The organism is Rhodoferax sp., assembly GCF_044236835.1.
Lineage (GTDB): Bacteria > Pseudomonadota > Gammaproteobacteria > Burkholderiales > Burkholderiaceae_C > Allorhodoferax.
Map to the genome: position 1 here is coordinate 1 of NZ_JBIIGC010000016.1, position 54,981 is coordinate 54,981.

Annotated in this window: 57 protein-coding genes and 1 pseudogene; 37 read left to right on the top strand and 21 right to left on the bottom strand. The window is 63.0% G+C overall.

The features are described from left to right. The 9 genes from ACILRC_RS11595 to ACILRC_RS11635 all read left to right on the top strand — a co-directional run. The coding region (locus ACILRC_RS11595) for an alpha-D-ribose 1-methylphosphonate 5-phosphate C-P-lyase PhnJ (protein ID WP_395669533.1) at positions 1-315 on the top strand (315 nt) is incomplete at its 5' end. Further along, positions 312-755, top strand: coding sequence for a GNAT family N-acetyltransferase (locus ACILRC_RS11600; protein ID WP_395669534.1), 444 nt, complete (start codon positions 312-314; stop codon positions 753-755). The genes ACILRC_RS11595 and ACILRC_RS11600, both read left to right, overlap by 4 nt. A gap of 1 nt (position 756) precedes the next feature. Next, positions 757-1,542: a phosphonate C-P lyase system protein PhnK gene (gene phnK / locus ACILRC_RS11605; protein WP_395669535.1), complete on the top strand. Its 786-nt coding sequence runs from the start codon at positions 757-759 to the stop codon at positions 1,540-1,542. Further along, the gene (gene phnL, locus ACILRC_RS11610; protein ID WP_395669536.1) at positions 1,539-2,258 is read left to right on the top strand and encodes a phosphonate C-P lyase system protein PhnL; all 720 of its coding nucleotides are present in this window, start codon (positions 1,539-1,541) and stop codon (positions 2,256-2,258) included. Before phnK ends, phnL begins: the two co-directional genes overlap by 4 nt. Further along, positions 2,255-3,412 (top strand): alpha-D-ribose 1-methylphosphonate 5-triphosphate diphosphatase, encoded by a 1,158-nt coding sequence (locus ACILRC_RS11615; RefSeq protein WP_395669537.1) that lies wholly within the window; start codon positions 2,255-2,257, stop codon positions 3,410-3,412. The genes phnL and ACILRC_RS11615 overlap by 4 nt, the downstream gene beginning before the upstream one ends. Before the next feature lie 110 nt (positions 3,413-3,522). Then, positions 3,523-4,356: a phosphonate ABC transporter ATP-binding protein gene (gene phnC, locus ACILRC_RS11620; protein WP_395669538.1), complete on the top strand. Its 834-nt coding sequence runs from the start codon at positions 3,523-3,525 to the stop codon at positions 4,354-4,356. 33 nt (positions 4,357-4,389) lie between these two features. Continuing rightward, positions 4,390-5,352: a phosphonate ABC transporter substrate-binding protein gene (gene phnD / locus ACILRC_RS11625; RefSeq protein WP_395669539.1), complete on the top strand. Its 963-nt coding sequence runs from the start codon at positions 4,390-4,392 to the stop codon at positions 5,350-5,352. Positions 5,353-5,377: 25 nt separating this feature from the next. Beyond that, positions 5,378-6,184 carry a phosphonate ABC transporter, permease protein PhnE gene (phnE, locus tag ACILRC_RS11630; protein WP_395669540.1) on the top strand — a complete coding sequence of 269 codons (807 nt, stop codon included), beginning with the start codon at positions 5,378-5,380 and terminating at the stop codon, positions 6,182-6,184. Positions 6,185-6,206: 22 nt separating this feature from the next. Next, on the top strand, positions 6,207-6,785 hold the full coding sequence (locus tag ACILRC_RS11635) for a phosphonate degradation HD-domain oxygenase (protein ID WP_395669541.1): 579 nt from the start codon (positions 6,207-6,209) through the stop codon (positions 6,783-6,785). Positions 6,786-6,788: 3 nt separating this feature from the next. Here ACILRC_RS11635 and ACILRC_RS11640 read toward each other — a convergent pair whose 3' ends face one another. Then, positions 6,789-7,136 carry a carboxymuconolactone decarboxylase family protein gene (locus tag ACILRC_RS11640; protein ID WP_395669542.1) on the bottom strand — a complete coding sequence of 116 codons (348 nt, stop codon included), beginning with the start codon at positions 7,134-7,136 and terminating at the stop codon, positions 6,789-6,791. 30 nt (positions 7,137-7,166) lie between these two features. Then, positions 7,167-8,042 carry an MBL fold metallo-hydrolase gene (locus ACILRC_RS11645; protein WP_395669543.1) on the bottom strand — a complete coding sequence of 292 codons (876 nt, stop codon included), beginning with the start codon at positions 8,040-8,042 and terminating at the stop codon, positions 7,167-7,169. 91 nt (positions 8,043-8,133) lie between these two features. Here ACILRC_RS11645 and ACILRC_RS11650 point away from each other — a divergent pair, with 91 nt between their 5' ends. The 5 genes and pseudogenes from ACILRC_RS11650 (at position 8,134) to ACILRC_RS11670 (ending at position 11,495) form a co-directional block, all read left to right on the top strand. Then, a complete protein-coding gene (locus tag ACILRC_RS11650; protein ID WP_395669544.1) occupies positions 8,134-8,460 on the top strand; it encodes an ArsR/SmtB family transcription factor in 327 nt (108 codons plus the stop codon). Continuing rightward, positions 8,457-8,903: a YeeE/YedE family protein gene (locus ACILRC_RS11655; protein WP_395669545.1), complete on the top strand. Its 447-nt coding sequence runs from the start codon at positions 8,457-8,459 to the stop codon at positions 8,901-8,903. The genes ACILRC_RS11650 and ACILRC_RS11655 overlap by 4 nt, the downstream gene beginning before the upstream one ends. A 2-nt stretch (positions 8,904-8,905) precedes the next feature. Beyond that, positions 8,906-9,364: a DUF6691 family protein gene (locus ACILRC_RS11660; protein ID WP_395669546.1), complete on the top strand. Its 459-nt coding sequence runs from the start codon at positions 8,906-8,908 to the stop codon at positions 9,362-9,364. Positions 9,365-9,400: 36 nt separating this feature from the next. Continuing rightward, positions 9,401-9,739, top strand: a pseudogene (locus ACILRC_RS11665) (TIGR01244 family sulfur transferase); the annotation flags it as partial. 25 nt (positions 9,740-9,764) lie between these two features. Then, the gene (locus tag ACILRC_RS11670; RefSeq protein ID WP_395669547.1) at positions 9,765-11,495 is read left to right on the top strand and encodes a SulP family inorganic anion transporter; all 1,731 of its coding nucleotides are present in this window, start codon (positions 9,765-9,767) and stop codon (positions 11,493-11,495) included. Here ACILRC_RS11670 and ACILRC_RS11675 read toward each other — a convergent pair. Next, on the bottom strand, positions 11,479-12,426 hold the full coding sequence (locus ACILRC_RS11675; protein ID WP_395669548.1) for an alpha/beta fold hydrolase: 948 nt from the start codon (positions 12,424-12,426) through the stop codon (positions 11,479-11,481). The genes ACILRC_RS11670 and ACILRC_RS11675 overlap by 17 nt on opposite strands. Positions 12,427-12,493: 67 nt before the next feature. Here ACILRC_RS11675 and ACILRC_RS11680 point away from each other — a divergent pair, with 67 nt between their 5' ends. Then, positions 12,494-13,219 (top strand): phosphatase PAP2 family protein, encoded by a 726-nt coding sequence (locus ACILRC_RS11680; protein WP_395669549.1) that lies wholly within the window; start codon positions 12,494-12,496, stop codon positions 13,217-13,219. Here ACILRC_RS11680 and ACILRC_RS11685 read toward each other — a convergent pair. Continuing rightward, positions 13,189-14,100, bottom strand: a complete 912-nt coding sequence (locus ACILRC_RS11685; RefSeq protein WP_395669550.1) for an SDR family oxidoreductase — start codon at positions 14,098-14,100, stop codon at positions 13,189-13,191. The genes ACILRC_RS11680 and ACILRC_RS11685 overlap by 31 nt on opposite strands. A gap of 43 nt (positions 14,101-14,143) precedes the next feature. Between ACILRC_RS11685 and ACILRC_RS11690 the strand changes: the two genes are divergently transcribed. Further along, entirely contained in the window at positions 14,144-15,196 is a 1,053-nt protein-coding gene (locus tag ACILRC_RS11690) for a CDP-6-deoxy-delta-3,4-glucoseen reductase (RefSeq protein WP_395669551.1), read from the top strand. Between the two features lie 28 nt (positions 15,197-15,224). On the opposite strand, the gene ACILRC_RS11695 is transcribed toward ACILRC_RS11690, so the two are convergent. From ACILRC_RS11695 to ACILRC_RS11715, 5 genes are read right to left on the bottom strand one after another with little or no spacing between them, the layout of a single operon-like run. After that, entirely contained in the window at positions 15,225-16,106 is an 882-nt protein-coding gene (locus ACILRC_RS11695) for a DMT family transporter (RefSeq protein ID WP_395669552.1), read from the bottom strand. Position 16,107: 1 nt separating this feature from the next. After that, positions 16,108-16,827 carry an ABC transporter ATP-binding protein gene (locus ACILRC_RS11700; RefSeq protein WP_395669553.1) on the bottom strand — a complete coding sequence of 240 codons (720 nt, stop codon included), beginning with the start codon at positions 16,825-16,827 and terminating at the stop codon, positions 16,108-16,110. Positions 16,828-16,836: 9 nt separating this feature from the next. Further along, positions 16,837-17,607, bottom strand: a complete 771-nt coding sequence (locus ACILRC_RS11705) for an ABC transporter ATP-binding protein (RefSeq protein ID WP_395669554.1) — start codon at positions 17,605-17,607, stop codon at positions 16,837-16,839. A gap of 26 nt (positions 17,608-17,633) precedes the next feature. Further along, a complete protein-coding gene (locus ACILRC_RS11710) occupies positions 17,634-18,719 on the bottom strand; it encodes an ABC transporter permease subunit (protein WP_395669555.1) in 1,086 nt (361 codons plus the stop codon). Positions 18,720-18,729: 10 nt separating this feature from the next. Then, complete coding sequence (locus ACILRC_RS11715) at positions 18,730-19,659, bottom strand: branched-chain amino acid ABC transporter permease (RefSeq protein WP_395669556.1); 930 nt, start codon at positions 19,657-19,659, stop codon at positions 18,730-18,732. Between the two features lie 322 nt (positions 19,660-19,981). On the opposite strand from ACILRC_RS11715, the gene ACILRC_RS11720 reads away from it, so the two are divergent. Next, positions 19,982-21,277, top strand: a complete 1,296-nt coding sequence (locus ACILRC_RS11720) for a replication-associated recombination protein A (protein WP_395669557.1) — start codon at positions 19,982-19,984, stop codon at positions 21,275-21,277. Positions 21,278-21,315: 38 nt separating this feature from the next. Here the strand turns inward: ACILRC_RS11720 and lolA are convergent, their stop codons facing one another. The 3 genes from lolA to ACILRC_RS11735 all read right to left on the bottom strand — a co-directional run bounded on the left by lolA (position 21,316) and on the right by ACILRC_RS11735 (position 25,086). Next, the gene (lolA, locus tag ACILRC_RS11725; protein ID WP_395669558.1) at positions 21,316-21,954 is read right to left on the bottom strand and encodes an outer membrane lipoprotein chaperone LolA; all 639 of its coding nucleotides are present in this window, start codon (positions 21,952-21,954) and stop codon (positions 21,316-21,318) included. Next, positions 21,954-24,311, bottom strand: coding sequence for a DNA translocase FtsK (locus tag ACILRC_RS11730; protein ID WP_395669559.1), 2,358 nt, complete (start codon positions 24,309-24,311; stop codon positions 21,954-21,956). The genes lolA and ACILRC_RS11730 overlap by 1 nt, the downstream gene beginning before the upstream one ends. 100 nt (positions 24,312-24,411) lie before the next feature. Beyond that, entirely contained in the window at positions 24,412-25,086 is a 675-nt protein-coding gene (locus ACILRC_RS11735; RefSeq protein WP_395669560.1) for a Crp/Fnr family transcriptional regulator, read from the bottom strand. A gap of 113 nt (positions 25,087-25,199) precedes the next feature. Here ACILRC_RS11735 and trxB point away from each other — a divergent pair, with 113 nt between their 5' ends. From trxB to rpmG, 3 genes are all read left to right on the top strand, one after another. Further along, on the top strand, positions 25,200-26,150 hold the full coding sequence (gene trxB / locus ACILRC_RS11740; RefSeq protein ID WP_395669561.1) for a thioredoxin-disulfide reductase: 951 nt from the start codon (positions 25,200-25,202) through the stop codon (positions 26,148-26,150). A 189-nt stretch (positions 26,151-26,339) separates the two neighbouring features. Further along, positions 26,340-26,573 carry a 50S ribosomal protein L28 gene (rpmB, locus tag ACILRC_RS11745; RefSeq protein WP_087496789.1) on the top strand — a complete coding sequence of 78 codons (234 nt, stop codon included), beginning with the start codon at positions 26,340-26,342 and terminating at the stop codon, positions 26,571-26,573. 11 nt (positions 26,574-26,584) lie between these two features. Further along, positions 26,585-26,755: a 50S ribosomal protein L33 gene (rpmG, locus tag ACILRC_RS11750; protein ID WP_011465453.1), complete on the top strand. Its 171-nt coding sequence runs from the start codon at positions 26,585-26,587 to the stop codon at positions 26,753-26,755. A 177-nt stretch (positions 26,756-26,932) separates the two neighbouring features. Here the strand turns inward: rpmG and ACILRC_RS11755 are convergent, their stop codons facing one another. Both ACILRC_RS11755 and ACILRC_RS11760 read right to left on the bottom strand, forming a co-directional pair. Further along, on the bottom strand, positions 26,933-28,147 hold the full coding sequence (locus tag ACILRC_RS11755; RefSeq protein ID WP_395669606.1) for a fatty acid desaturase: 1,215 nt from the start codon (positions 28,145-28,147) through the stop codon (positions 26,933-26,935). 145 nt (positions 28,148-28,292) lie between these two features. After that, on the bottom strand, positions 28,293-29,564 hold the full coding sequence (locus ACILRC_RS11760) for an RsmB/NOP family class I SAM-dependent RNA methyltransferase (protein WP_395669562.1): 1,272 nt from the start codon (positions 29,562-29,564) through the stop codon (positions 28,293-28,295). A 16-nt stretch (positions 29,565-29,580) separates the two neighbouring features. Here ACILRC_RS11760 and ACILRC_RS11765 point away from each other — a divergent pair, with 16 nt between their 5' ends. Beyond that, positions 29,581-29,844 (top strand): DUF1653 domain-containing protein, encoded by a 264-nt coding sequence (locus tag ACILRC_RS11765; protein WP_395669563.1) that lies wholly within the window; start codon positions 29,581-29,583, stop codon positions 29,842-29,844. Here ACILRC_RS11765 and purN read toward each other — a convergent pair. Beyond that, complete coding sequence (gene purN / locus ACILRC_RS11770) at positions 29,841-30,443, bottom strand: phosphoribosylglycinamide formyltransferase (RefSeq protein ID WP_395669564.1); 603 nt, start codon at positions 30,441-30,443, stop codon at positions 29,841-29,843. The two genes, ACILRC_RS11765 and purN, sit on opposite strands and share 4 nt — an antisense overlap. A 356-nt stretch (positions 30,444-30,799) precedes the next feature. Here purN and ACILRC_RS11775 point away from each other — a divergent pair, with 356 nt between their 5' ends. Both ACILRC_RS11775 and ACILRC_RS11780 read left to right on the top strand, forming a co-directional pair. Further along, entirely contained in the window at positions 30,800-31,999 is a 1,200-nt protein-coding gene (locus ACILRC_RS11775) for an acyl-CoA dehydrogenase family protein (protein ID WP_395669565.1), read from the top strand. Between the two features lie 19 nt (positions 32,000-32,018). After that, positions 32,019-33,134 (top strand): acyl-CoA dehydrogenase family protein, encoded by a 1,116-nt coding sequence (locus tag ACILRC_RS11780; RefSeq protein ID WP_395669566.1) that lies wholly within the window; start codon positions 32,019-32,021, stop codon positions 33,132-33,134. Positions 33,135-33,190: 56 nt separating this feature from the next. Here ACILRC_RS11780 and ACILRC_RS11785 read toward each other — a convergent pair whose 3' ends face one another. Continuing rightward, positions 33,191-34,147: a DNA ligase gene (locus ACILRC_RS11785; RefSeq protein WP_395669567.1), complete on the bottom strand. Its 957-nt coding sequence runs from the start codon at positions 34,145-34,147 to the stop codon at positions 33,191-33,193. A 109-nt stretch (positions 34,148-34,256) separates the two neighbouring features. Beyond that, positions 34,257-34,814: an HNH endonuclease gene (locus tag ACILRC_RS11790; RefSeq protein WP_395669568.1), complete on the bottom strand. Its 558-nt coding sequence runs from the start codon at positions 34,812-34,814 to the stop codon at positions 34,257-34,259. A gap of 175 nt (positions 34,815-34,989) precedes the next feature. Between ACILRC_RS11790 and ACILRC_RS11795 the strand changes: the two genes are divergently transcribed. From ACILRC_RS11795 to lspA, 3 genes are read left to right on the top strand one after another with little or no spacing between them, the layout of a single operon-like run. Further along, on the top strand, positions 34,990-36,000 hold the full coding sequence (locus tag ACILRC_RS11795) for a bifunctional riboflavin kinase/FAD synthetase (protein ID WP_395669569.1): 1,011 nt from the start codon (positions 34,990-34,992) through the stop codon (positions 35,998-36,000). Next, positions 35,984-38,860, top strand: coding sequence for an isoleucine--tRNA ligase (gene ileS, locus ACILRC_RS11800; protein ID WP_395669570.1), 2,877 nt, complete (start codon positions 35,984-35,986; stop codon positions 38,858-38,860). The genes ACILRC_RS11795 and ileS overlap by 17 nt, the downstream gene beginning before the upstream one ends. Beyond that, a complete protein-coding gene (gene lspA, locus ACILRC_RS11805; RefSeq protein WP_395669571.1) occupies positions 38,860-39,357 on the top strand; it encodes a signal peptidase II in 498 nt (165 codons plus the stop codon). Before ileS ends, lspA begins: the two co-directional genes overlap by 1 nt. A gap of 56 nt (positions 39,358-39,413) precedes the next feature. Here lspA and ACILRC_RS11810 read toward each other — a convergent pair whose 3' ends face one another. Both ACILRC_RS11810 and ACILRC_RS11815 read right to left on the bottom strand, forming a co-directional pair. Continuing rightward, positions 39,414-41,099: an ArnT family glycosyltransferase gene (locus ACILRC_RS11810; protein ID WP_395669572.1), complete on the bottom strand. Its 1,686-nt coding sequence runs from the start codon at positions 41,097-41,099 to the stop codon at positions 39,414-39,416. A gap of 117 nt (positions 41,100-41,216) precedes the next feature. Beyond that, complete coding sequence (locus ACILRC_RS11815; protein WP_395669573.1) at positions 41,217-42,212, bottom strand: quinone oxidoreductase family protein; 996 nt, start codon at positions 42,210-42,212, stop codon at positions 41,217-41,219. A 161-nt stretch (positions 42,213-42,373) separates the two neighbouring features. Here ACILRC_RS11815 and ACILRC_RS11820 point away from each other — a divergent pair, with 161 nt between their 5' ends. Then, a complete protein-coding gene (locus ACILRC_RS11820) occupies positions 42,374-43,297 on the top strand; it encodes a DMT family transporter (protein WP_395669574.1) in 924 nt (307 codons plus the stop codon). Here ACILRC_RS11820 and ACILRC_RS11825 read toward each other — a convergent pair. After that, complete coding sequence (locus ACILRC_RS11825; RefSeq protein WP_395669575.1) at positions 43,294-44,241, bottom strand: DMT family transporter; 948 nt, start codon at positions 44,239-44,241, stop codon at positions 43,294-43,296. The two genes, ACILRC_RS11820 and ACILRC_RS11825, sit on opposite strands and share 4 nt — an antisense overlap. Positions 44,242-44,394: 153 nt before the next feature. Here ACILRC_RS11825 and ACILRC_RS11830 point away from each other — a divergent pair, with 153 nt between their 5' ends. The 8 genes from ACILRC_RS11830 (at position 44,395) to ACILRC_RS11865 (ending at position 52,034) form a co-directional block, all read left to right on the top strand. Beyond that, entirely contained in the window at positions 44,395-44,916 is a 522-nt protein-coding gene (locus ACILRC_RS11830) for a hypothetical protein (RefSeq protein ID WP_395669576.1), read from the top strand. 11 nt (positions 44,917-44,927) lie between these two features. After that, the gene (locus ACILRC_RS11835) at positions 44,928-45,398 is read left to right on the top strand and encodes an SRPBCC family protein (RefSeq protein WP_395669577.1); all 471 of its coding nucleotides are present in this window, start codon (positions 44,928-44,930) and stop codon (positions 45,396-45,398) included. Positions 45,399-45,484: 86 nt separating this feature from the next. Next, the gene (locus tag ACILRC_RS11840; RefSeq protein WP_395669578.1) at positions 45,485-47,695 is read left to right on the top strand and encodes an ATP-binding protein; all 2,211 of its coding nucleotides are present in this window, start codon (positions 45,485-45,487) and stop codon (positions 47,693-47,695) included. Next, positions 47,685-48,410 carry an RluA family pseudouridine synthase gene (locus tag ACILRC_RS11845; RefSeq protein WP_395669579.1) on the top strand — a complete coding sequence of 242 codons (726 nt, stop codon included), beginning with the start codon at positions 47,685-47,687 and terminating at the stop codon, positions 48,408-48,410. Before ACILRC_RS11840 ends, ACILRC_RS11845 begins: the two co-directional genes overlap by 11 nt. Before the next feature lie 28 nt (positions 48,411-48,438). Further along, a complete protein-coding gene (locus tag ACILRC_RS11850) occupies positions 48,439-49,293 on the top strand; it encodes a 3',5'-nucleoside bisphosphate phosphatase (RefSeq protein WP_395669580.1) in 855 nt (284 codons plus the stop codon). A gap of 14 nt (positions 49,294-49,307) precedes the next feature. Beyond that, positions 49,308-49,931 carry an L-threonylcarbamoyladenylate synthase gene (locus ACILRC_RS11855; protein WP_395669581.1) on the top strand — a complete coding sequence of 208 codons (624 nt, stop codon included), beginning with the start codon at positions 49,308-49,310 and terminating at the stop codon, positions 49,929-49,931. Between the two features lie 24 nt (positions 49,932-49,955). Further along, positions 49,956-50,624, top strand: coding sequence for a site-2 protease family protein (locus ACILRC_RS11860; RefSeq protein WP_395669582.1), 669 nt, complete (start codon positions 49,956-49,958; stop codon positions 50,622-50,624). A gap of 105 nt (positions 50,625-50,729) precedes the next feature. Beyond that, the gene (locus ACILRC_RS11865) at positions 50,730-52,034 is read left to right on the top strand and encodes a tryptophan--tRNA ligase (RefSeq protein WP_395669583.1); all 1,305 of its coding nucleotides are present in this window, start codon (positions 50,730-50,732) and stop codon (positions 52,032-52,034) included. 114 nt (positions 52,035-52,148) lie between these two features. On the opposite strand, the gene ACILRC_RS11870 is transcribed toward ACILRC_RS11865, so the two are convergent. Continuing rightward, positions 52,149-53,066 (bottom strand): DUF808 domain-containing protein, encoded by a 918-nt coding sequence (locus ACILRC_RS11870; RefSeq protein WP_395669584.1) that lies wholly within the window; start codon positions 53,064-53,066, stop codon positions 52,149-52,151. A 250-nt stretch (positions 53,067-53,316) separates the two neighbouring features. On the opposite strand from ACILRC_RS11870, the gene ACILRC_RS11875 reads away from it, so the two are divergent. Beyond that, the gene (locus ACILRC_RS11875) at positions 53,317-54,405 is read left to right on the top strand and encodes a DUF3616 domain-containing protein (RefSeq protein WP_395669585.1); all 1,089 of its coding nucleotides are present in this window, start codon (positions 53,317-53,319) and stop codon (positions 54,403-54,405) included. A gap of 48 nt (positions 54,406-54,453) precedes the next feature. Further along, positions 54,454-54,972 carry a YqhA family protein gene (locus tag ACILRC_RS11880; protein WP_395669586.1) on the top strand — a complete coding sequence of 173 codons (519 nt, stop codon included), beginning with the start codon at positions 54,454-54,456 and terminating at the stop codon, positions 54,970-54,972. Positions 54,973-54,981: the final 9 nt, after the last annotated feature.

Here is a 54,981-nt window from a genome sequence, read left to right on the forward strand (position 1 = left end):
ATTCCGAAATTTGACAACCCCAAAATGCACATGAACCCCGCGCTGCAGCTCTTTGGCGCCGGACGCGAGAAGCGAATCTACGCGGTGCCGCCCTACACCGCCGTGGAGAGCTTGGGCTTTGAAGATCATCCGTTTGAAGTGCAGCGCTGGGACGCCGCCTGCGCCCTGTGCGGCGCCACCGACAGCTTTCTGGACGAAGTGATCACTGACGATGCCGGAACCCGGATGCACACCTGCTCCGACTCCGACTACTGCGCCTCGCGCCAAGCCCAAGCCCCGGCGCTTGGCATCGGTGAAGAAGGGATCGCACCATGAAAGTGGAAATACGCCAAGCCGACACTGAGGACATCGCAGCGGTGCTGGCCCTGTATGCGCAGCCCAGCATGGACAACGGAGAAGTTCTTGCGCTGGAGGAAGCAAAGGCCCTTTTCGCCCAGTTTGCGAAGTACCCCAACTACCGCCTGTTTGTCGCGCTGGCGGACGGACTGGTGGTGGGCAGCTACGCCCTCTTGGTGATGCACAACCTCGGGCACCTTGGCACGCCCTCGGCCATCGCCGAGGATGTGGTGGTGGCCCAAGAGGTTCAGGGCCAGGGCATCGGGCGGCAGATGATGGAGCACGCCGCAGCACAGGCCCGCGAGGCCGGCTGCTACAAGCTGGCGCTGTCGTCGAACAAAAAACGCGTAGATGCCCACCGGTTTTATGCATCGCTGGGCTTTGTGCCGCACGGCGTCAGTTTTGTGATGGAGCTCTGACATGGCAAGCGACGCATCCCTTCCCCTGCTGCAGGTGCGCGGCATTAGCAAACGCTACGGCAGCCGGGTGGCGCTGCGCGAGGTGTCGTTCGATTTGTGGCCAGGCGAGGTGCTGGCGGTGGTGGGCGAGTCGGGCTCGGGCAAGTCCACCCTGCTCAACGCTATCTCGGCACGCGACAAGCCCGACGCGGGCAGCGTGCAGTACCGCACCCAAGACCACGGCCTGCAAGAGGTGTTCCTGATGACGCAGGCGCAGCAGCGCCTCTTGGCCCGCACCGATTGGGGTTTTGTGCACCAGAACCCCGCTGACGGATTGCGCATGGACGTGTCTGCCGGCGCCAATGTGGCCGAGCGGCTGATGGGACTGGGCGCGCGCAACTACGCTCACTTGCGCCAGACTGCGGCGCAATGGCTGGACCGGGTGGAAATCGACACCGCACGCATCGACGACGCGCCACGCACCTTCTCCGGTGGCATGCGCCAGCGGCTGCAGATCGCCCGTAACCTGGTCACCAGCCCGCGACTCGTGTTCATGGACGAACCCACCTCCGGGTTGGACGTGTCGGTGCAGGCGCGCTTGCTGGACCTGCTGCGCCGGCTCACCCACAGCATGCAGCTGTGCGCGGTGATCGTGACGCACGACCTCGCAGTGGCCCGGCTGCTGGCCCACCGCATGCTGGTGATGCAAGGCGGCCAGGTGGTGGAGGCGGGCCTGACCGACCAACTGCTAGACGACCCCCAACACCCCTACACCCAGCTGCTGGTGTCTTCGGTACTGCAACCATGAACCCACCTTTGCTCGAACTGCGCGGCGTGGCCAAGCGCTTCACACTGCACCACCAATCCGGCACCGAGCTTCCCGTGGTGTCCAACGCCAGCTTTTGTGTGCGCCCCGGCGAATGCGTGGTGCTCGATGGCCCCTCCGGCATGGGCAAAAGCACCCTGCTCAAAATGGTCTATGCCAACTACCGCACCAGCGCGGGCAGCATCACCGTGCAGGCAGCGGACGGCACGGTGACCGACGTCGCCACCGCAACACCGCGCGAGCTGGTGCAACTGCGCCACACCACCATCGGCTACGTGAGCCAGTTTTTGCGCGTCATCCCGCGTGTGGCAGCGATCGATGTGGTGGCGCAATCGCTGTACGACCCGGCGCACAACAACCCACAGGCCATCGCGCAGGCGCAACAAGAAGCCGGCCGCTGGCTGGCACGGCTGCGCATCCCTGAGCGCCTGTGGGCCCTGCCGCCAGCCACCTTTTCGGGTGGTGAGCAGCAGCGCATCAACATCGCCTGCAACATGATCAAACCGCGCCCGCTGCTCTTGCTCGACGAGCCCACCGCCTCGCTGGACGCGGCCAACACCCAGACCGTGATTGCCCTGATCCACGAAGCACTGGCGCGCGGCGCCGCCATCGTGGGAATCTTTCACGATGCCGACGTAGGCCAGGCGGTCGCCACCCGGCGCATCGACGTCACCCAGTTCCGAACGGAGACCGCATGAGCACCGAACAGCTATTCACCCACGCCCACTTGGTCTTACCCGATGCCGTCCTGGCCGGCAGCCTGCGGGTGCAGGGCGGTCACATCGCCGAGGTGCAACCCGGACGCAGCACCGTGCCCGGCGCCATCGATTTGGAAGGCGACTACCTGCTGCCCGGCTTGGTGGAAATGCACACCGACAACTTCGAGCGCCACCTGATGCCACGGCCCAAAGTGCACTGGGCCGAGCTGCCCGCACTGCTGGCCCACGACGCCGAAGTCGCCGCTGCGGGCATCACCACCGTGTTCGACGCACTGGGTGTGGGCGAGGCCGACACCGAGAGCCTGCGCGGCAGCACCTGGGACAGCGTGCTGCGCACTTTGGACGCCTGCCAGGCGCAGGGCATGCTACGTGCGGACCACCACCTGCATGTGCGCTGTGAGCTGCCAGCACCCAACACCATCGACTTATTCGCGCCATTTATGGGGCACCCTCGCCTGTCGCTGGTGTCTTTGATGGACCACACGCCAGGCCAGCGGCAATGGGAAGACATCAACCATGCCCGCATCTACTTCCTTGGCAAGAAGGGCTGGAGCGAGCAAAAGTTCCAAGAGCAGGTGGCGCGGGCAACGCAACTTCAATTGCAGTATGCGCAGCCCCACCGCGCGTACTTTGTGGCCTTCTGCAAGGAGCACGGCATTGCCCTGGCCAGCCACGACGACACGACCGTCGACCATGTCCGGCAGGCGCATGCCGAAGGCGCCAGCATGTCCGAGTTCCCGACCACCGTGGCCGCAGCCACCATGGCGCGCACACTGGGGCTGCGCACCGTGATGGGCGGGCCCAACGTGGTGCGCGGCGGCTCGCACTCTGGCAATGTGGCTGCCGCCGAGCTGGCCCGGCTGGGCTTGCTCGATATCCTGTCGTCCGACTATGTGCCAGGCAGCATGCTCAGTGGCGCGATGCGCTTGGTGGATGACGGCCTGATGGCGCTGCCGCAGGCCATTGCCACCGTGAGCCGCACACCCGCATTGGCCACCGGTTTGGCTGACCGAGGCGCACTGCAGCCAGGCCTGCGCGCCGACCTGGTTCAGGTGCGCATGGTGCAAGTGGCCCATGGCCAACACCACCCCGTGGTGCGTGGGGTGTGGCGCGAAGGCCGGCGCGTGCTGTAAGCGCCGCGTGCTGCGAACAGCACCGTGTCATGCAAGCTTCCTTGAAGCTTCATCAAACCGTCACTGCGTCTCCAGATACTGAAGATGTCTAGACAAATTGCGAGACCCAGATGGAAACCGCCCTTCGTGTTCACGCGCTCAACAAGCACTTTGCCAATGGCAAGCACGCGCTCAAAGACATCTCGCTGACAGTCGCCAAGGGGGAAATGGTGGCACTCATCGGTGCGTCGGGTTCAGGCAAGTCCACGCTGATGCGACACATGGCAGGACTGATTGCTGCCGATGCAAACACTGAGTCGCTGATCGAGATCAGTGGTCAGTGCGTGCAAAAGAGAGGCCGCGTGCACAGCAACATCCGCCAAGTCCGCACCAAGATTGGCTTCGTGTTCCAGCAGTTCAACCTGGTGGACCGGCTGCCGGTGTCGGTCAATGTGCTGGTCGGACTGCTGCACCGCATGCCGTGGTGGCGCAGCCTGTTCCAGGTGTTCAACGCAAGCGAGCGAGCACGGGCGTTTGAAGCGCTGCAGCGGGTTGGCATTGCAGAGTGCTTTAGCCAACGCGCATCGACCCTCTCGGGTGGCCAGCAACAGCGCGCCGCCATCGCCCGTGCGTTGGTGCAAGGCGCCGAGGTGGTGTTGGCCGACGAGCCCATCGCCTCGCTGGACCCTGAGTCTTCGCGCAAAGTGATGGAAATTCTTTCCCGCATCAACCGCGAAGACGGCTGCACCGTGATCGTGTCCTTGCACCAAGTCGAGATGGCGCTGAAGTACTGCCCGCGCGTAGTCGCCTTGAACCAAGGCCAGGTCGTGTTTGACGGCCCCGCCGACACCCTCACGCCAGCCCTTTTGCGCGAACTCTACGGCGTGCATGTCGATGAAATTTTTGCCGATGCGGCTGCCAGCAGCCAACGCGTCGCTGCGTGGCCATTGGCCAACGCCGCTTGAAATCCACCCCGACCTTTAACCTCAGGAGAACCTATGTTTGACTTAAGCAAATTCATGGCCACGTCCGCCGCTGCACTGGCGCTGGGCATGACCGGCACCAGCGTGCTGGCCCAAGACATCAACCTCGGCATCATATCGACCGAGGCGACGCAAAACCTCAAGCAAGACTGGGAGCCCTTGATTGCCGACATGAAGAAACAAACCGGCATGAACGTGACCGCCTTCTTCGCACCCGATTACGCCGGCATCATCGAAGGCATGCGCTTTAACAAGGTGCAAGTCGCCTGGTTTGGCAACAAGGCCGCGGCTGAGGCAGTGGACCGGGCCAGTGGCGAAGTGTTTGCGCAGATGGTCAATGCCGATGGCACACAAGGCTACTACTCGCACCTGATCGTGAACACCGACAGCGGCCTCAACAGCCTGGACGACGTTCTCAAAAACGGCAAGAACCTGAGCTTCGGCAACGGCGACCCCAATTCCACCTCGGGCTTCCTGGTGCCGGGCTTTTATGTGTTTTCCAAGAACAAGATCGACGCCAAGACGCACTTCAAAGTTACACGCAGCGCCAACCACGAAACCAATGCCCTGGCGGTTGCCAACAAGCAAGTGGATGTAGCCACCAACAACAGCGAGAACCTGGAAAAAATCCAGCAGCGTTACCCCGACAAGTTCAAGAGCATCAAGGTGGTGTGGACGTCGCCGCTGATCCCGCTGGACCCGATGGTCATCCGCAAAGACATGCCAGAGGCACAAAAGGCCAAGATCAAGAACTTTTTCTATAACTATGGCAAGACCGATGCCAAGGAAAAGGAAGTGCTGATGAAGATTGGCAAGTTGTCGGGCTTTAAAGAGTCCACCAATCGCCAGTTGGTGCCCATCCGTCAGCTCGATCTGTTCAGCCTGCGCAACAAGACCGAGGGCGACACCGTCTTGTCTGAGGCCGACAAGAAAGCACGCCTGGCCGAGATTGACGCCAAGCTGGCTGCACTGAACTAAGCCCCGCAGCCTGAGCACGCCCACCATGAGCACCACCACCAATTCGCCTTTTCTTGTGGTTACGCCACCACCCGAGCTCAAGCGCAGCTTGGCGTGGTACCTGGGCTGGTGTGGGGTGCTCATCTTGCTGGCTGCGTCCTGGAAGGGCGCGGATATGCGCCCCCTGGACCTGTGGCGCGACTCCGGCAACATGGCTACGTATGCCGCCGAGTTCTTTCCGCCCAACTTCTCTCAGTGGCGCATGTACGTGAGTGAAATGGTCATCACCCTGCAAATCGCTGTCTGGGGCACTGCGCTGGCAGTGGTGACGGCGGTTCCGATGGCACTGATGGCGTCAGCCAACCTGGTGCCCTGGTGGATCTACCAGCCTACGCGGCGCCTGATGGACGCCACCCGTGCCATCAACGAAATGGTGTTTGCGATGTTGTTTGTCGTGGCGGTGGGCTTGGGGCCGTTTGCCGGCGTGCTGGCCCTTTGGGTTCACACCACCGGCGTGCTGGCAAAGCTCTTCTCCGAGGCGGTAGAGGCGATCGATCCGCAGCCGGTGGAAGGCATTCGTTCTACCGGTGCGTCGGCGCTGCACGAGATCGTGTATGGCGTGATTCCCCAAGTGATGCCACTGTGGATTTCGTTTGCGCTGTACCGCTTTGAGAGCAATGTGCGCTCGGCCTCGGTGGTCGGCATGGTGGGCGCTGGCGGCATTGGCGTCGTTTTGTGGGAAATCATCCGCGGCTTTCAGTACGCAGAAACCTGCGCGGTGATGCTCATCATTGTGGTCAGCGTCAGCCTGATCGATGTGGGCTCGGCCCGCATCCGCAAGGCACTGGTGTAAGAGATTGATGTAAGGGATGGGTATGGCACTGAACAGCGAAGACATCTTGGCCCTGTACCAGCAGTACGCGGCCCAACAGTACGGCGGTGAGGCGGTGAGCCAAATGGAGCACGCATTGCAATGCGCCCATCTTGCCGAGCGGGCCGGAGAGAGCGATGCGGTGGTGCTGGCTGCGCTCTTGCACGACATCGGCCACCTGCTGGCCGCGCAGCAGCACGCACAAGGCGATGCACCCAACGACAAGGACGATTTGCACCAGTTCGTGGCCCTGCCCTTTTTGCGCGCCACCTTGCCCGAATCTGTTTTGGCCCCCATTGCAATGCATGTGGATGCCAAACGCTACCTGGTGGCCACCGAGCCAAGCTACGGACCGCAGCTGTCCCCCGCATCCCAGCGCAGCTTGGCGTTGCAGGGCGGACCGTTCTCGGAGGCACAGGCCGATGCATTTCTCGCACTGCCGCACGCAGCCGAGGCAGTGCGACTGCGCCGCTATGACGACCTGGCCAAGGTGCCCGCGGCGGTCACGCCCGACCTGGCCCACTACGCCGGGCTGTTGCGCACGGTTGCCACCGAGTTCGCCTCGGGTCGGACAGAAGCCTAAGTCTTACACCGGCGCCATCGTCTCCCAAGCTTTGCGCGCTTCGGCGGCGTACATCAGCGCAGGTCCGCCGCCCATGTAGACGCATACGCCCAGCATCTCCTCAAACTCTTCGCGGGTGCATTGCAACTTGTGCAGGGCTTTCACATGGAAGCCGATGCAGCCCGAGCAATGCTGGGTGATGCCAATGGCCAGCGCCATCAGCTCTTTGTGCTTGGCGCTGACGCTGCCCTCAGCCATGGCGGCGCGCGCCAGGCCGGTGAAGGCTTGCATGGTGTCGGGCTGCGACTTGCGCAGGCCTACCAAGCTCTCGTTGAGGTTCTGTACCAAGGTGGGGTGGTCGAATGTGCTCATGGTGGTGCTCCTGGTTGGTGCTGCAGATACTTACAGCACGTTGAGTGGAATCTTGGCGTAGGCGATGCCGTTGTCCTCTTTGGGGGGCAACTCACCGGCGCGGATGTTGATCTGCACGGCAGGCAAGATCAGCACCGGCATCTCCAGGGTGGCGTCGCGCTTGGTGCGCATGGCCACAAACTCGGCCTCGGTAACGCCATCGTGCACGTGGATGTTGTTGGCGCGCTGCTCGGCCACCGTCGTCTCGAACTGCACGGGACGCCCGGCTGGCGGGTAGTCGTGGCACATGAACAAGCGGGTGCTCTCGGGCAGGCTCAGCAGCTTGCGCACCGAGGCGTACAGCGTTTTGGCGTCGCCACCTGGAAAGTCGCAGCGCGCCGTGCCCACATCCGGCATGAACAGGGTATCGCCCACAAACACCGCATCACCAAACTGGTAGGCCATGCACGCGGGCGTGTGGCCGGGCACGTAATGCGCCTGGCCTTCTAGCGCGCCCACTGAGATGGTTTCTCCGGGCTGAATCAGGTGGTTGAACTGGGAGCCGTCGAGTTTGAACTCGGGCTCGAGGTTGAAGATGCCCTTGAACACTTTTTGCACAGCAGTGATGTGGTCGCCAATCGCCGTCCTGCCGCCGAGCTTGGATTGCAGGTAGGGCGCTGCGCTCAGGTGGTCGGCGTGGGCGTGGGTCTCCAAAATCCACTCTGTTTTGAGTTGGTTGGCCCCAACGTAGTCGATGACCTTGTCGGCCGAGGTGTGCTGGGTGCGTCCGGACTTGGGGTCGTAGTCCAGCACCGAGTCGATGATGGCGCAGGCACTGCCGGGGCCCTGGTGGACCACATAGGTGACGGTCCAGGTCGCCGGGTCGAAGATGCCGTGGACTTGGGGCTGGGTGCTGTTGGCTTGCATGGTCACTCCTTTAATTAAGATTTTTATATTCTATTGACTAACAATATGTTTGTAAATAGAATCACGCAACTTTCACTCCCAAGCCTCCTCCATGAACACTGCGGAACTTGAACTCACCGCCATGCAACAGGCCGCTGGCAGGGCCTGCCGCTTGCTCAAAGTGCTGGCCAACCCCGACCGGCTGTTGCTGCTGTGCCAGCTCAGCCAGGGCGAAAAGCGGGTCGGCGAGCTCGAAGAGATTCTGGGCATCACCCAGCCCACCCTGTCGCAGCAGCTCACTGTGCTGCGCGACGAGGCGCTGGTGAGCACCCGACGCGACGGCAAGAACATCTACTACAGCCTGAGCAGCCCGCAGGCTCTGGCTGTGATCCAGGTGATGTACCAACAATTTTGTGAACCCAACCAGGAGCAAGCATGACGATCGATTGGCAAAACTTCACCCCTTGGATGTCACTGTCCGGCGGCATGCTTCTGGGCATCGCTTCGGCAATGTTCATTCTGTTGAACGGGCGCATTCTGGGTATCAGCGGCATCGTGGGCGGATTGCTGCAACCCCGTTCGGGCGACTTGGGTTGGCGCATCGCGTTCCTGGCCGGCATCGCCGCAGCCCCGCTGGTGTTCCTGTGGCTGGCACCCGCGGGCATGGTGCAAGCGCCCCGCATCGATGCCGGTTACGCGCTGATTGTGGTGGCTGGCCTCTTGGTGGGTTTTGGCACCCGTTACGGATCGGGCTGCACCAGTGGCCACGGCGTGTGCGGCTTGTCGCGCTTGTCGCCGCGATCCATGGTGGCCACGGTGAGTTTTATGGCCGCCGGTTTTCTGGTGGTGTTCATTGCACGCCATATTTTTGTGGGAGCTTAAGCATGCAACGCATCAGTGAATTTGTGGTCGGACTCGTGTTCGGCCTGGGCCTGATCCTTTCGGGCATGACCGACCCCGGCAAGGTGCTGGGTTTTCTGGACCTGTTTGGCACCTGGGACCCGTCGCTGGCCTTCGTGATGGGCGGCGCCATTGCGGTGGGGGTTTTTGCCTTTGCCGTGGCCAAGAAGCGCACCACCGCCGTGCTGGGCGGCGCTTTGCACCTGCCCACATCCAACCAAATCGATCGCCGCTTGATCGTGGGCTCGCTGCTGTTTGGCGCGGGCTGGGGCTTGGCGGGTTTTTGCCCGGGTCCGGCGCTGGTTTCCTTGGCATCGGGGCAGGCCAAAGCGGCGGTGTTTGTGGTGGCGATGGTGCTGGGCATGGTGCTGTTTGAGCTGCTGATGCGGCACTGGAACAAGCCACCCCAAGTCCGCCGCGCACCACCCGCCCCAACGCTTTAATCACTCACAAAACGAATCACGAACGCAGACATCGCCATGGAAATTCAAGCGCTCACACCCACCCTGTCGGTTGCCGGTCAAATCCGTGCCAGCGACATCCCCGCCATTGCCAACGCGGGCTTCAAATCGGTGATCTGCAACCGGCCCGACGGCGAGGGCGCCGACCAACCTGGCTTTGCAGAAATCGCCCAGGCCGCGCAGCAAGCGGGGCTTGAGGTCCGCTACCTTCCGGTCGAGACGGGCAAGGTGACCGACGCACAGGGCAGCGCCTTTGGTCAACTTTTGGACGAGCTACCCAAGCCCGTGTTCGCCTACTGCCGCTCGGGTATGCGCTGCACCACGCTGTGGCGGCTGTCCAGCGCCAGTCACACACCCCATCCCTGAAGCGAAGAGACGCCCTATGCAAGGTGCAAGTCGCTGGCTGCCTACCGTGCCCATGTGGACCTGGGCGCGCCAGTACAACCGCGCCACGCTGGCCAACGATCTAGTGGCGGCGCTGATCGTCACCGTCATGCTGATTCCCCAGAGCCTGGCCTATGCGATGTTGGCCGGACTGCCGCCCGAGGTGGGCTTGTACGCCAGCGTGGCGCCGCTGGTGCTTTACGCGGTGCTGGGCACCAGCCGGGTGCTGGCTGTGGGGCCGGTGGCGGTGGTGTCGCTGATGACGGCGGCGGCCATTGGCGAACAGGCCGCTTTGGGTGTGCACAGCTACTGGGCCATTGCCATCACGCTGGCGTTCATCTCGGGTGCGATGTTGCTGCTCATGGGATTCTTGCGGCTGGGTTTTTTGGCCAACTTTTTAAGCCACCCGGTGATCTCCGGGTTCATCTCGGCCTCGGGGCTGCTGATTGCGGCCAGCCAGCTCAAGGCGCTGATGGGCGTGCAGGCCGAGGGCCACAACTTTGTGGAGCTGGTGGGCGCGCTGGTAGCGCAGATCCCCAACATCCATGCGCTGACCCTGGCGCTGGGCGTGGCCGCCACCGCCTTCCTGTTTTGGGTGCGCAAGGGACTCAAGCCTCTTCTCCAGGGATGGGGACTGGGTGCCACCGCAGCGGACATGATCGCCAAGGCCGGGCCGGTGGCGGCCATCGTGGTCACTGCCGTGGCGACCTGGGCCTTGGGGTGGAATGCACAGGGACTCAAGATTGTCGGCACAGTGCCCCAGGGCCTGCCACCACTGACGCTGCCGCTGTGGGACCTCGCCCTGTGGAAAGACTTGGCGCTGCCGGCCTTGCTGATCAGCGTGGTGGGCTTTGTCGAATCGGTGTCCGTGGGGCAAACCCTGGCTGCCAAGCGGCGCCAGCGCATCGAGCCGGACCAGGAGCTGGTGGCGCTGGGAGCGAGCAATGTGTCGGCAGCGCTGACCGGCGGCTTTCCGGTGACCGGCGGCTTCGCGCGCTCCGTGGTCAATTTCGATGCAGGTGCGCAAACGCCGGCCGCGGGTGTGTTCACCGCAGTGGGTCTGCTGCTGGCCTCGCTGCTGCTCACCCCTGCGCTGTACTACCTGCCACAGGCTACGCTGTCGGCCACCATCATCGTGGCCGTGCTGTCCCTGGTGGACCTGGGCATTCTGCGCAGAACCTGGGCCTACTCGCGCACCGACTTTGTGGCCGTGCTCTCCACCTTGCTGGCCACGCTGGCGGCGGGCGTCGAGCTGGGCTTGGTGGTGGGCGTGGGCGTGTCGCTGGCGCTGTTTTTGTACCGCACCAGTCGACCGCACATCGCCGAAGTGGGCTTGGTGCCTGGCACCGAACACTTTCGCAATGTGCTGCGCCACGCAGTGCAGACCAGCCCCCAACTGGTGACCTTGCGCATGGATGAGAGCCTGTACTTTGCCAACGCCCGCGCACTCGAAGACCGGGTCAACGACGCGGTGGCCGAGCACCCCGAGCTGGTGCATCTGGTGCTGCAGTGCTCAGGCATCAACGACATCGACGCAAGCGCGCTAGAGAGCCTGGAAGCCATTGAGAAGCGGCTGCGCGATGCCGGCATTGCGCTGCACCTGAGCGAAGTCAAAGGGCCGGTGATGGACCGGCTCAAGAAAACCCATTTTTTGGAAAGCCTGAGCGGTCAGGTGTTTCTGACCCAGTTTCAGGCAGTGCGCACGCTCACCCCTAACGTCGCTCAATAGCAATGCTGTCGGGCTGCTCGGCGGCAAACGCCAAGTAGTCCTGCGCGGTCTGCTTGGGTGCTTCGACCATAGGAATGTGGCCCACTCCTGGCATGCTGACGATGCGGTGGTTCACGAAAACCTTGGCCAGCGTCTCCACCGCCGCCGGGGGCACCACTCGGTCCAGCGTGCCGGTGACGATGAGCGCAGGCGTCTCCAAGCGTTCGACTCGCTGCTCCAAGGGCGTGGCACCACGAATCGCATGAAAAATCTGCTGGTGCAAAGGGTAGTCGGCTGCCGCCTGCACACCCAGGGCGTGGTGCACCGCCCAGGGGATGAAGGGCATCTTGCCGAAGACCAGTGCCATTTTTTGTGGATGGTCTTGCGGCGTCTCAGTCAACAGCGAAAACTTGCCGGTGACCAAAAAATCTTGATAGAGCGCCGATTGGGTCACCTCCTGAGTGGCAGCCGCATCGAGCAGCCACAGGCTGGCCACCGCCTGCGGGTGCAAGGCCGCATACAAAGCCGCAATGCCACCGCCCATGGAGTTGCCACCCAAGTGAAAGCGCGTCAGGCCCAGCGCCCCCACAAACGCATGCAGCTGCGCCACCTGCGCCTCGTAGCCGTAGTCAGCGCCCGGGTCGCGGCTGGAGTCGCCAAAGCCGGGCAGGTCTGGCACGATGACGCGATAGTGCGGCGTGAGATAGCGCCCCACGGCGGTGAAGGCGTCTTTGTTGGCGGTAAAGCCATGCACCAGCACCAGCGGCGCTCCGCTGCCCCCTTCCAGGTACGGAAACACCTGACCTCGCACCTCAATGCGCTGCAGCCGCAAGCCGGCAGCACGCCGACCCAGATCGCGCAGCCAGGCAAATGCGCGCAGCGGCGCCAGGTAGTTGAGCAGCGTCGCGGCCACTAACGGCAGCGCGACCACACAGAGCAAGAGGTAGACCATAGTGGCTCGAATGTACCGCCATCGGCAGGGGTCGTGCGGGTTAGCATACGGCCCCACCGCTGCCACTATGAAGCCTGCCACCCCGTCCTTACCCGCCAGTGCCGCCGCGCACACGACGACCACGCCACCGGTTTTTTGGGCACTGGTGCTGGCATTTGCACTGCTGGCGCTGGTGCCCACGGTGTGGACCGATCTGGACCTGGCCGCCGCCGCCCTGTTCATGGGCGACACACCAGCCATCGCCTCCTTGCAATGGGCCTGGGTGGAAGCCCTCAATGTGTGGGTTCCGTTTACCTTCCGGGTGGCACTCGGCCTGGCCTTGCTAGGCTGGTTGTGGGCCCGACTGCGTGCGCAGCGCGCACGCTGGCGGCTGCCGTTGGCCTTTGTAGTGCTGGCCGGTGTGGCGGGGCCGGGGCTGGTGGTCAACCTGGTGTTCAAGGACCACTGGCAGCGCGCCCGGCCCTACCAAGTGCAAGACTTTGGGGGCACCCAGCAGTTCACCCGTGCCACCATCATCACCAACCAATGCGACAACAATTGCTCCTTCGTGAGCGGCCATGTGGCCTGCGGCGTGTTCTTGGCATCCTTGGCTTTGGTGCACCGCAGACGGCAGATGGCGTGGGCGGTGGCCGGCACCGGCGCCGGGCTGGCGATTGCGTTTGCGCGCATGTCGGACAAGGCGCATTGGCTCAGTGATGTGCTGTGGGCCTTTCCCATCACGCTGCTCACAAGCTGGCTGGTGTGGAAGGCCTTGCTGTGGGCCTACGCCAGACCTTCGCGCACCGTGGGGTAGCGAAGCCGCAGTCGCAGCTCGTCCTTGAGGCGGGTGTTGTCCAGACGGCGTGATTCGCTCATGAAACTCAGCACCATCAGCGAGACATGCGCCGCCGCGTCCTCGCGGCGCACACGGGGCGGCCTGGGGAGCTGGTACAGGTCGGCGGCCAAGTCAAAGTAGTCACCCATTTTCAGGTCGGTGTCGTCGCTGGCGTTGTAGGTCCGCTGGGGCCGGCCGCGCCACAAAACGGCAATACACGCGCGTGCCAGGTCGTCGGCGTGGATGTGGTTGGTGTAGACATCGTCTTGGGCTGCCAGCACCGGCGTGCCCTTGCGCAGCCGCTCTCGGGGCGTGCCCCCCTCGCGGTCGCTGGCGTAAATGCCGGGAATGCGCAGCACCGAGGTCCGCACACCGCTGGAGCGCCCAAAAAACCGCAGGCTGCGCTCGGCGTCTACCCGCCGCTGCGCGCGCGGCGTGGTCGGTTGCACAGCGCGGGTTTCGTCCACCCAAGCGCCGCCGCAGTCACCGTACACGCCGCTGGTGGAGCCATACACCAGCGCCTGGGGCAGGCTGCGCCTGCGCAAGGCGCGCAACAGGGCCGTGGTGCGGCCGTCGGTCCAGCCCTCCACGGGCGGCGGTGCGAGGTGCAGCACGTGCGTGGCAATACCCGCCAAGCGGCCCAGGGTGCGGGCCCGATCCAGATCGCCCAGCAAGGGCAACATGCCGAGCGAACGCAACGCTGGCCCGCGCTGGGGGCTGGATGTCAACGCCAGCACACGCACCCGGCTGGGCACCTGACCGGCCACACGCAAGCCCACGTCGCCGCAGCCCACGATCAGTACACGGGGGCGGCGAAAGCGGGCGGGCAGCGCGCCCAGTGGGCTTTGGTTTGCGGGCAAAATCGTATCCCTTTTGAGTTCAGTCCCCAAGGATAACCACCCCATGATGGCCTCCGGTGCAAGTGCAACCTCTTACTCGGTCACGGTGCTGCCCAGCGAGCGCACGTTCTCGGTCCAGCACGACGAGGCCATCTTGCCCGCCGGCATTCGCCAAGGCATTGGCCTCCCCTACGGCTGCAAGGATGGGGCCTGCGGCTCGTGCAAATGCAAGATGCTCTCGGGCACCGTGGTGCACGGAGCGCACCAGCCCAAAGCCTTGAGTGCGCAAGAGGCCCAAGACGGCTTCGTGCTGACATGCTGCGCGGTGCCCACCAGCGATGTGGTGCTGGAGTCGCGCCAGGTGACGCAGGCCGGTGCCCTGCCCATCAAGCGCCTGCCCACGCGGGTGCAGTCCATCACGAAAAAGTCGCCCGATGTGGTGGTCATTCAACTGCAGATGCCGGCCAACGACCCCTTCACCTACTACGCCGGCCAGTACATCGAATTCATCCTGCGCGACGGTGCGCGGCGCAGCTACTCCATGGCCAGCGCACCCTCGCGCGGTGGCACGCTGGAGCTGCACATCCGCCACATGCCTGGTGGCCGGTTCACCGATCATGTGTTTGGCTCCATGAAAGAAAAAGAGATTTTGCGCATCGAAGGCCCGTTTGGTTCCTTCTACCTGCGCGAGGCCGCTGACACACCCATCGTGCTGTTGGCCTCGGGCACCGGGTTTGCGCCCATCAAAGCCCTGATCGAGCACATGCAAGACCAAGGCATCAGCCGACCCACCGTGCTGTACTGGGGCGGTCGGCGTCCCGCCGACCTGTACATGGACGATTGGGTGCAGGCCCAACTGGCCAGCACGCCGTGGCTGCGCTATGTGCCGGTGGTCTCTGACGCGCTGGCGCAAGACCAGTGGACCGGTCGCACCGGCTGGGTGCACCAGGCGGTACTGGCCGACCACCCGGACCTGCGCCACATGCAGGTGTACGCCTGCGGCACGCCAGTGATGGTGGATGCAGCGCGGCGCGACTTTGGTGCACTGGCGGGCCTGCCCGAAGATGCATTCTTCGCCGATGCGTTCACCTCCGAGGCCGACAAAGCACTAGCCTGAATCGGCGCCGCGCCAGCGACCCTTTGGCTCAGCGGCCGCGCACTTTCACTTCACTGAGCACCACGGCAAACACCACCAAGGCGCCGCCCAGCGCGGCTTGGGCGCTGAGTCCTTCCGCGAGCCACCACCATGCAAAGAGCGCGGCAAACACCGGCTCCATCGCGTAGATGACTGCGGCTTGGTCGGCGCTCACGTGGCGCTGTGCCAGGGCTTGCAGGAACAACATGCCGGCTGTGGCCACCACACCGAGGTAAACCAGCCCCAAAATGATCTCTAGGCTCAGGCGATCGCCCAGTGTTTGCAGGCGGTCGGTGCCTACCGAGGCGGCCAGCATCCAGGCTGCGCCCAGCGCAGCCATCCAGACGATTTGAGTGGCCGCCAAGGTGCGCGCCGGGTGCAGTGCGGCACGCTGCGACAGCACAATGACATACAGCGCATAGCCCGCTGCACCCAGCACCGTGGCAATGTCTGCCAGCCAATGGCCACCTCCGTCCCAGGACATGAGAGCGATGCCGCAACACGCCAGCGTGGCGGCCAACCACACACGCAGCGCGATGCGCTTGCCAAACAGCAAGCCAAACATAGGCACCATCAGCACATTGAGGCTGGTCAGAAAGGCGCTTCGGTTGCTAGAGATGTACTGCAGCCCATAGGCCTGGGCCACATACGACAACAGCACCAGCGCCCCCAGCAGCGCGCCATCGCGCCAAGCCTGCCGGCTCGCGCCCAGCACCCAGGGCAGCATGCAGCAGGCGGCTATGCAAAAACGCAGTGCAGAAACTTCGATGCCACTGAGGCTGGCCGTGGCCACCTTGAGCACCGGAAAGGTGGCACCCCACACCACCGTGACGAGCAGCAGCGCCAGCAGGGAGAGCAGGTGCACGCTGGCGCGCCCGCGGGCGCGCTGCATGCTAGTGCCCAAGATAGGCGGCGCGCACCTTGGGGTCGTTGAGCATCTCCTTGGCATCACCGCCCATGGTCACCACGCCCGACTCCATCACATACCCACGGTTGGCAATGCCCAGCGCGCGGCTGGCGTTTTGCTCCACCAACAGCACGGTGACGCCTTGCGCGTACACATCGCGAATGACCTCAAAGATTTTGTCCACCATGATGGGCGACAGCCCCATGGACGGCTCGTCAAGCAGCAGCACCTTGGGCCGGCTCATCAGCGCGCGGCCCATGGCCAACATCTGCTGCTCGCCACCCGACATGGTTCCGGCGAGCTGGTCGCGGCGCTCTTTGAGGCGCGGGAAGATGGTGAACACCTTGTCCATATCGGCCAGAATGTCTGCCTTGTCGGTGCGGATATAGGCACCCATCTGCAGGTTCTCGATGATCGTCATGCGGGTGAACACGCCACGACCTTCGGGCACCATGGCCAGGCCCTGCTTAACCAAATCCCAAGGGCCTTGGCCCTTGATGCTCTTGCCCATGTACACGATCTCACCGGCGCTGATGGGCAGCGTGCCGGTGATGGCCTTCATGGTGGTGGTTTTCCCCGCGCCGTTGGAGCCGATCAAGCAGACCAGTTCGCCCTCGTGGACCTCGAAGTCCACACCCTTGACCGCCTGGATGCCGCCGTAGGCGACTTTGAGTCCGGTGACTTTGAGCAGTGTTTTTGTTGTCATCGCGTGTCCTTAAGCCCCGCTCGTGCCCAGATAGGCCTCGATCACTTTGTCGTTGCGCTGCACTTCGGCGGGTGTGCCTTCGGCGATTTGCTTGCCATAGTCCAGCACCGTCACGCGGTCGCACAGGCCCATCACCAGCTTGACATCGTGTTCGATCAACAAAATGGTGCGGTTGTCTTTGCGGATTTGGTCGATCAGCTCGCGCAACATCACCTTTTCGGTGGCATTCATGCCGGCGGCGGGCTCGTCCAGTGCAATGAGTTGCGGGTCAGTGGCCAGGGCGCGCGCGATCTCCAGGCGGCGCTGATCGCCGTAGCTCAGGGTGCGCGCCTTGTAGTCGGCAAACTTGCCGATGCCAACGTAGTCCAGCAGCTCTTGGGCGCGCCGGGCAATGGCAGCCTCTTCAGCCTTGAAGCCGGGGGTACGCAGCACCGCACCGAGCAGGCCCGAGTGGGTGCGAATGTGGCGGCCCACCATCACGTTCTCCAGGGCAGTCATCTCGGCAAACAGCCGGATGTTCTGGAAAGTGCGCGCAATGCCGGCTTTGGCCACCAGATGCACCGCCTTGGGCTCGTAAGGCTTGCCCGCAAGTTCGAAGCTGCCGCTGTCGGGTGTGTACAGGCCGGTGAGCACATTGAAAAAGGTGGTCTTGCCCGCGCCGTTGGGGCCAATGAGGCCGTACACCTGGCCACGCTGGATCCGAATGCCAACGTCGCTCAGTGCCTGCAAGCCGCCAAAGCGCTTGGACACGCCTGATACGTTCAATACGGTGTCTGTCATAGTGGTTCCGATTCGATCGGCTGCAATCAGGACTGCGGCGGCGCGATGGACTTGCCATGCTCAGGCGCAGGCCACAGGCCACGTGGGCGCATCAACATGATGGTGATCATGGCAAGCGCAATCAGCAACTGGCGCAAGATGGACGCATCCAGACGCCCACCGGTGAGGTTTTGCAATGGGCCAGCTACATAGCGCAGCACCTCCGGCAGCGCAGCCAACAGGACCGCGCCCAAGATAACGCCAGGCAGGTGCCCCACACCGCCGAGCACCACCATGGCAACGATCATCACCGACTCCATCAAAGTGAAAGACTCCGGTGAAATAAAGCCTTGGAACGAGGCAAACAGCGTGCCCGACACACCACCAAACGTGGCACCCATACCGAACGCCAACAGCTTCATGTTGCGGGTGTTGATACCCATGGCCTTGGCAGCGATCTCGTCTTCACGAATTGCCATCCAGGCACGGCCCACACGTGAGATTTGCAAACGGTGGCTGATGACGACGCTAAGCACCACCAAGACCAAAAACAAGTAGTAATACAGTGTGACCGAGGCAATCTCATAGTTGCCCAGCACCCATTTTTTTCCCAAGTCCACGCCGAAAAAATGCAACGAATCGATCTGGCCTATGCCTTTGGGCCCGTTGGTGATGTTGACAGGCGCATCCAAGTTGTTCATGAACACGCGGATGATTTCGCCAAAGCCCAGGGTCACGATGGCCAGGTAATCACCGCGCAGGCGCAAAGTGGGGGCACCCAACAACGCGCCAAACAGACCGGCAAGACCTGCTGCCATCGGAATGACCAACCACAATGGCGTGTGGATACCGTTAGGAAACATCACAGCCAAGGCGGGGAAGGTCTCCGTGAGGTGCGGGGAGGACATCAGCCCGTACATGTAGGCACCAATCGCAAAGAAGGCGACATAGCCCAGGTCAAGCAGGCCGGCGTAACCCACCACGATATTCAGGCCGATAGCCAACAGCACATACAGCAGCGCCATGTCGGCGATTCGCACCCAGGCGTTGCCAAAGTTTTGCAGGATCAGGGGCAGCACCAGCAGGGCCACGCCGGCAAAAAAGTACCCAACAAGTTTGTTTTGCTGTGTCATGGTCGGCTCCTCAGGCGCGGTCCGCCACACGCTCACCGAGCAGGCCCGAGGGCCGCAGGGTCAACACGACGATTAGAACGATGAAAGCAAAAAGTTCGGAGTAATGGCTGCCCAAAACGCCGCCAGTCAAGGTGCCAATGTAGCCAGCACCAATCGACTCAATCAGACCCAGCAAAATCCCGCCGACCACCGCACCACCGAGATTGCCAATGCCGCCAAACACCGCCGCGGTAAATGCCTTAAGGCCCGGCAAAAAACCCATGGCGTGCTGGGCGGTGCCGTAGTTAGAGGCGTACATCACACCTGCAATGGCGGCCAACACCGCACCGATGATGAAAGTGGCGGAAATCACCACATCGGGCTTAACACCCATCAGGCCGGCTACACGCGGGTTCTCTGCCGTTGCACGCATGGCTCGGCCCAGCTTGGTGTAGTTGACCAGCCACATCAGAACTGCCAGCGACACCGCGGTAACGCCCAAGATCATGACCTGGGTGGGCGTGATGACAGCCCCGCCAATGGCGATGGGGTCGCTAGGCAGCAAGGTCGGATAGGACTTGTAGTTGGGCTTCCAGATAATCATGGCCAGCGTTTGCAGCAAGATCGACATGCCGATGGCAGTGATCAGCGGCGCCAGCTTGGGGCTGTTGCGAAGGGGGCGGTAGGCCACCTTCTCGATAGTGAAGTTGAGCGCGGCAGCGACCACGCAAGCGATCACCAGGGCCAAGAAAAGAACAACAAAACCGGGGGCGCCTGGCATAGCCTCTTGCATCATCCCGATGATCGTCCAGCTCGTAAGCGCCCCGACCATCATGACTTCACCATGGGCGAAATTGATCAGGTTAATGATCCCGTACACCATGGTGTAGCCCAAGGCTATCAGCGCGTACATGCTGCCCAACACCAGACCGTTAATGATCTGCTGCAACAAAATATCCATACAACGTATCTCCGATTCTTTGGCCTGTGCCTGCAACTTCCTGCGCCATGGCAGGGAATCAACACGCGTTTGGAGCCTCGTGGGCTTGGCCTGTTTCTAAGCAAGAAACCCGCCACGTCGGTTGACACAGCGCTTGGGTGGGGCGCATTGTAGCCACGGGTAGCTGCGCTTTCGGCTGCGGTGCGGCGGGGTTTACCCTTGCGCGGCCGCGCGCCAGCTCTGGGCTGCGTCACCACGTGGGGCCTCTTCAAACCACCCCTGAAAACGGCACACCAAAGTGGCCCAAAAACAGCCCATACTATTGGCCCACACGCACCATCCTATGGACCTCTTTACCACCGCCCCGAAGCCGCCGCTTGCGGAGCTGCTGCGCCCGCAAACGCTGGCCGAGGTCGCTGGCCAACTGCACCTGTTGGGGCCAGGCAAACCACTGCGTATGGCCTTCGAGGCCAAGAAGCTGCACTCGTTCATTTTGTGGGGCCCACCGGGTGTCGGCAAGACCACGCTGGGCCGGCTGGCCGCCCGCGCCACCGAGAGCAACTTCATCGCGATTTCAGCGGTGCTGGCAGGCGTGAAAGACATCCGCCAGGCGATTGAAGACGCGAGATCCACGCTGGACACCACAGGCCGACCCACGGTGCTCTTTGTCGACGAGATCCACCGCTTCAACAAGGCCCAGCAAGATGCGCTGCTCCCGCATGTGGAGTCAGGCTTGTTCACGCTGGTGGGAGGCACCACCGAGCACCCCGGCATGGAAGTCAACAACGCACTGCTTTCGCGTGCACAGGTGTACACACTGCAGCCGCTGACAGCCGAGGACATGCGCCAGCTCTACGCGCGCGCACTGCCGCACCTCCTTGGTGTGCAGTTGGACGCCGATGCGCTGGAACTGCTCACGGGGTTTGCCGACGGCGATGGGAGGCGCTTTCTCAACCTGGTGGAACAAGTCGCAACAGCGGCCAGCGGCGCTGGGCTTGGCAGCGTGACGGGCGAATTTGCCAGGTCCTCCACCAGCCCCTCGCTGCGCCGGTTCGACAAAGGCGGCGACGAGCTGTACTGGCAGCTGTCGGCCTTCCACAAATCACTGCGGGGTTCGCAACCCGACGCCGCGCTCTATTGGCTCGCACGCATCTTGGACGGAGGCGGCGACGGTCGACAGGTGGCGCGGCGCATGATCGCGATGGCCAGCGAAGATATCGGCAATGCCGACCCCCGCGCACTGCAACTGGCCTTGAACGCCGCAGAAGCCTACGACCGGCTCGGCGCCCCCGAGGGCGAATTGGCGTTAGCGCAAGCCGTCACCTACCTGGCGGTGGCCGCTAAGTCCAATGCCTCGTACATGGCCTGGAACCAGGCTAAGGCCTTCGTCAAAGCCAGCGGCTCGCGGCCGGTGCCCATCCACCTGCGCAACGCCCCGGCCAAGTTAATGGAGCAAATGGGCTACGGCAAAAACTACCGCTACGCCCACGACGAACCCGATGCCTACGCCGCAGGCCAAAGCTACTTCCCCGACGATGTGCAACCCCAGCAGTGGTACCAACCATCCGAGCGCGGTCTGGAAGCGAAGATGCGTGAGAAGCTGGCGTGGTTACGCTCGCTGGATGCCGCTGCTAAGTGAGCCGGGGCTGGCCCACGAACCCGATACCAGCGCGCTCGCTACTGCCGAATCACATCCGCCCCACTAGGGGGCTTGAACGTGAAGGCTGCAGGGTCCATGGCCACATTGGTTTGCATGGCGGTGAAGGTCAACACCGAGCGCTGACCAAAGCTGTCCAGAATCTCCAGCGCCGCGAGGGTTTTGCCGCGAAAACCAACCCGCACGGATTGCAGCGCGCTGTCCTTGGCGCGGGGGGTGGCGACCAGCCACTCGATGCCGTCCTTGGCGGGCGCAGCGCTGAGCACAAACTCGGCTTCTAGAGCTTTGAGATCGGCGGCCGAGGCGATGAGTGCGGCCGGCGTGCTGGCCAGCGCACCGGCCTGGCGGCGAGCGGTGACCTGGTTGAGGTCCACGTCGTGCAGCCACAAGGTCTCGCCGTCGGCGACGATGGTTTGCTCGAAGGGGCGCATGTAGACGAACTTGAAACGATTGGGTCTGGAGAACTCAAACACGCCGCTCGAGGTTCTGCTGCGGGCCGTCTGTCCATCTTTGGCGGGCGCGGTGACCACCTGCACGAAGTCGGCCCGACCGGTTTTTGCGGTGCGCACAAAGAGGTCCAGGCTGTCTTGACCGGTGGCCTGCGCCGAGAAAGCTGCGACCAGCAAGCCCAACAGCATCCAGGTTTTGAGTTGAGTCATCAGTCGTTATTGCGGTTGGGTACCAAAATTTCGCGCTGGCCGCTGGCGCTCATGGCGCTGACCAAGCCGGCCTTTTCCATGTCCTCGACCAGGCGGGCGGCGCGGTTGTAGCCAATTTTGAGGTGGCGCTGCACCAGCGAGATGCTGGCCTTGCGGTTCTTCAGCACGATCTCAACGGCCTGGTCGTACATCGGGTCTTTTTCTCCGCCAGCATCGGTACCGCCAGCGCCCTCCTCACCCTCGACGGTGCCGCCTTCCAAAATGCCTTCGATGTAGTCCGGCTCGCCTTGGTCCTTGAGGTACTGCACCACGCGGTGCACCTCGTCGTCGCTGACAAATGCGCCGTGCACCCGCACCGGCAGGCCAGTGCCGCTGGGCATGTAGAGCATGTCGCCCATGCCCAGCAAAGCCTCAGCGCCCATTTGGTCCAGGATGGTGCGGCTGTCGATCTTGCTCGACACCTGGAACGCAATACGGGTCGGAATGTTGGCCTTGATCAGGCCGGTGATCACATCCACACTGGGCCGCTGGGTTGCCAAAATCAAATGGATGCCAGCGGCGCGCGCCTTCTGGGCCAACCTAGCGATGAGTTCCTCGATCTTCTTCCCCACCACCATCATCAGGTCCGCCAGCTCGTCGATCACCACCACGATGTGCGGCAGCCGCTCCAATGGCTCGGGGGCCTCGGGGGTCAGGCTAAACGGGTTGTAGATGAACTCGCCGCGCGCTTTGGCATCGTCGATCTTGGTGTTGTAGCCGGCCAGGTTGCGCACGCCCATTTTGCTGAGCAGCTTGTAGCGCCGCTCCATTTCCATCACGCACCAATTGAGACCATTGGCCGCCTGCTTCATATCGGTGACCACCGGGCACAGCAGGTGCGGAATGCCCTCGTACACCGACATCTCCAGCATCTTGGGGTCGATCATCAGCAGGCGCACATCGCGCGCCTCCGCCTTGTAGAGCAAGCTCAGGATCATGGCGTTGATGCCGACCGACTTGCCCGAGCCGGTCGTACCCGCCACCAGCACGTGGGGCATCTTGGCAAGGTCGGCCACCACAGGGTTGCCCACGATGTCTTTGCCCAAGCCCATGGTCAGCAAGGACTTGCCTTCGTTGTAGATTTGCGAGCCCAAAATTTCGGACAAGCGGATGCTTTGGCGCTTGGCGTTGGGCAGCTCCAAAGCCATATAGTTCTTGCCTGGAATGGTTTCCACCACTCGGATGGACACCAGGCTAAGCGAGCGCGCCAGGTCTTTGGCCAACCCCACGATCTGCGAGCCCTTCACCCCCAAAGCCGGCTCAATCTCATAGCGGGTGATCACCGGACCGGGTTGGGCCAGCACCACGCGCACCTCGACACCGAAGTCTTTAAGCCGCTTCTCGATCATGCGGCTGGTCATCTCCAAGGTCTCGGGCGCGACGGTCTCTTGGCGCAGCAAGGCACCATCGAGCAGAGCAACTTGCGGCAGCTTGCTGTCGGGCATGTCACTAAACAGCGGCTTTTGGCGCTCCTTGGCGACCCGTGCACTTTGGGGCACGTCCTGCACCAGCACCGGCTCGATGATGACTGGCACAGGCTCGGGCGATTCGCTGTGGTGACGCTCCTCCAGCACCACCTCCTCGCGCTCGCGCACGGCTTGCTGTCCCATTTGCATGTCTTCTTCGCGCGCGCGCCGCTCGCGCATCGAGTCCACCAGAGAGTAAAGCCACGCACCTACACGCTCAGCTAGGCGCAACCACGAAAAGCGAAACACCAGCCCAGAGCCCCACACCAAAGCAAAAATCGCCACCAGCCCAGAGCCCGCAAAACCCAGCCACTGCACGCTCCAAGGCCCTAGGAGGTATCCCATCACCCCACCGCTATGCCCCGGCAAGGCGGATTCAAATCGGTACAGGCGCGTCCACTCCAACGTCGTGCTGCCATACAGAAGCAACACCAAGCCGAGCCAAAAAGCCAACCGCGCGGCACCGGCATGCCGCGCATTTTCGGCCTGTGCCGGCGCGGCCTCGGCTACATCGACCGACCCACCGCGCAGTCGCAGCGCCAGCAACGCAAGCCAAGTGCGCAAGGCGGCCAGGTAGCACCACCAAACCGAAAACCCCATCAGGTAGTAACTCATGTCGGCTACCCAAGCGCCCATGCGCCCAGCTCGGTTTTGCACCGCCTCTCCCGCACCCGAGGTAGACCACGCAGCGTCCCCTTGCGCATAGGTCAGCAGCGCCAGCAGCCAGAAAGACAAGACCAGCAGGCCTATGACCAAACCACCTTCGGCGAGTAAACGGGAAAAGGCGCTGGGTTCAGGGGCACTGCGGGTGTTCGCGGTGCGAGCGTGCAGGGTGTTGAGGGAGTAAGTCATCGGGTTGCGGTACGAAGGTAGCACGGGGTGAACGCGGTCTGATCGCACGCGGCCCAGTAAGTTTTGCCGCGCCTGGGATAACGGCTGATGGAGCGCGAGCTCAACGCGGTCTGGCGCGGCGCTCTCGAATCAGCACGCCTCCGTTTTCCAGCGTCTCAATAAAGCCCTGCTCTTCAAACTCTTTCATCACCCGACTGACCATCTCGCGCGATGCGCCCACCATCTTGGCCACATCTTGGCGCGACACCTTGTCCTTGATAATCAACACGCCATCGCCGCGGTCCTCACCAGACTCAATCAGCGTATTGGCCACCCGGACGTAGACCCCATTCAGTGCCAAAGAGCTGATCTTGCGGTCGGCACTGCGCAGCCGCTGTACCAGGCCGCGCATCACAGCCATAGCGGTGTCCGCGCTTTCTTGCAGACAACGCATGAAGCCATCGCGCTCCAAAACCAATGTGTCCGTGACCACCTCGGCAGTGACCGTGGCAGAATGCGTCTGGCTGTCGATGACGCTCATCTCGCCGATGCAGTCGCCCTCGCGCAGTACCGCCAAAATCACCTCGCGGCCCAGCTCATCTTTCATCACCACGCGGGCGCGCCCAGCCAAAATAATGAACAGCGCGTTGGTGTGCTTGTCTTGCTCCACGATCGCTTCGCCACGCTTGTAGCGACGCTTGACGGCGCTGCTGGCCAAGGCCTGCGCTTGTCCAGGGCTCAAGCGTGAAAACAGCGGAACCCTAACGATGAGATCTTGGCTGCTCAACATGGCCATATCAGTCTCCCGGGTGTTGGCATCAATGCAGTTTCTTACAATCCGTGTCGGTGCAAGTCGTTGCACGCAACTGTACACGGCAAACCACCCGTGTTCGCCCCCGAAAGATTTTCATGCCCCAAACCAAGCACGCCAAAGTCCTCATCCTCGGCTCGGGCCCCGCTGGCTACACCGCCGCGGTGTATGCCGCGCGCGCCAATTTGCACCCGGTACTGGTGACTGGCATCGCCCAAGGTGGTCAACTCATGACCACCACCGATGTAGACAACTGGCCCGCCGATGCCCAAGGAGTACAAGGCCCCGAACTCATGCAGCGCTTTTTGGAGCACGCAGAGCGCTTCAAAACCGAGGTGGTGTTTGACCACATCCAAGCGGTCGACCTGAGCAAGCGTCCTTTCAATCTCACTGGCGACAGCCAGCAGTACAGCGCCGATGCGCTCATCATTGCCACCGGGGCTTCAGCCAAGTACCTGGGCTTGCCCTCGGAGAGCGCCTTCATGGGCCGCGGCGTCTCAGGCTGCGCCACCTGCGATGGATTCTTCTACCGCGATCAGGTGTGCTGCGTCGTCGGCGGCGGCAACACCGCGGTCGAAGAGGCGCTGTACCTCTCGAATATCGCCCGCAAGGTTTACCTGGTACATCGCCGGGACAAATTCAAAGCAGAGGCCATCCTGATCGACAAGCTAATGGACAAAGTTGCCGCCGGCAAGGTGGAGCTCAAAACCTTCAAGACGCTTGATGAAGTGCTGGGCGACAGCACCGGCGTGACCGGTATCCGCCTCAGAAGCACAGAAGACGGCAGCACCGAAGACCTCGCACTCAAGGGCTGCTTTATCGCCATCGGCCACGCGCCCAACACCGATCTCTTTGCTGGACAACTGGATATGGCCGGTGGCTACTTAGTCACCCAAAGCGGCCTCAAGGGATTTGCCACCATGACCAGCATCCCCGGTGTTTTCGCGGCAGGCGATGTGGCAGACCATGTGTACCGGCAGGCTATCACCAGTGCAGGCACAGGCTGCATGGCCGCACTGGATGCGCAGCGGTTTCTGGAGCAAGCCTGAGCTCTGGGTAGGCGCAGCGGGGGCGGGCCGGAATCTGGCTACAATGGCGGGCTTTGCCGGATGCGGCACAGGGTTACCGCCACCCTTTTTCTTGGCGAGGTGAGGCCGTACTGGCGTCATGGCTTGGGGCTTGGTTCACATCAACGCCCGGCCATGCAAGCGCAGCGGCCGTTTCAATGGAGTGTCCACATGGCACGCGTATGTGAAGTCACGGGCAAGGGCCCAATGGTTGGGAACAATGTTTCCCACGCCAACAACAAAACCAAACGCCGATTTCTTCCCAACCTGCAGTACCGCCGGTTCTGGGTCGAGAGCGAAAACCGCTGGGTGCGCTTGCGCATTTCCAACGCAGGTCTGCGTTTGATCGACAAAAACGGCATCGATTCTGTGCTCGCCGATTTGCGCGCACGTGGCCAAGCGTAAGGAGCAGCACCATGGCAACCAAAGGCGGACGCGAAAAAATCAAACTCGAATCGACAGCTGGAACCGGTCACTTCTACACCACCAGCAAGAACAAGAAAACCATGCCAGAAAAGATGCTGATCAAAAAGTTTGATCCCAAAGCCCGCAAGCATGTGGACTACAAGGAAATGAAACTCAAGTAAAGGTAATGCGCTCTGGCGCAATCGCCCACAAAAAAGCCCGCGCTATGCGGGCTTTTTTGTGGGCGACTTCTATGTAGGCAGCAGGGTTAAGGGCGGCCAAACCTCAAGATAAACGGCGGCTCTTGATCGCAATGACGTTGCTGTCCAATCGGCGCAAGCGCGCCCACGACTGACCGACTACACCCGGGCGGCGCGCAGCTTAAGGGAGAAGTCATGCAGCATCGCGATGCCACTGGCTTCGGCGCGGCTGCACCAACCTTGCAGATCGCGTGTGAGTTGCTCACGCGACAAATGCGTGTTAAGCCAGAGCTGGCGCAACTCTTCGCGCATGGTCACCATTTTGTCTAGCGACGGAAAGGCTGCGCGCGCCTGTTGCAATTCGGAGAGGGCCGAGGCGGGCACTTTTTCATGGTCGCGGTGCATCCAACGCTTGGCCGCACGAATGACCGCCGCATCGGCACCGCGCGCCTTCATGGACTCCAGCTCTTGGCGCGCTGCCTTGCGGATGCCGCCTGCATAGGCGGCCATGATTTCATAGCGGTTGGCAATCAGCGCTTCAAGAGTTCGCTCATCGGCGACCGGGCGAATGTCCCCGAATGCGGCTTTGGGTGGCGTCTTCTTGACTTTGGCCAAACCGACCATTTGCATCAGCGAGATATACATCCAACCGATGTCGAACTCGTAGGGCTTGACCGACAGTTTGGCCGAGGTGGGGTAGGTGTGGTGGTTGTTGTGCAACTCTTCACCCGCAATGATGATGCCCCATGGCGAAATGTTGGTGCTCGCGTCCGGTGACTCAAAGTTGCGATAGCCCCAAAAGTGGGCGGCGCCGTTAATGATGCCGGCTGCCATGATGGGGGTCCAAGCCATCTGCACCGCCCACACCGCCAAGCCAGCGGCACCGAACAAGAACAGGTCCAAGATCATCATCAAGCCCACACCCTGCCAAGAGTAGCGGGAGTACAGGTGGCGCTCGAGCCAGTCGTCGGGCGTGCCGTGGCCGTAGCGGGCCATCGTTTCCTGATTTTTCGACTCCGCACGGTACAACTCGGCACCTTGCAACAGCACGGTGCGGATGCCATACACATGGGGACTGTGGGGGTCGTCGACCTGCTCGCACTTTGCGTGGTGCTTACGGTGGATCGACGCCCACTCTTTGGTCACCTGGCCCGTGGTCAACCACAGCCAGAGTCTGAAAAAATGCGAAGCAATGGGGTGCAAGTCGAGTGCACGGTGCGCTTGGTGCCGGTGCAAAAACACCGTCACGCTGATCATGGTGATGTGGGTCATACCCAAGGTGAACAACACCAGTTGCCACCAAGTGAGATCCCATGCGCCATGCGCCAGCCATTGCACGGCGGCGTCCAACGCAGCCCAGTCAGGTAACACCATCATCAGTTGTTCTTTCAAAAATGCCTCTCGGCTCCACGGCGTGGCGCTTGCGCGCCAGCCAAACCGCCCGATTCTAAGGGCGCACGTGGGGTTTGACCATGAAAACCATATCTATAGCAATTGATATCAACTTACATCAAAACGCCTACTTCTTTTTCCAAACTGCCGCGAAAAATCCGTCTGTAGCATGCCTGTGGGGCCACAGGCGCAGGTACAGCGAGCCGTCTTGTCCACCGGCGCACAAGCTTTGGGACTGCGGCACACGCAGCGCTGACAACACCGCGCCCACCGCAAGCGGCTCAAAATCGGCGTGAGTTTCGGAGAACGCGGCGGCAATGTCCTCGTTTTCCTGGGCCAAGACGCTGCAGGTTGCGTACACCAGCCGCCCGCCCGAACGCAGCAAACGCGCTGCGCTTTGCAGGATCGCGGTCTGCTTGGCCGCCATCTCCGCAATCGCCTGCTGCGACTGGCGCCATTTCAGGTCAGGGTTGCGCCGCAAGGTGCCCAGCCCGCTGCACGGCGCGTCGACTAGAACGCGGTCAATCTTGCCGGCCAGGCGCTTGATGCGCTCGTCGCGCTCGTGTGCGATGGCCACCGGGTGCACATTGGACAGGCCGCTGCGCGCCACCCGGGGTTTGAGCTGGTCCAGGCGGTGGGCGGAGGTATCGAACGCGTACAGGCGACCGGTGCTGCGCATGGCCGCGCCAATCGCCAAGGTTTTGCCGCCGGCTCCCGCACAAAAATCGACCACCATCTCACTGCGTTTGGCATCGAGCAACATGGCCAGAAGTTGAGACCCCTCGTCCTGGACCTCGAAGTCACCGCGCAAAAAACCCGCGACCTTTGCCAGCGCGGGCTTACCATCGATGCGCAGACCCCAGGGCGAGTAGGGTGTGGGCTCGGCGCGGATGCCCAGTTTGGCCAACTCACTTTGTACGTCGGCGCGCTTGGCCTTGAAGTCGTTGGCTCGCACGTCCAGCCCCGCGCCCGCATTGAGACTTTCTGTGAGTGGCCAGAACTCCTGGCCCAGCTGCTCTTTGAGCGGTGCCACCAGCCACTCGGGCAGGTTGTGCCGATGGCGCTCCATCAAATCGGCGGCCTGGACGCTCTGGCACTGGTCGAGCCAGCGCTTCTCTTGGTCATTCAATGCAGACCGCAAAAAATCACCAGGACCATAAAAACCCAGAATGGCCATGCGCCGCTCCCGGGGGCCACTGCCAGAGGGAGCCAAGTGGTCAAACAGCAGCTTTTTGCGCAACACGGTGTACACCGTCTCGGCCAAGGTGGCACGTTCACGTGGCCCCAAACTGCGGTGGTCCCGGAAAAAGCGCGACACAGTGGCGTCGGCTGGGTGGTCCAAGGTGAGCGTGAGCCTGACCAGTTCGGCGCAGGCGTCCAGAAGGGCTTTAGGATGCATAGCCTAGGATTGTCCCATGCAGCAAGAAGCGCTTCCCCCTTTTACACCCGTGCCGCCCGGCAGGTACCGCCACTACAAAGGTGGCTTGTACCAGGTGCTTGACACCGCCCGGCACAGTGAGACGCTCGAGCCCATGGTGCTGTACCGCGCGCTGTATGGCGACTGCGGCCTGTGGGTGCGCCCCGCCGCCATGTTTGGCGAAACGGTGCTGGTCGATGGGCAGGTCTTCACCCGCTTCGTCAAACTGCCTGACGAAGGCGCAGCAAGCAGCGCGGCCTAGCGCGGCGCGTGCTGCGCCAACAGTGCGGCCAGGGCGCGCGGGTAGATCTGGTGTTCCAGCGCCAGCACCCGCGCAGCCAGCGTATCGGCGGTATCCGTGGCAAGCACCGGTGAGACGGCCTGGGCCAAGATCGGCCCCTGGTCCAGGTCAGCCGTTACCAAGTGCACCGTGGCACCCGCAAACTTACAGCCTGCTTCAAGAGCCCGCTGGTGTGTGTGCAAGCCGGGAAAGGCAGGCAGCAGCGAGGGGTGGATATTGACCAGCCTGCCGGCAAAGCGTTCCGTGAAGGCAGGGGTGAGCACACGCATGAAGCCCGCCATCACCACCCAGGTCGGGTGCCCCGGCGCCTCGTAGCCTGCGATGCACTGGGTCAACGCATGGTCGAATGCGTCGCGGCTGGCGTGGGCGCGGTGGTCTACCACCTGGGTGGGAACACCATGCTGCGCTGCAAGCTCCAACCCTTTGGCATCGGCGCGATTGCTGATCACCGCAGCCACCTTGGCGCCATAACGTTGCTCCCACTGCCCGCGCTGTGCGGCGCGCAAGATCGCTACCATGTTGGAGCCTGCGCCGGAGATCAGGATGACGATGTTTTGCATGCGCGCCGGATTATGGCCCCGCGACTGGGCTTCAAGCCCACACCGCCACCTCAGAGCCACACCACCTCAGGTCCACGGACCTGGCCACAGCACGGCACACCAGCACCCCGCCACTCTGACGGCAGACCTTGCGGCGCCGATGCACACCATGCGCCTGGCCAAACCGGCCTTGTCACGCCCAAGACAGCCGCTGCATCCTGGCCCTGCTACAAACACATCTGGCGTCGGCAAGCGAATCGGCCTGACCGGCACGGCAGCGCACTGGCCCAACGGTCCGTTACCAAGTGGGCTTGCTTCAGGTTGACGCACAGCGCGGCAGCTTGCACTGGCAAGCGCAACCAACAAGGATGTTTTCTATGGATTTGGCATTTACCCCCGAAGAGCAAGCGTTTCGCCACGAAGTTCGTGCGTGGGTACAAAGCCACCTGCCTACCGACCTGGCCCACAAGGTGCACAACGGCCTGCACCTGGGCCGCGATGACTTGCAGCGCTGGGCCAAGATCCTGGGCAAGCAAGGTTGGCTGGCTGCCGGTTGGCCAGCAGCCTTTGGCGGCCCAGGCTGGACCGCGGTGCAAAAGTACCTGTTTGAAGAAGAGTGCGCCCAGGCCGGCGCGCCGCGCGTGGTGCCGTTTGGGCCTGTCATGGTGGCACCCGTAATCATGGCCTTTGGCAGCCCCGCGCAACAGCAGCGGTTTTTACCCGGCATTGCCAGCGGCGAGGTGTGGTGGAGCCAGGGCTACAGCGAGCCGGACTCGGGCTCGGACCTGGCCTCGCTCAAAACCCGCGCTCGGCAGGAGGGCGACCATTACGTGGTCAACGGCCAAAAAACGTGGACCACCTTGGGCCAGCATGGCGACTGGATTTTTTGTCTGGTGCGCACCAGCACCGAGGGCAAGCCGCAGACCGGCATCAGCTTCTTGCTCATCGACATGAAGTCCCCCGGTGTGTCGGTGCGCCCTATCACCATGCTGGACGGCGGCCACGAGGTCAATGCCGTCTTTTTTGACGATGTGAGGGTCCCCATCGATCAGCGCATTGGCGAAGAAAACCAAGGATGGACCTACGCCAAACACCTGCTCAGCCACGAGCGCACCAACATCGCCGACGTCAACCGCTCCAAGCGCGAACTGGAGCGACTCAAGCGCATCGCACAGCGCGAAGGCGTGTACCACGATGTGCGCTTTCGCGACGAGATCGCACGGCTGGAGGTCGACATCATCGCGCTGGAAATGCTGGTGCTGCGGGTGCTGTCGGCCGAAAAGTCCGGCCGCTACGCGCTGGACATCGCAGGGTTGCTGAAAATCCGCGGCAGCGAAATTCAGCAACGCTGCAGCGAGCTGCTGATGCTTGCCGCTGGACCTTTTTCCCTGCCCTTGGTGGGCGAAGCCATGCAAGCGGGCTGGCAAGCCGACCAAGTGCCATCGCCAGCGTTCCCCGGCGGCGCCTTGCACTGCGCAACCTTGGCAGGCTCCTACTTCAACCTCCGCAAAACCACGATCTACGGCGGCAGCAACGAAGTACAACGCAACATCGTGGCGCAGTTCGTTTTGGGCTGAGCCCAGCAGGAGAGCATCCATGGACTTCGATTTTTCTGATGACCAAGAACAGCTGCGCGACGCCGTGCGCAAATGGGTGGACAAGGCCTACCCGTTCTCGCGCCGACGGGCCACTGCCGCAGGCTCGGGCTTTGAGCCTGCGGCCTGGCTTGCGCTGGCCGAACTTGGGCTCATGGGGCTGAACGTGCCAGCCGAACACGGTGGCATGGGTTGGGGGCCGATAGAGGCCATGGTAGCCCTAGAAGAACTAGGGCGCGGCCTGGTGCTGGAACCCGTGGCGCAGTCCTTGCTGTGCAGCACGGTACTGGTCCGGTACGGCACGCCCGCACTCCAGGAGCGCTGGCTGCCCACCATCGCCAGCGGCGAGACCATCGCGGTCCTGGCCCACCAAGAACGTGCAGCGCGCTACCACCTGGACCGTTGCGACACCACCGCAACGCAGCAGGCGCAGGGCTACGTGTTGAATGGCCAAAAAGGTGTGGTGCCATTGGGCGACGTCGCCGATGTGTACCTGGTGCCTGCCGAATGCGACGGGGAGATCGGCATGTTCGTTGTCGAACGGCGCAGCGACGGCGTGCACACCAGCGGCTACTCCACCCAGGGCGGTGGACGCGCAGCAGAGCTGCGCTTGGAGGCTGCACCCGCCCAACTGCTCAGCGCCGATGGACTTGCCGCCTTGGAGCTTGGGGTGGACGCCGGCATCGCCTGCGCCTGCGCAGAAGCCGTGGGCGTGATGGACAAAGCCTTGCAAACCACCGCCGAGTACCTCAACACCCGCAAACAATTTGGCGTGCCTATTGCCAGCTTCCAGGCTTTACGTCACCGCGTGGCCGACATGAAGATGCAATTGGAGTTGGCTCGCTCCATGGCCTACTACGCCAACCTCAAACTGCAAGCCGAGCCAGCCGAGCGGCGGCTGGCGCTGGCACGGGCCAAAGTGCAGTTGGGGCAGAGCATGCGCTTTGTGGGCCAGCAGGCGGTGCAGCTCCACGGCGGAGTGGGTGTGACCGACGACTACCCCGTCAGCCACTACTTCAAACGGCTGACCCAATTGGAAATGACCTTTGGCGACACTACCCACCACCTGGGCGAGGTGGCTGCGCGCATGCAAAGCCGCGCTGGCGTGTTCCTTTAACGGATTGCATGCCGGCAAGTAACTCGCACGCTGCCATTGACGACGACCAGGTCAGATCACTCTGGCAACTGAACCCGTACGAAACTGGCAAAGCGGGGCACGCCGTTAGGCGTGCGGTCGCGAAACCGGTACGTCACGATGCTGCCTATCGCGGGTGGGTTCTCGCGCTGCGCATCGCTAAAGCCTGTGCCCAACGCGAACCGTTGACCGTTGGAGCGCTGCAGCACCAATGCTCCCAAGCGTCCGGCGAACTTGCCTTTGCCCGGCAGGTGGGCCACCACCTGTGCCTCTTCGTCCTTCGCGGCCTTGAACTTGCGCAAACTTTCGCTGCGACCCGGCCGCCGCAAGGCATCCTGTTGGTGCAGCATCAGCCCCTCGCCGCCCTGTGCCACCACAGCCACCAGTTCGCGTTGCAAATGCGCGGCATCGGCCACACGCCGCTGCGCGACCACGTGCAGCCACGCCACACCAGTGCGCTGCACCAACTCGGTCAATGCAGCCGCGCGGACGGCAAACGGCCGGGGGTCGGTCGGTAAATCAAAAACCCAGTAGCGCAGCGCCTGCCACTCGGTGTCTAGGGGCTGTCCACGCCGCGCGGTGGCAGACACCCGGTCGAACTGACCGCGCGCAATCCACAGCTCGCCATCCAGCGGCGTGGGCGGTAAGGCCGCAGTGAACCACTGCGGCGCAGCGATGGGGCGGCCGCTGCGAAAGCGCAGCACCTTGCCATCCCACAGCGCCCGCACGCCGTCGAGCTTCTCGCTAACGAGGTAGTACGACGGGTCCATGTCTGCCTGCCAGTCGAACGCCAACATCGGCGCGACGGCATGCGCCAGGACGGAACTGGCAGGGATGGCGGTCAAGCCGGTCGGTGGCGACACATCATGGGACGCAACCGGTGCCGTTACCAAAACACTTGGGGGCTGGCCCCAGGCAAGCCCTAGGGATGCGGCCAGCGTGCTACTGGCCACGAGCGCGAGGCGCGCGCCGACGCGGTGTGAAGGTGGGTGCATTGCGATCTGCGCGCGGGCCGCGCTGCGTACGGAGAAGCCCGAAATATCGGCGTGCCACCGGGGCATCCGGTGTGCACAATGTTCGCACCAGGACGCGGTGCGGTCGGCGCTAGATGAGAAGGCGCGAGGAGCGCGGCACATGCGCCATCAAAAACTCCATCTGGTCGGCCAGGATGCGGCGGTTGCGCAAGATGAAGTCTTCCCACAGGCTGGGCACATAGGGGGCGTACAGCAAGGGCATGTTGGCCTGCTCAGGGGTGCGGTGGCTTTTGCGGTGGTTGCAGGGTTTGCAGGCGGTCACCACGTTCATCCAGCTGTCGACGCCGTGCTGCGCAAACGGGATGATGTGTTCGCGCGTGAGGTCCGACTCGTGAAAGTGGCCGCCGCAGTAGGCGCACACATTGCGGTCGCGGGCAAACAACTTGCTGTTGGTCAGGCCGGGGCGCAACTGAAAGGGGTTAATGTTGGGCACGCCGCGCGTGCCGATGATGCTGTTGACGCGGATGATGGACTGCTGCCCCGTGTGCGCATTGTGGCCACCCCGAAATATCGCGACCTCGCCACCCGATTCCCATCGCACTTCACCGGCTGCGTAGTGAATCACCGCTTGTTCCAAGCTGATCCACGATTGGGGCAAGCCCTGGGCTGACAACTTCAAGACCTTCACACAACGCCTCCATCAACGGTTCCAACAACCACCAACACGGACTGCAAATGTCTCTCGCACGGCTGGGGGCTGGCGCCCCAATATGCTGCGTCACAATATAACCTGTTTATATGACGCACATCTCGCACGCGCCGGGTGCCCGCGCGGATGTCGCCCCCCAACAGACAACAGCCCCATGAAGGTTTTTCGCGGTTTCAAACACCCCGGTGTGGCAAGCGCCAGCGCAGTGACGATTGGCAACTTTGATGGCGTACACCGGGGCCACCAGGCCATGTTGGCGCTGTTGCGCAGCGAGGCCCAGCAGCGCGGGATTCCCAGCTGCGTGCTGACCTTCGAGCCGCACCCCCGAGACTACTTTGCCGGCTTACGCCAACAACCCGATTTGGCCCCTGCACGCGTGGGCACCTTGCGCGACAAGCTCGCTGACCTCGCGGCCTGCGGCGTGGACCAGACGGTGGTGCTGCCCTTTGGGGCGGCGCTGGCTGGTCTCTCGCCCGACGCCTTTGTGCACCAGGTGCTGCTCGCCGGTTTGGGCGCGCGCTATGTGCTGGTGGGCGACGACTTTCGTTTTGGCGCCAACCGCGCCGGGGACTACGCCATGCTGGACCGCAGCGGCGAAGACCACGGCTTTGATGTGGCCCGCATGAACAGCTACGAGGTGCATGGACTGCGGGTGTCGAGCTCGGCGGTGCGTGAGGCGCTGCACCAAGGTCGCATGCACGATGCTGCGCGTCTGCTGGGGCGGCCGTATGCGATCTCGGGTCATGTGGTCCATGGCCGCAAGCTCGGACGCAGCCTGGGCTTTAAGACACTCAACCTGCGCTTTGCCCACTGGAAGCCTGCTGCCAGCGGCATTTTCGTGGTGCAGGTTCACGGCCTGTCAGACCGGGCACTGCCCGGCGTGGCCAATCTGGGGGTGCGACCCTCGCTCGATGCGCATGACATCAACGGCGGGCGCGTGCTGCTCGAAACCCACTGCCTGGAGTGGCCGCAGGCCCTGGGCCCCGAGGGGGCCTACGGTAAACTCATTCGGGTCGAGCTGCTGCACAAGCTGCACGATGAGCGCAAGTACGACGGACTGGACGCCCTCACCCGCGGCATCCAGCAAGACTGCGAGGATGCACGGGCTTGGCTCGGCAGTCGCACACCCCGCGTTTCACGAGAAATCCATGACCGAAAAAGTTGATTACCGCAGCACCCTGAACCTGCCGGACACCGCGTTCCCGATGCGCGGCGACCTGCCCAAGCGCGAGCCCGCTTGGGTGCAGGCTTGGAACGAGCAAGGTCTGTACAAAAGGCTGCGCGATGCGCGCCAGGGCGCGCCCCTTTTTGTGCTGCACGACGGACCGCCCTACGCCAACGGCAAGCTGCACATTGGCCACGCGCTCAACAAGGTGCTCAAGGACATGATCGTCAAGTCCAAGCAACTTGCAGGCTTCGATGCGCAGTACATCCCCGGTTGGGACTGCCACGGGCTTCCAATTGAGAACGCCATTGAAAAGCTGCACGGACGCCAACTCAGCCGCGACGACATGCAGGCCAAGAGCCGTGCCTTTGCCACCGAGCAAATCGACCAGCAGCGCGAAGACTTCAAGCGCTTGGGCGTGCTGGGCGACTGGGAGCGGCCCTACCGCACCATGGACCCGGCCAACGAAGCGGGCCAAATCCGCGCCTTCAAGCGCGTGATCGAGCGCGGTTTTGTGTACCGCGGTTTGAAGCCCGTGTACTGGTGCTTTGACTGCGGCTCCTCCCTGGCCGAGTTCGAAATCGAGTACGCCGACAAAAAGAGCGACACGCTGGATGTCGCCTTTGAGTCCGACGATGCCGCCGCACTGGCCGCTGCCTTTGGCCTCCCCGCTTTGCCTGCAGGCAAAAAGGCATTTGCCGTGATCTGGACCACCACCGCGTGGACCATTCCTGCCAACCAGGCGCTCAACGCCAACCCCGAGCTCAGCTACGCACTGGTGGACACTGCAAACGGCGTGCTGTTGCTGGCCGAAGACCTGGTGGGCGCGTGTCTGGAGCGCTATGCTTTAGAAGGCAGCGTCCTGGCTACTGCAAAGGGTACGTCCCTCAAGGGTCTGGTGTTCCGCCATCCTTTGTATGACGCCGTATCTGCCGGGGCGGGAGGCAAGTACAGCTACCACCGCAAGTCGCCGCTGTACCTGGCCGAGTACGTGACCGCAGCTGACGGCACCGGCATCGTGCACTCCTCGCCCGCTTACGGTGTGGACGACTTCAACTCCTGTGTGGCGCACGGCCTCAAGTACGACGACATCCTCAACCCCGTACATGGCAATGGTGTGTATGGCGACGAGTTGCCCTTTTTCGGCGGCCAGCATATCTGGAAGGCTTGCGAGAAGGTCATCGCCACGCTGCGCGAGCACGGTCGCCTGATGGCCACCAAGGCTATCACCCACAGCTACCCGCATTGCTGGCGCCACAAGACGCCAGTGATCTACCGCGCCGCCGCCCAATGGTTCATCCGCATGGACGCAGGCGAAGGCGTATTCACCACCGACAAAGCACCCAAAACGCTGCGCCAACTGGCGCTGGACGCCATCGAGCAAACCCAGTTCTACCCCGAGAATGGGCGCTCCCGGTTGCGCGACATGATTGCCAACCGGCCCGACTGGTGCATCAGCCGCCAGCGCAGCTGGGGCGTCCCAGTGCCCTTCTTCTTGCACAAGGATTCCGGCGAGCTGCACCCCGACACACTGGCCATCCTGGACCGGGCCGCCGATCTGGTGGCGCAAGGTGGTATCGAAGCCTGGAGCCGCGTGCGCACCGAAGACATGCTGGGCGCAACCGATGCAGCGCACTACACCAAGAGCACCGACATCTTGGAGGTGTGGTTTGACTCGGGGTCCACCTTCGAGCACGTGCTGCGCGGCAGCCACAAAGACGCGTATGCGCGCCCACCGTTCCACACCCAAGGCCCCGAGGCCGACCTGTACTTGGAAGGCCACGACCAGCACCGTGGCTGGTTCCACAGCTCGCTTCTGCTGGGCTGCGCCTTGTACGACCGCGCGCCCTACCGCGGCCTGCTGACCCACGGCTTTGCCACCGACGGCCAGGGCCGCAAGATGAGCAAAAGCCTGGGCAACACCGTCGATCCGCAGTCGGTGATCAGCCAGATGGGCGCGGAAATCGTGCGGCTGTGGGTGGCCAGCACCGACTACTCGGGCGACTTGAACATCGACCAGAAAATTCTGGCGCGGGTGGTGGACACTTACCGGCGGGTGCGCAACACGCTGAAGTTTTTGCTGGCCAATGTGAGCGACTTCGACCCGGCCCAAGACGCCGTGGCAGTTGACGACCTGCTGGAAATCGACCGCTACGCCCTGGCGCGCGCAGCCCAGTTGCAATCGGAGATCCTGCAGCACTTCGCGGTGTACGAGTTCCACCCCGTGGTCTCCAAGTTGCAGCTCTACTGCTCCGAAGATTTAGGCGCGTTTTATTTGGATGTGCTCAAAGACCGCCTGTACACCACCGCCCCCAAGTCCCTGGCGCGCCGCAGCGCCCAAACCGCGTTGCACCAAATCACCCACGCCATGCTGCGTTGGATGGCCCCGTTCTTGAGCTTCACCGCGGAAGAAGCGTGGGCAACATTTGGCAAGTCCGAGTCGATCTTCCTGGAAACTTTTAGCGACCTCGGTGCAAACGACGGTGCGCTAATGGACAAGTGGGGCGCCATTCAACAAATTCGGGCGCTTGCCAACAAGAAGATCGAGGACAAACGCTCGGAAGGCTTGCTCGGTGCATCGCTGCAAGCGGAGCTGACCATCCACTGCGACGACAGCACGTACAACACCTTGGCGTCCCTGGGCGATGACTTGAAGTTCGTTTTCATCACCTCACGGGTTTCATTGGTCAAGGTTGTTGGCGCGGGTTTGACCGTTGAAGTCCATGCCAGCACCGCAAGCAAATGCGAGCGCTGCTGGCACTACAGCGCCGATGTCGGCCACGACGCAGCCCATCCGACCATTTGCACGCGCTGCACCAGCAACCTGTTTGGAACCGGCGAAGTCCGGCAGTTTGCCTGATGGCGCGCGCTGGCAAACCGGCGGGGCCGAGCATGCTGCCGTGGTTGGGCTTGGCGCTCATCCTGCTGCTGGCCGACCAGTTCACCAAGGTGCTGATCCTGGGCTTCTACCAACTCGGCGACAGCACGGTGGTCACCAGCTTTTTCAACGTGGTGCGGGTGCACAACACCGGCGCCGCGTTTTCTTTTCTAGCCGGCGCATCGGGCTGGCAGCGCTGGTTCTTCACGGTGCTGGGGTTGGCGGCTTCCTGCTTTATTGTCTGGATGCTGCGCACCCACCCGGGACAAAAGCTGTTTTGTTTTGCTCTGGCCTGCATTTTGGGCGGGGCAGTGGGCAATGTGATCGACCGGCTGCTGCACGGCTATGTGGTGGACTTTTTGGACTTCCACTGGCGCGGCATGCACTTCCCTGCCTTCAACATCGCCGACAGCGCCATCACCATCGGCGCGGTCTGCCTGATCCTCGACGAGTTCTTGCGGGTGCGCAAACGCGGCTAGCGCAGCATTGGGGACGCGCGGCCCCTAAGTCGTTTCACGCTGGAACGCGGTGTAGTTCAAGGCGCGGCCTGCGGAGCCACCCGCAGCAAGGTGAACCGCTCCAGCGGCTCTTCTCCTTTGGCCAGTCGCAACTGCCGGGGCAAGATGCCGGTTTTGTGGTTCACCCAGTCGCCCTGCGCCACCACGTTGGCAGGCCCCAAGTTGTCGGGCAGCGCAGCACGCTCGGACTCGCGCAACAGCAGCAGGTAGGGCGCGCCTTGGCGGGGCAAGCGCTCAACATCGGGTAGCCGCACGCTGGGCGCGCTGCGGTAAATGCCAATTTCCCAGGCGATCGTCGGATCCAGCCCCACCACATAAATCGGCGTGCTGCGGTCGTCAGCGAGCAAACGGTCCACGTTGTAGGGAACGCTGTAGCGCAGGTAGGCACTCAGCGTCATGGCTTCCAAGAACAGGTACAGCAGGTTGACGGCAGCCACCGGATAGACCAGCACCACGATGCGCCGCAGCGGCTGGCGCTGCAGCAGCGCGTAGACCAGCACCGCCGCACCGAGCAGGGCCAGCATGCCCAGCAACTGGGGGTTGGCCACGTAGGCAGCCAACCCCAGAACCAGCGCCAAGATCGCAATCGTCACCCCCGCTTGGGCGACGAAGAAGCCTGCGCCTTCGCCTTGTTGCAGCCACTGCGCCAGATAGCGCGCACACAAAATGGCGGCAAACGGAAACAGGATGACGGTGTAGTAATCGAGCTGGAATGCAGTGGCGCTGAACAACACGAAGGTCACAAAAAACGAGCCGCACAAAAACACGAAGTGGCTGCGCTCCGTAGGGCTTTGCCCAGCGAAGCTGCGCAGGCCAGCCACCACCGCCGCCACGAACGCCGCGACCCACGGCAAAAACGCCCAGAGAAACACATGCACAAAGTACAGCGGCGTGCCCTCTTGGTTCTTGATGGGGCCCGAGTTGAAAAAGCGGCCAAACTGGCTGTCCCACAAAAAGAACCGTATGCCAGACACCCCGGTGCTACCAAACACCACCTTGTCTGGGTGGGCATCGAACTGCAAGTACAGCGCCACCACTTCGGGGGCGGTGCACACGAGTGAGATCGCCAGCGCCAGCAGCCATTTGGGGTTCCAGAAATTGCGCCATTGCCCGCGCAGCACCCACACGCAGGCCAGTCCGCTGGCAATGGTGATGAGGGTGAACACGCCCTTGGTCATGACCGAGATGCCGCTGAACAACGCCGCCAGCAGCAGGTACTTGGCCTTGGCGTGTGCGTCAAAACGTAGCCAGTAGTAGCAGGCTGCGGTGATGCTGCCCGTCAAGAATGCCTCGGCCTTGATGGCGCTCGACGTGTACATCAGGTGGTAAACGGACACCACCACCAGGAGGGCCAGCAAGGCCACGTCGCGGCCGTACAGCATGCGGGCCAGGCGGTAGGTGTAGTAGCAGGCCAGCAGATGGAACAAAAACCCCGGCAGGATGTAGTTGAAGGTGCTCACGCCGCCGAGCTTGAAAAACAGTGCGGTGACCCAGAAGGGGAAATGGGGTTTATCGAGCCAGTCGGTCTGGTCCAGCACCAGATCGGTCCAGTTGCCGGTCAGCGCAATGTGTTGCGACAAGGCCGCGTACAGCACCGAGTCGCCTTCGTTGATGATCGGCGTGAACAGCGAGGCCGCGTTGACCAGCAAGGTCAGCGCAATGGCCCAGTGCAGGTGGCGGCGAAACCGCGGATCGATCAGCATCCCTCGCGCACGCCTTGGGCGCCCTCGACACCTTCAGTGGCCCCATGCCGAGCACCAGGGCCTGTTCCGTGGCACCACCGCCGTGTGGCGCAGCCGCGCATGCTGGCCACCGACAGCCTAGAGCGTGAGGATGGTGCAGCCGGTGGTCTGGCGGGACTCCAGCGCGCGGTGGGCCTGCGCGGCTTCCTCGAGGGGGAAGCGTTGATCAATGCGGATCTTGACTGCGCCACTGCCCACGACCGCAAACAAATCATCGGCCATGGTCTGGGTGCTTTCGCGGGTCGTAATGTGCGAAAACAGCGTCTGGCGAGTGACATAAATGGAACCCTTGGGGCCCAGGATGCCGGGCGCAAACGGCGCCACCGGCCCGGAAGCATTGCCAAAGCTGGCCATCAAACCAAACGGCGCCAGGCAATCGAGCGACTTGTCCCACGTATCTTTGCCCACCGAGTCGTACACCACCTTGACGCCCTTGCAGCCGGTGATTTCCTTCACCCGGACTGCAAAGTCTTCGGTGGCGTAGTTGATGCAAAACGTTGCGCCGTGCTCGAGCGCGAGCTGGCACTTGGCGTCCGAGCCTGCGGTGCCAATCAGGCGCAAGCCCAGGGCCTTGGCCCATTGGCAGGCGATCAGGCCCACACCCCCGGCAGCGGCGTGGAACAACACAAAGTCGCCGGCCTGCAGGCCGCCTTGGGGCAAGGTGCGCTTGAGTAGGTACTGCGCGGTCAGGCCCTTGAGCATCATGGCCGCGCCGGTCTCGAAGTCGATAGCATCGGGCAAGCGGCACACGCACTTGGCGGGCATCACCCGCACCTCGCAATAACTGCCCGGCGGCTGGCTGGCGTAGGCCACCCGGTCGCCCACGGCCAGATGGGTCACGCCTTCGCCCACTGCCTCGACTACGCCGGACGCCTCCATGCCCAGTTGCAGGGGCATGGCCATGTTGTACAGGCCGCTGCGCTGGTACACATCAATGAAGTTCAACCCCACCGCCCGGTGGCGGATGCGCACCTCGGCGGGGCCGGGCTCGCCCACGGTGGTGTGCACCAGCTTGAGCTGCTCGGGGCCGCCGTGCTGGTCGATGCGGATGGCGCGGGAGGGAATGGCGGTCATGGCGTGGCTTCTCTGGTAGACACTGAAGGACTGCGATGTTGCCACGAATTGGGCCGGGCCAGCCAGCGTACCCGAGCCGCGAACGCGCAGCGTTCCGGGCCAGATTGCTTGGCGCTGTGCCGTGGGTTTGCTCGGCGCTGTGCCTTGTTACAGTGCGTGCCATGACCCAGCGCCTCTCACCGTCAACGATTGCCTTGCTGGTCATTCCCCCGCTGATGTGGGCGGGCAACGCGGTGGTCGGGCGACTGGTGAGCGAGCAGGTGCCGCCCATGCTGCTCAACCTTTTGCGCTGGACGCTGGCCTTCGCACTGCTGCTGCCGCTGGCCGCAGGCGTGCTGGCTCGTGGCAGCGCGCTGTGGGCCTATTGGCGCCGTTTTTCGCTGTTGGGTTTGCTCAGCGTGGGCTTGTACAACTCGCTGCAGTACGTCGCGCTGCACACCTCGACGCCACTGAATGTGACGCTGGTGGCCTCCAGCACGCCAATCTGGATGATGCTCATTGGCCGATTGTTTTTTGGTGCCGGGGTGCGGCCCCAGCAACTGCTAGGCGCGCTACTGTCCATGGCCGGGGTGCTGCTGGTGCTGTCGCGCGGCCAATGGGACTTACTGCTGCAGGTGCGCTTGGTCGCAGGCGACGTGTACATGCTGGCAGCTGCCTGCGTCTGGGCCTATTACAGCTGGATGCTGACCGAAAGCCACAAGGAGCCGGCCAGTATCCGCACCGACTGGGCCGCATTCCTGATGGGGCAGATTGTGTTTGGTCTGCTGTGGTCCAGCGTGCTCGCAGCGGGCGAGTGGGCTGTGAACCCGCAGCGCATGGACTGGAGCTGGCAGGTGGCCGCTGCCTTGCTGTTTGTGGCAGTGGGCCCGGCGCTTTTGGCTTACCGCTGCTGGGGTGCGGGCGTGCGCCATGCGGGCCCCACGGTTGCGGGCTTTTTTGCCAACCTCACACCACTATTTGCCGCGCTCTTGTCGATCGCTTTGCTGGGTGAAGTGCCGCAGTGGTTCCATGCGGCTGCGTTCTTGCTGATTGCATCGGGCATCGTCTTGTCCTCGCGCAAACGCCAAGTATCTGAAACCACCTAGGGTTTGGGAAACAAACGATCGCGGCTGCAGACGAACACACCAGCGAGCACCAGCACCGTGCCCGCCAGCACCCAGCGGTTCATAGGCTCACCCAGTAGCACGATGCCCATGGCCACCGTTGAGAGCGGGCCGAGCATCCCCACCTGCGCGGCAAGCGACGCTCCAATGCGCTCGATGGCCAGCATCACCATCAGCACCGGCACCACCGTGCACACCACCGCATTGAGCATGGACAAGCCAATCACCTCCGGCGCCAGCACCCACAGCGAGTCCACCGGGCGCAGCAGCAAGAACTGCCCAATGCACAACACGCAAGCCACGCTGGTGGCCAGACCGACCAGGCGCAAGGAGCCCAGGCGCTGCACCAACTCGCCGCTGTAAAACAGGTAGCAGGCGTAGCTCACCGCACTTAAAAACACCAGCAGCGCCCCGAGCGCCGCGTCGCTGCCAGCCAGGTGGGCCTCTTGGCCAAACACCAGCAGCACGCCGCTGTAACTCACCGCCATGCCCACCGCCTGTGGGCGGCTGATGCTGCGGCGGTACAGCACACAACCTAGCAGCAGCACCAAGGTGGGATTGAGGTAAAGAATCAATCGCTCCAACGAGGCGCTGATGTAAGCCAGCCCCGCAAAGTCCAGGTAGCTGGCCAGGTAGTAGCCGCTAAACCCTAGCCCCAGCACCCCCCACACATCGCCGCGCGACAAGCGCGCTGGCGCTACGCCATTGCGTGGTCGGCTGCTCCACCAGGCTAGCAACACAAAAAATGGCAGCGCGAACAGCATGCGCAGCATCAACAGAGTGACCGCGTCTACCCCGTGCCGGTACGCCAGCTTGACGATGATCGCCTTGCCACTGAATGCAACCGCCCCCGCCGCAGCCAGCGTCACTCCGATGGCAAGCTGGGCGGTGGCGGTCGCCGGGATGGCAATTACGGGAAGGCGCATGGTCGGCAAGCTCGGGGGTACAGGACAGTGGTTGATTGTCGCCAATGGTGCTGGACCATTCGGTAGTTACCCTGCTGGGGGGTGCTGGGCGCATCATGCACAATGCAAGGCCTCGCCCCGATCCCGCAACCAACCTGCCACCATTGCCGCCGCATGCAGCCCGAAGCGATCGTCCCCCACCGCGCCGCCGCCTTGGCGCCCACGGTGCTGGATGTGGAGGCCTCCGGATTTGGTCGCAACAGCTACCCCATTGAAGTAGGTTTTGTGCTGCCCAGCGGACACACCTTCTGCACCCTGGTGCGGCCCGAGCCGCAGTGGACGCACTGGGACGAGCAGGCCGCCCAGATTCACCACATTTCACGCGAGCTCATTGTTCAGCGGGGCCTGCCCGCTAGCGAAGTTGCACGCAGGCTCAACGCCGATTTGCGCGGCCAAGTGGTGTACTCCGACGGCTGGGCCAACGACTACAGCTGGTTGGGCGTGCTGTTTGACGTTGCCTCGCTGGCGCCGACCTTCCAGCTAGAAAATCTGCGCCGTCTGCTGACCGAAGAAGAGGCCGACCAGTGGCACGCCATCAAGGCCCAGATCAGCGCCGAGCGAGGGCCGCAGCGGCACCGCGCCAGTGCCGATGCGCGCCTGCTGCAGCTTACTTTCCAACGCCTTCGTAACCACTAAAAGGAGTCGCCATGGCGATCACTGTCGAGATAGATCTGGGATTCGAGTTTGATGTCAAGGCCAAGGCCGACGAGGTCTTTGATGTGCTCTCCGACGTACCCACCTCGGCCAGCCACTTTCCCAAAGTCGATGCCTTGGTCGACCTGGGCGGCGGGCGCTACCGCTGGGAAATGGAAAAAATCGGCGTCGGCTCGGTGCAACTGCAAACCATCTATGCCAGCAAATACGTCTCCAACCGCGCCAACGGCAGCGTGGTGTGGACGCCGGTGGCGGGGGAAGGCAACGCCTTGGTATCGGGCAGCTGGCAGATCAAGGGCGGGAAAAAATCGACCAACCTGGTGCTGCAGATCCAAGGCAAGCTTGACCTGCCCCTGCCGGGCCTCATGAAGATGGTGGTCGCGCCTCTGGTGGAGAGTGAGTTCGAAAAAATGGTGGAGCAGTACATCGCCAACCTCACCAAGCGCTTCGGCGGCGAAGTCTGAGATCGGAGCTGTAGCGCTGCTTGTGCGATGCATTCTGCGCACGGCGCTACCCTAACCTTGGCCACCTCAATGCGCTCCACCCAAGCATGGCAGGCCTGACCCGTCGCCGCAGAATCGCGGTGCCAGCGCGCGCGCTGCCTCCGCCAGGCGCCGCCACCGACCCGGCCAACGAGCTGCTAACGCAGGGCTACGCGCCGGCGCAAATGATTGCCGACCTGCGCAAGTACCAGGCCGAACTTGAGATCCAAAACAAGGCGCTGCGCTACAGCCAACAAGAGGCCGAAGGTGCCTCCGAACGATTTGCCACTCTGTTCTCCAGTGTTCCCCTGGCCCTGATGGTGGTGGATGAGCAGGGTTTGGTGCTGGCCAGCAATGCGATGTCACTGCGCCTGTTCCAGCCCACGGAAAGCGACCCGCCACTGCACTTTTTGCTGCCCTTTGTGGGGCCGGACCATGCCGACGAAGTGGCCGTGTCGTTCCTCTCCGCCAAAGCCGAGGGCGCCAGCGAAGTGCACGAAGTGTTCTTTCGCAGCGGCGAGCACGGCCGCTTTACCGGCGACCTGCACATTGCCCGCATCGACAACCCGCAAGACGAACTGGCGCACTTCATCTGCGCCATCATCGACCAAGGGCCCTTATTGGCGCAGCGGCTGGCCTTGCAGGAAAGCGCCCAAGTGCTGCTGCAACGCAACGAGGACTTGCTGCTCAGTGAGAACCGCATGGCGGCCATCATCAACTCCTCGCTCGATGCGATCGTTTGCATCGACGAGGAGTACCGCATCACCGTGTTCAATCCGGCAGCCACCCTGCTGTTTGGCTGCCCTGCGGAGGCGGCGTTTGGCACCCGGCTGGGCCGGTTCTTGCCCGAGGTGGAGCGCCGCCTGATGCAAGGCGATGTGCCGGCACAGGCCTTGCTCGGCGAGTACCCCGGCACCACCTTGGCCGGTGAGCTGTTGTCGGTGGAAATCAGCGTATCCCAAGAGCGCCGTCTGCGTTCGCGCACTGCCATGCAAAGCAGTCCGACCGATGACCTGGCGCTGCGCCGTGCAGAGGCCGGCGCCAACAACACCATCACCACCCTGTTCGCGCGCGACCTTAGCGCGCGCAAGCGTGCCGAGGCGCAAAAAGTGGCACTGGAGGCGCAGTTGCGCGAGTCACAAAAGATGCAGGCAGTGGGCACCATGGCTGGCGGCATCGCGCACGACTTCAACAACATCCTGAGCGCGATTTTGGGCAATGTGGAACTGGCTAAACAGGACGCACAGCACAACCCCATGGCGCTGACCAGCCTGGGTGAAATCGACAAAGCTGGTCGGCGCGCCCGCAACCTGGTGCGCCAAATCCTCACCTTCAGCCGCAACGAGCAGCCCACCCGCATTCCGATGGACTTGCGCGAAGTGGTTGCTGAGACGGTGCGCTTGGTGCGCGTGACGCTGCCACCTGCAGTCGATCTGCGCGTAGTGGAATCGGCTGCGCTGTCCAACGTGCTGGCCGATGCAACCCAGGCGGAACAGGCCTTGCTGAACCTTTGCACCAACGCGGTGTTGGCCATTGGTCAATCGGGTGGGGCCGTGACGATTCGGCTCGAGAACACCGAGCTGCGTGCACCCGAATGCGGCCGGATCGGCGTCGCCCCAGGCGACTATGTGCGTGTGTCTGTTCACGACACTGGCGCCGGTATGTCGGATGCAACCATGCGGCGCATCTTCGAGCCATTTTTCACCACGCGGCAAGTGGGTCAGGGCACCGGACTGGGTCTGTCGGTGGTGCACGGCATCATGCAAACCCACCAAGGTGCTGTGGATGTGCAAAGCACGCTTGGCAAAGGAAGCGTGTTCTCTCTGTACTTCCCCGTGTGCGGCGAGCCAGCACAACCCAGTGTGGCGGAGGCGCCTGAGCCACCCGCTGTCCAGGGCAAAGGCAAGCATGTGGTGTACCTCGACGACGACCAGGCCCTGGTTTTTTTGGTAGAGCGTTTGCTGCGCCGCAAAGGCTTTGTGGTGACCACCTTCACCGACCCGCTGGAGGCGCGCGCTGCGCTGGAGGCGCGCGCGCAGGAGTTTGACCTGCTGGTCACCGACTACAACATGCCAGGCTACAGCGGCCTGGAGTTGCTGCGCGAAGCCAAACGCATTCGCCCTGCGTTGCCGGTGGCGCTGACCTCAGGCTATGTCACACCCGAGATCGAAAAGCAGGCCTTTGATGCCGGTGCCAGCGCGCTGTTCTACAAACCCAACGATGTAAGCGAGCTGTGCGAACTGGTGCAGCGGCTGGCGCTGGGCACCGATGCGGCCTGAACCCAGCCCGGCTGCACCTGCGCCGGGTATCGCTGTGGTGTACCAAGACGATGCGCTGGTGGTGCTCCACAAACCGGCCGGCCTGCTCTCGGTGCCCGGACGGGGCGAGGACAAACAAGATTGTCTGAGTCGCCGGGTGCAGGACCATTTTCCAGATGCCCTGGTCGTGCACCGGCTGGACATGGCCACTTCGGGCCTGCTGGTGATGGCCCGCGGCGCGGCCGTCCAACGCCAGCTCAGCGCCGCATTTGCACAGCGCCAAGTGCATAAGCACTACATCGCAGTGGTGCACGGCGATGGCCGCCGCGAGGACGACGGCGCGTGGCAGACCATCGACCTACCGATGCGCGTGGACTGGGAGCGCCGCCCGCTGCAAACCATCGACCTGCAACACGGCAAGGCGAGCGTCACCCGCTGGCGCTGCATCGGCTTCGATACCGCCACCCAAACTTCACGCCTGGAGCTCGAACCCCACACCGGACGCAGCCACCAACTGCGCCTGCACTTGCAAGCCATTGGCCACCCCATCGTGGGCGATGCGCTCTACGCAAACCAGCATCCGGCGCACCTTGCGCCCCACCATGGGCCGCAACAGAAGGCCGCCTGCGCAGCAGCCCCCACCGCTGTGCGGTTGCTCTTGCACGCCGACTCGTTGGCCTTTACGCACCCGGTCACCGGCTCCCCGCTGCAATTGCATTCCCCGTGCCCGTTCTGAACGCAGCGCCCCGACCTAAAATGCCTGCGTGACCTCTATCCTCAACGCCGACCTGCACTGCCACTCCGTGGTATCGGACGGCACCCTCACGCCCGAGGCCCTGGCCGAGCGAGCCCACCGCAACGGCGTGGAACTGTGGTCGCTGACCGACCACGACGAAGTGGGCGGCCAGCACCGCGCCGCTGCCGCAGCCAAAGCGCTGGGCATGAAGTACCTGACCGGTACCGAGATTTCCATCACCTTCATTGGCAAGACGGTCCACATCGTCGGCCTGGGTTTTGATGCCGACGACCCGGAGCTGGTCGCCGGTTTACGCCAGACGCGCGGCGGCCGCTACGAGCGGGCGGTTGAGATGGCCGAGGGCCTGGCCCGTGTGGGCATTGCCGGGGCGCTGGAAGGTGCGTTGCAGTTTGCGGGCAACCCCGAGCTGGTATCACGCACCCACTTCGCCCGCTTTCTGGTGGAGAGCGGCGTCTGCAAAGAGACCAACGAGGTGTTTCGCAAGTACCTCACCGAGGGCAAGCCCGGCTTTGTGCCGCACCGCTGGGCGTCGCTGAAAGACGCGGTGGGCTGGATCCACCGGGCGGGCGGCATCGCGGTGATCGCCCACCCGGCGCGCTATGGCTTTAGCGCCAACGAGGAGTACGCACTGTTCTCCGAGTTCATTGCGCACGGAGGGCGCGGTGTCGAGGTCATCACCGGCAGCCACTCGGCCGCCGAGTGCATCACCTACGCACAAGCCGCCACCGAGTACGGCTTGGCAGCCTCGCGCGGCAGCGACTTCCACAGCCCCGACGAAAGCCACACCGAACTCGGCACCCTGCCCTACCTGCCCGGCCACCTCACCCCGGTGTGGGAACTGCTCGCCGAGCGCGTGGTGTAAGCGGCGGCGCGCCAATGGCACAGTTTTTCGAGGTCCACCCCGACAACCCCCAATCCCGGCTGCTCAAACAAGCAGCCGCTTTGTTGGCCCAAGGTGGTGTACTGGCGGTGCCCACCGACTCCAGCTACGCCCTGGTCTGCCACCTTGACGACAAGGGCGCCGTGGACCGCATGCGCCGCATCCGGGGCGTAGACGACAAGCACCCCATGACCCTGCTGTGCCGCGACCTGCGTGAGCTGGCCAACTACGCGCGGGTGGACAACCCGCAGTACCGCTTGCTCAAAGCGGCCACGCCGGGCCCATACACCTTTGTGCTGGAAGCCAGCAAAGAGGTGCCGCGCCGGGTCAGCCACCCGTCGCGCAAAACGATCGGCATGCGTGTGCCAGCGCACCACACGCTGCAAGACCTGCTGGCACTGCACGGCTCGGCCTTGCTGGCCACCACCTTGATAGCAGCAGATGAGACCGAGCCCATGAACGACGCGCACGACATCCGTGAGCGCTTCGAGCACCAACTCGCTGGCGTGGTCGACGCCGGGGCCTGCCCGTCCGAGCCGACGACCGTCGTGGACCTCACCGGCGAGGTGCCCACGGTGCTGCGCCAGGGCCGCGGGCCGCTGGAACGCCTGGGTCTGTGAAACGGCTCTGAGACAATCGGGACCATGAATATTGCCCAACTGATTCAAACCGTTGCCATTTACGCGCTGCCAGTGCTGTTTGCGATCACGGTACATGAGGCGGCCCACGGTTACGCGGCGCGCTACTTTGGTGACAACACCGCCTGGAAGCTCGGGCGCATCACCCTCAACCCCATCAACCACATCGACCCCATTGGCACGTTGTTGATGCCGCTGGTTTTGTACTTCGCGACCTCCGGCGCCTTTCTGTTTGGGTACGCCAAACCGGTGCCGGTGCGCTTTGGCAACCTGCGCAACCCCAAGCGCGACATGATTTGGGTGGCCCTGGCCGGGCCCGGAGCGAACCTGGTGCAGGCCTTGGGCTGGCTGGTTGCGCTCAAGCTGCTGCGCGCCTCCGGCGTGGACGAAGCGTTCTTCCTCAAAATGTGCCAGGCCGGGGTGCTGACCAATATCGTGATGTTTGTCTTCAACCTGTTTCCACTGCCGCCGCTCGATGGCGGACGCATCTTGGTGGGGCTGTTGCCGATGCGCCAGGCGCTGGGCCTCTCGCGCATCGAGCCCTACGGATTCTTCATTGTGATGGCTTTGGTGGTCACCGGCGTGGTCAGCGCGCTGTGGATGCAGCCGCTGATGGCACTCACTTACAACCTACTTGAACTGGCGCTGACACCGCTGTCGGTGTTGCTGCGCTGACGCGCAATCGACACCGGCTGTTTGCCACTCACCACCCTGTTTAGCCATCCGTCGCCACCCCTCGATTTCCCCCGGCAACCTTTGCCACACCCAGCACTCCACGGCATGCAACCCACCCGTTTTCTTACCGGCATCACCACCAGCGGCACGCCGCACCTTGGCAACTACGTCGGCTCGATTCGCCCTGCGGTGCGGGCCAGCCAGACGCCTGGCGTGGAGAGCTACTACTTTCTGGCCGACTACCACGCGCTCATCAAGATTGAAGACCCCGAGCGCATCCAGCGCTCCACCCTGGAAATCGCCGCCAGCTGGCTGGCCGCCGGGCTGGACCCGGCGCGGGTGGTGTTTTACCGCCAGTCGGACGTGCCCGAGATCCCCGAGCTGAGCTGGCTTTTGACCTGCGTCACCGGCAAAGGCATCCTCAACCGGGCCCACGCCTACAAAGCTGCAGTGGACAAAAACACCGAAGCCGGGCTGGACCCCGACAGCGATGTCACCGCCGGTCTGTACATGTACCCGGTGCTCATGGGCGCTGACATCTTGCTGTTTAACGCCCACAAGGTGCCAGTGGGGCGCGACCAGGTGCAGCACATTGAGATGGCGCGCGACATGGCCAACAGCTTCAACCACCGTTACGGCGAGCACTTTGTGCCGCCCCAAGCAGTGATCGAGGAGGCCGTGGCCACCCTGCCAGGGCTGGACGGCCGCAAGATGAGCAAGAGTTACGACAACACCATCCCGCTGTTTGCCAGCCGCGCGCAGTTGCAAAAGCTCATCGCCAGCCTCAAAACCGACTCGCGCCTGCCGCACGAACCCAAAGAGACCGAGGGCTCTGCGCTGTTCCAGATCTTCCAAGCCTTTGCCAGCGCCGAAGAAACCCAGTCGCTGCGCCAGCGCTATGCGCAGGGCATCGCCTGGAGCGAGGCCAAGCAACTCTTGCTAGAGCGCATCGACCAAGAAATCGCGCCCATGCGCGCGCGCTACCAGCACCTGATCGACCACCCGCAAGAGGTGGAAGCGCTGCTGCTCGAAGGCGCCCAAAAAGCCCGCGCCAGCGCCACCCCCTTCATGCACCAACTGCGCCACGCGGTGGGGCTGCGCCCCTTGCCAACCGGCGCCGGTCCGGCCCAAGCCAAGGCCAGCAAAACTGCGCTTGCCAGCTTCAAGCAGTACCGCGAAGCCGACGGCAAGTTCTACTTCAAGCTGGTCCACGCCAGCGGCGCGGTGCTGCTGCAAAGTCTGGCTTTTGATGCACCCAAGCTGGCCGGGCAAACCATCGCGAATTTGGTGCAGGACCCAGCGGCGCTGGACGATTCCTTGCCACTGCTAGAAGCCTTATCCGCGCAGCAGCGCGCCACCGCCGAAGAGGCGCTGCACGCGCTGCGGCAGGCCAACGCAGCGGCTGCTTAGCGCTGCGCAGCGTGACGCTGCTCTCGCTGCGCAACCCAAGCGCATCCGGCGTACATCAGCCGCACTGGGGCATGCTTAGCCCTTACCCTGCGCCCTGCCCGCAAGGGCCTTGGATCACGCCGAGCGCGTGCCCTTGGTGCGCAGCTTGTGCACCGCCTGGTACACCAGCGCTACCGCCACACCGGCCAGCAGCCCAGCCAGGCCACCGGCGAGGTTGCTGACCAGCACGCCCCACCAACCCAGACCGTTGGCGTAGGCCTCTACCGCATGCCCCAGCGCCGGGATGCCGTGCAGCAAGATGCCGCCGCCCACCAAAAACATGGCGGCGGTGCCCACCACAGACAGCGTCTTCATCAGCTTGGGCGCCAAGGCCAGAATAGCCCGGCCCAGGGCCTGCTGGACGGAGGAAGCCTGGCGCACCAGGTGCAGCCCCAGGTCGTCGAGTTTCACAATGCCAGCCACCAAGCCGTAGACCCCCACCGTCATGATGAGGCTAATGCCCACCAGCACCGACACCCGCTCTACAAAGCTGGCTGCTGCCACAGTGCCCAGCGTGATGACGATGATTTCCGCCGACAGAATGAAATCGGTGCGTACCGCGCCTTTGATCTTGTCGCGCTCGAACGCCAGCAGATCTACCTGCGCATCGCTTGCCGCTCTGACCAGTTCGGCTTGGTGGGCGCGGTCTTCCTCTGGGGAATGGAAGAACTTGTGCAGTACTTTTTCAGCCCCTTCAAAGCACAAAAACAATCCGCCCAGCATGAGCAGCGGCGTAATCAGCCAGGGCAAAAAGGCGCTGATGACCAAGGCTGCGGGCACCAAGATGGCTTTGTTGACCATCGACCCCTTGGCGACCGCCCACACCACCGGCAACTCGCGGTCGGCCTGCACGCCCGTGACCTGTTGCGCATTGAGCGCCAGGTCGTCTCCCAGCACACCGGCCGTCTTCTTGACCGCCACTTTGGTCATCACCGACACGTCATCCAAGAGGGTGGCGATATCGTCAATCAATGCGAGCAAACTGGATGCCATGGGGTGGGGCCTTCAAGTTAAGGAATGGAAGCGCTTGGGTATTGCGGCATTGTGATCTACCGCAGCACGGTTTCGGACCACGGTCTTGAACCGGCGCTGACGAAAAGCAAGCTTACAAGAACATGGGGATAGGATGCGCCTGAACGCAGGCTCGCGCTTGGACTATAGACTTCGCGGTTTGGCGACCGCGGGCGGCCTGCGTTGCATCTCGTCAGCCTGCTTGGCATATCACCTTCTGGAGTAGCAACCGATGCCCAACACCCGTTCCGCCAATGCCGTCCGCCTGGAGTTCTCTCCTGGCTGCCTGGTCCAATCCAATCTCTCCGGCGCAGCGTTTACCGGCAACTGGCTCTGGGTCGCTGGCGACGAGGCCTGCGGTCTGGACCGCCTGCGTCTGCTCGACCCGGTGGGAAGCGAGACGCTGCGCTTCGGCGAGGTGCGCGATTTTCCGCTCGCCGATCTGCTGGACCTTCCCGGCGCACCCGACGAAGAGGCCGATCTGGAAGGCATGGCGGTGGCCGATGGATACCTCTGGGTGGTCGGCTCACATGGCTTGAAGCGCAAGAACGCCAAGCCCGAGCGAAGCCACGCCGAGAACGCTAAACGATTGGCCAAGGTGGCACTGGACGGCAACCGCCGTCTGCTGGCCTGCCTGCCTATTGAGCATGACGCGCAGGGCGAACCCTGCCTGGTGCGGCAGGCACAAGACGGCCGCATGGCGCTGCGCCTCAAGGGTGATGCGCAATCCAACCTGCTCACCCGTGCGCTCGCCGACGACCCCCACTTCGGACCGTACATGGGCATCCCGGGAAAGGACAACGGATTCGACATCGAAGGCTTGGCCGTGGACGGAAGCCGCTTGCTGCTCGGCCTGCGCGGCCCGGTGCTGCGCGGCTGGTCGGCGCTGCTCGAGATCGCGGTCGAGACCCGCGGCGACCAGCTGCGCTTGGCGCCTTTGGACGACAGCGGCACGCTGGTGCGCAAGCATTTTCTGCAACTCGACGGCCTAGGTGTGCGGGACCTGCACTTTTCTGGCGATGACCTCTACATCCTGGCCGGTCCAACGATGGTGCTCAATGGCGACATCCGCGTTTTCAAATGGCCTGCCGCGCGGCCCCTGCTGGCCGCCAACCGCGAGCCAGTGCGGTTCGAGTCCGCGCTGACCGAGTCGGTGCCGCTGCCTCACGGCCGTGGGACCAACCGCGCCGAGGCTCTGTGCGACCTGCCGCCGGCGCTATCGGGCGGCAAGCCGCGCTGGCTGGTGCTGTACGACGCACCGGGTGCCGATCGCAAAGACGGCGAGCACACCGTCTTTGGTGATTTGCTGCGCCACGATTGAAATCACTCTTAGAAACTCACTGCCCTTGGTGTTCAACGAAAGTTAAGAATGGAAAAACTACTCTCTGGGGTCGGATCGATGCTCTACGGCATGCGATTCACCATGCTCTTCTTCTATGTCGGTTTGGTGGCCATCATCTTTGGCATCCTGGGCAAGTTCCTGCTGGAGACCTACAAGTTGATGAGCACCTTGCTGTTTGGCGACTTTGAAAAGATTGAGCTGATCATCAAGGTGCTTGAATTGGTCGACATGACGATGGTGGCGCAGCTGGTGTGGGTGGTGGCGCTTGCCGGGGTATCGCTGTTCGTGACCACGGGGCACTTCGACAAGACGGACATGAAAAAGCCCGACTGGCTGGACCATGTCAACACCTATAACCTCAAGTTGAAGCTTGCATTTGCCATCATCTCGATCTCCGGCGTGCATGCCTTGAAGACCTACCTGAGCGGCGAGTTGACTTTGGAGAACATCCAGATCGTGACGATGGTGGCTGTCATCCACTTCACCTTTGTGCTCTCAGCGATCGGCATTTCGTTCGCTGAACGTTTGACGCGGGAAAAGACCTGAAGGCGCTTG

Coding starts and splice junctions, on each gene's coding strand:
- ACILRC_RS11660 (WP_395669546.1), top strand. CDS start 8,906: ATGCAACGCATCAGTGAATTTGTGGTCGGACTCGTGTTCGGCCTGGGC.
- ileS (WP_395669570.1), top strand. CDS start 35,984: ATGACCGAAAAAGTTGATTACCGCAGCACCCTGAACCTGCCGGACACC.
- rpmB (WP_087496789.1), top strand. CDS start 26,340: ATGGCACGCGTATGTGAAGTCACGGGCAAGGGCCCAATGGTTGGGAAC.
- ACILRC_RS11880 (WP_395669586.1), top strand. CDS start 54,454: ATGGAAAAACTACTCTCTGGGGTCGGATCGATGCTCTACGGCATGCGA.
- phnD (WP_395669539.1), top strand. CDS start 4,390: ATGTTTGACTTAAGCAAATTCATGGCCACGTCCGCCGCTGCACTGGCG.
- ACILRC_RS11835 (WP_395669577.1), top strand. CDS start 44,928: ATGGCGATCACTGTCGAGATAGATCTGGGATTCGAGTTTGATGTCAAG.
- ACILRC_RS11825 (WP_395669575.1), bottom strand. CDS start 44,241: ATGCGCCTTCCCGTAATTGCCATCCCGGCGACCGCCACCGCCCAGCTT.
- phnE (WP_395669540.1), top strand. CDS start 5,378: ATGAGCACCACCACCAATTCGCCTTTTCTTGTGGTTACGCCACCACCC.
- rpmG (WP_011465453.1), top strand. CDS start 26,585: ATGGCAACCAAAGGCGGACGCGAAAAAATCAAACTCGAATCGACAGCT.
- phnC (WP_395669538.1), top strand. CDS start 3,523: ATGGAAACCGCCCTTCGTGTTCACGCGCTCAACAAGCACTTTGCCAAT.
- ACILRC_RS11710 (WP_395669555.1), bottom strand. CDS start 18,719: ATGACACAGCAAAACAAACTTGTTGGGTACTTTTTTGCCGGCGTGGCC.
- ACILRC_RS11815 (WP_395669573.1), bottom strand. CDS start 42,212: ATGACCGCCATTCCCTCCCGCGCCATCCGCATCGACCAGCACGGCGGC.
- ACILRC_RS11755 (WP_395669606.1), bottom strand. CDS start 28,147: ATGGTGTTACCTGACTGGGCTGCGTTGGACGCCGCCGTGCAATGGCTG.
- ACILRC_RS11840 (WP_395669578.1), top strand. CDS start 45,485: ATGGCAGGCCTGACCCGTCGCCGCAGAATCGCGGTGCCAGCGCGCGCG.
- ACILRC_RS11795 (WP_395669569.1), top strand. CDS start 34,990: ATGAAGGTTTTTCGCGGTTTCAAACACCCCGGTGTGGCAAGCGCCAGC.
- purN (WP_395669564.1), bottom strand. CDS start 30,443: ATGCAAAACATCGTCATCCTGATCTCCGGCGCAGGCTCCAACATGGTA.
- ACILRC_RS11720 (WP_395669557.1), top strand. CDS start 19,982: ATGGACCTCTTTACCACCGCCCCGAAGCCGCCGCTTGCGGAGCTGCTG.
- ACILRC_RS11875 (WP_395669585.1), top strand. CDS start 53,317: ATGCCCAACACCCGTTCCGCCAATGCCGTCCGCCTGGAGTTCTCTCCT.
- ACILRC_RS11600 (WP_395669534.1), top strand. CDS start 312: ATGAAAGTGGAAATACGCCAAGCCGACACTGAGGACATCGCAGCGGTG.
- ACILRC_RS11675 (WP_395669548.1), bottom strand. CDS start 12,426: ATGGTCTACCTCTTGCTCTGTGTGGTCGCGCTGCCGTTAGTGGCCGCG.
- phnK (WP_395669535.1), top strand. CDS start 757: ATGGCAAGCGACGCATCCCTTCCCCTGCTGCAGGTGCGCGGCATTAGC.
- phnL (WP_395669536.1), top strand. CDS start 1,539: ATGAACCCACCTTTGCTCGAACTGCGCGGCGTGGCCAAGCGCTTCACA.
- ACILRC_RS11640 (WP_395669542.1), bottom strand. CDS start 7,136: ATGAGCACATTCGACCACCCCACCTTGGTACAGAACCTCAACGAGAGC.
- ACILRC_RS11735 (WP_395669560.1), bottom strand. CDS start 25,086: ATGGCCATGTTGAGCAGCCAAGATCTCATCGTTAGGGTTCCGCTGTTT.
- ACILRC_RS11765 (WP_395669563.1), top strand. CDS start 29,581: ATGCAGCAAGAAGCGCTTCCCCCTTTTACACCCGTGCCGCCCGGCAGG.
- ACILRC_RS11860 (WP_395669582.1), top strand. CDS start 49,956: ATGAATATTGCCCAACTGATTCAAACCGTTGCCATTTACGCGCTGCCA.
- ACILRC_RS11615 (WP_395669537.1), top strand. CDS start 2,255: ATGAGCACCGAACAGCTATTCACCCACGCCCACTTGGTCTTACCCGAT.
- ACILRC_RS11785 (WP_395669567.1), bottom strand. CDS start 34,147: ATGCACCCACCTTCACACCGCGTCGGCGCGCGCCTCGCGCTCGTGGCC.
- ACILRC_RS11670 (WP_395669547.1), top strand. CDS start 9,765: ATGCAAGGTGCAAGTCGCTGGCTGCCTACCGTGCCCATGTGGACCTGG.
- ACILRC_RS11635 (WP_395669541.1), top strand. CDS start 6,207: ATGGCACTGAACAGCGAAGACATCTTGGCCCTGTACCAGCAGTACGCG.
- ACILRC_RS11780 (WP_395669566.1), top strand. CDS start 32,019: ATGGACTTCGATTTTTCTGATGACCAAGAACAGCTGCGCGACGCCGTG.
- ACILRC_RS11645 (WP_395669543.1), bottom strand. CDS start 8,042: ATGCAAGCCAACAGCACCCAGCCCCAAGTCCACGGCATCTTCGACCCG.
- ACILRC_RS11715 (WP_395669556.1), bottom strand. CDS start 19,659: ATGGATATTTTGTTGCAGCAGATCATTAACGGTCTGGTGTTGGGCAGC.
- ACILRC_RS11845 (WP_395669579.1), top strand. CDS start 47,685: ATGCGGCCTGAACCCAGCCCGGCTGCACCTGCGCCGGGTATCGCTGTG.
- ACILRC_RS11690 (WP_395669551.1), top strand. CDS start 14,144: ATGATGGCCTCCGGTGCAAGTGCAACCTCTTACTCGGTCACGGTGCTG.
- ACILRC_RS11760 (WP_395669562.1), bottom strand. CDS start 29,564: ATGCATCCTAAAGCCCTTCTGGACGCCTGCGCCGAACTGGTCAGGCTC.
- ACILRC_RS11865 (WP_395669583.1), top strand. CDS start 50,730: ATGCAACCCACCCGTTTTCTTACCGGCATCACCACCAGCGGCACGCCG.
- ACILRC_RS11775 (WP_395669565.1), top strand. CDS start 30,800: ATGGATTTGGCATTTACCCCCGAAGAGCAAGCGTTTCGCCACGAAGTT.
- lolA (WP_395669558.1), bottom strand. CDS start 21,954: ATGACTCAACTCAAAACCTGGATGCTGTTGGGCTTGCTGGTCGCAGCT.
- ACILRC_RS11870 (WP_395669584.1), bottom strand. CDS start 53,066: ATGGCATCCAGTTTGCTCGCATTGATTGACGATATCGCCACCCTCTTG.
- ACILRC_RS11855 (WP_395669581.1), top strand. CDS start 49,308: ATGGCACAGTTTTTCGAGGTCCACCCCGACAACCCCCAATCCCGGCTG.
- ACILRC_RS11655 (WP_395669545.1), top strand. CDS start 8,457: ATGACGATCGATTGGCAAAACTTCACCCCTTGGATGTCACTGTCCGGC.
- lspA (WP_395669571.1), top strand. CDS start 38,860: ATGGCGCGCGCTGGCAAACCGGCGGGGCCGAGCATGCTGCCGTGGTTG.
- ACILRC_RS11680 (WP_395669549.1), top strand. CDS start 12,494: ATGAAGCCTGCCACCCCGTCCTTACCCGCCAGTGCCGCCGCGCACACG.
- ACILRC_RS11700 (WP_395669553.1), bottom strand. CDS start 16,827: ATGACAACAAAAACACTGCTCAAAGTCACCGGACTCAAAGTCGCCTAC.
- ACILRC_RS11650 (WP_395669544.1), top strand. CDS start 8,134: ATGAACACTGCGGAACTTGAACTCACCGCCATGCAACAGGCCGCTGGC.
- ACILRC_RS11695 (WP_395669552.1), bottom strand. CDS start 16,106: ATGCAGCGCGCCCGCGGGCGCGCCAGCGTGCACCTGCTCTCCCTGCTG.
- ACILRC_RS11830 (WP_395669576.1), top strand. CDS start 44,395: ATGCAGCCCGAAGCGATCGTCCCCCACCGCGCCGCCGCCTTGGCGCCC.
- ACILRC_RS11810 (WP_395669572.1), bottom strand. CDS start 41,099: ATGCTGATCGATCCGCGGTTTCGCCGCCACCTGCACTGGGCCATTGCG.
- trxB (WP_395669561.1), top strand. CDS start 25,200: ATGCCCCAAACCAAGCACGCCAAAGTCCTCATCCTCGGCTCGGGCCCC.
- ACILRC_RS11730 (WP_395669559.1), bottom strand. CDS start 24,311: ATGACTTACTCCCTCAACACCCTGCACGCTCGCACCGCGAACACCCGC.
- ACILRC_RS11820 (WP_395669574.1), top strand. CDS start 42,374: ATGACCCAGCGCCTCTCACCGTCAACGATTGCCTTGCTGGTCATTCCC.
- ACILRC_RS11705 (WP_395669554.1), bottom strand. CDS start 17,607: ATGACAGACACCGTATTGAACGTATCAGGCGTGTCCAAGCGCTTTGGC.